Source organism: Gluconacetobacter sacchari (assembly GCF_014174255.1).
In the GTDB taxonomy this organism is placed as follows: domain Bacteria; phylum Pseudomonadota; class Alphaproteobacteria; order Acetobacterales; family Acetobacteraceae; genus Gluconacetobacter; species Gluconacetobacter sacchari.
The window spans coordinates 112,688-170,054 of sequence record NZ_JABEQJ010000003.1; the positions used below are offsets into that span (position 1 = coordinate 112,688).

The following is a 57,367-nucleotide window of genomic DNA, read 5'->3' on the forward strand; positions in this document are numbered from 1 at the left end:
CGCTCGGTCCTGGACGCGCTGGCTGAGGCGCAGATGGCGGCGGCGGCGGCGGTGCGCGTCGCCGTGCCGGAGATCGAGGCGGTGGTGGTGGCCGCGCTGCCGCGCCTGCGGCGGGGCGGGCGGCTGTTCTATGTCGGGGCCGGGACGTCGGGGCGGATCGGGTTGCAGGACGGGGTCGAGCTGGGGCCGACCTTCGGCTGGCCGGCGGAGCGGCTGGTGCTGCTGCTGGCCGGAGGGCCGCAGGCGATCTTCCAGGCCGCCGAGGGGGCCGAGGACCGGGAGGAGACCGGCCGGGCGGAGGTGCTGGCCCACGCGCCGGACGACCGCGACGTGCTGTTCGGCATCGCCGCCAGCGGGGGCACGCCCTATACCTGCGCCGCCGTGGCCGCCGCGCGGGCCTGTGGCGCGCTGACGGTGGGGATCAGTTGCAACGCGGCGGGGCGGCTGCTGCGCGAGGCGGAATACGGCATTACCATCGCGACGGGGCCGGAGGTGATCGCGGGTTCCACGCGGCTGAAGGCCGGGACGGCGCAGAAAGCGACGCTCAACCTGCTGTCCACCGCGCTGATGATCCGGCTGGGCCATGCCTATCGCGGGCGGATGGTCGACATGCGGGTGATGAACGACAAGCTGGACCGCCGGGCCGCGCGGATGGTGGCCGATCTGGCCGGCGGGTCGGACGACGAGATCCGCGCCGCGCTGGCGGCGGCCGGCGGCAATGTGAAGCGCGCCGTGCTGGTGCGCGCGGGCCTGTCGCCCAGCGAGGCCGAGCAGGCGCTGGCGCGCCATGACGGCGACCTGCGGCGGATTCTGCCGTTGGCCGGCCCGACCGCCACGGCGGGCTGAGCGCGCGCGATGGGCCATGCCTGTGACGGGCTGTTCCGCGAACTGGCGCCGGACGCGGGCAGTCGCCAGCCGCTCTATCTGCAACTGGAGGCCGGGTTGAGCCGGCTGATCGAAAGCGGGGCGTTGCGCCGGGGAGACGCGGTGCCGCCCGAGCGGCTGCTGGCGGACATGACGGGCGTATCGCGCGTGACCGTGCGCAAGGCGCTGGAGCGGCTGGTCGAGACCGGACGGCTGACTCAGCGGCCGGGGGCCGGGACGTTCGTCGCGGGGCGGATCGAGCAGCCGCTGTCGGTGCTGCTGGGGTTTTCCGAGGAGATGCGCGCGCGCGGGCGGCTGCCGGGGTCGGTCTGGCTGGAGCGTGGCGGCGGGCCGGCCGGGCCGGACGAGGCCATGGCGCTGGGCGTGGCGCCGGGTACCGCGCTGTCGCGGCTGAAGCGCATCCGCACCGCCGATGGCGAGCCGATGGCGATCGAGACCGCCATCGTCGCGCGGGAGGACCTGCCGGCGCCGGAGGCGGTGGCGGACTCGTTCTATGCCGCGCTGAAGGCGCGGGGCCTGGCGCCCGTCCGTGCCTTGCAGCGGATCCGCGCCGGGCTGGCCGGCGCGCGGGAGGCCGAATTGCTGGGCCTGGCGCGGCCCAGTCCGATCCTGCGGATCGAACGGCGGTCGTTCCTGGCGGACGGGCGGCTGCTGGAAGTCACGTTTTCGGCCTATCGGGCCGATCTGTACGATTTCGTCGTCGAACTCGGCACCGATGGGGCCGGGGACTGAACGGCGCCAGCGCGAAGGACGCATGATGCGACATGTCACGATCGAACAGGGGCGGATGGAGATCATCCTGGCGCCCGACGCCGCTTCGGCGTGCTGCGAGGCCGCCGCCCGGATCGCCGCCCATGTGCGCGCCACCCCGGAGCCGGTGCTGGGGCTGGCCACCGGCCGCACCATGGAGGCGATCTATCGCGCGCTGGTCGGGCTGCATCGCGATGAGGGCCTGTCCTTCGCGCGGTGCCGGACCTTTAACCTGGATGAATATCATCCCATCGCGCCGGACGATCCGCGATCGTACCATGCCTATATGCGCGCGGCGCTTTTTCGCCATGTCGATATCGCGCCGGAGCGCACGCGCCTGCCCGACGGGGCGGCGGCGGACCCGGCGGGGGAATGCCGTGCGTACGAGGAGGCGATCCGCGCCGCCGGGGGGATCGGGTTGCAGCTTCTGGGCATCGGGCTGACGGGGCATATCGGCTTCAACGAGCCGCCGTCGGATTTCGCCAGCCGGACCCGGCTGGTCGAGCTGGACGAGACGACGCGCCGGCAGAATGCGGACCTGTTCGATAATCGCTGGCAGAACGTGCCGCGCCAGGCCCTGACCATGGGGGTGGGTACGATCATGGAGGCGCGGCGGCTGCTGCTGGTGGCGACCGGAGCGGCGAAGGCGCGGATCGTGCGCGACGCGCTGGAAGGGCCGGTGACGCCGATGGTCAGTGCCTCCGCCCTGCGGCTGCACCCGGCCTGCACCGTGGTGCTGGACCCCGAGGCGGCGGAGCTGCTGGACCTGGCCTGACCGGCGCGCGCGGGGGGGGGGCATTGCGTTTTCCCTTGTGTGGAAAACCATCCGTGCGATAGAACGGCGCATCGGGCACAGGCATCGCCCACCATCCGAGCCCCCCTTGCGGGGGTGTCGCGCGAAGGTCGATGCCATGTCCGTCCAGCCCGTTGCCCTGATCCCCGCGCAGGCCGTTCCGGCCGCGACGGCCGCGCTTTATACCGCGCCCGCGGGGGTGGTCGCGCGCATCGACAGCCTGGGCGTGTGCAATGTCGGCACCGTGCCGGTTGCGGTCACGCTTTACCTGGTGCCGTCGGGCGGTGTTGCGGGGCCGGCCAACGCTACGACCTTCGGCCAGACGATCCTGCCGGGCCAGACCTGGAACAGTCCCAATGAAATCGGCCGGGTTCTGCAACCCGGCGATGCCGTCGCCGCGCAGGCGGGGGCGGCGGGCGCGCTGACGATTTCGGCGGGCGGGCTGCTGGTGACGCTGTCGTGACGCTGTATGCCGTCGAGCCATGGAGCGCCGTGGTGGAGGAGATGCGCGCGCTGTGGCAGGCGCATTTCCGCGAGGTGGCCAGCGACCAGGAGCGCGCGCCGCTGGACCCCGACCTGGACGCCTATGCGCGGCTGGAGGCGGCCGGGGCGCTGCATGTGCTGACGATGCGCGAGGGCCGGGTGCTGGCGGGGTACCTGGTGGCGCTGGTCTGGCCGCATCTGCATCATCGCAGCGTCAGCCACGCGTTTTTCGACCTGTATTACGTGCGGCCGGCGCATCGGCGCTGGACGGCGGGGATCAGGCTGTTTCGCGAGGCCGAGCGCACGCTGGCCGCGCGCGGGGTGCGGCGGATGATCACCGGCACCAAGCTGCATGTCGGGCCCGCCGGGCGGTCGCTGGATGTCGGGCCGATCTTCCGCCGGCTGGGATGGGTGGAAATGGAACGCCAGTACGGGAAGTGGATCGGCGCATGGTGACGGCGATCGGTGGCGGGCTGTCGGCGCTGGGGTCGATCGCGGGCGGGATCGCCGGATCGGACGCGGCGTCGCGGGCGGCGCGGGAACAGGCGCAGGCCTATGGCCAGGCGCAGCAGTTCCAGCAGAATGTCTATGACCAGACGGCGCGGAACCTGTCGCCCTATGTGGGCACCGGGACCAATGCGCTCTACAGCCTGGCCAGCCTGCTGGGGCTGGGCGGGGAGGCGGGGCAGGGATCGGGGGCGGCGGCGGCCTATCAGGCCTTTGCCGGCACGCCCTATTACCAGTTTCCGTTGCAGCAGGGCGAGCAGTCGCTGGACCAGGCGGCGGCGTCGCGCGGGCTGGCGCTGTCGGGCGGGCAGTTGAACGCGTTGCAGCATTACGCCCAGAACTATGCCGGGCAGCAATTCGGCAGCTACATGGGCGCGCTGTCCGGCCTGGCGAACATGGGCAGTTCGGCGGCGGCCGCGCTGGGCAGCCAGGGCAACGCGTCCGCCGGCACGCTGCTGAATGCGTTGGGCGGGCAGGGCAATGCGCTGGCGCGCGGGACCGTGGCGTCGAACGCCGCGCTGATGTCCGGCGCGGGCAATGCGCTGGCCCTGCTGGCGGGGTCGCCGAACGCGCCGGGCGTGCTGGGCAATCTGTATGGCGCCGGGAATGGCGGGGGGTATGATTTCTCCGGCGCCGGTACGTCGGTGTGGTGAAAAGACAAGATGGAATAATGGAATTGCCGGAGCGGCCCTGGCGGGCTATGATCGGGCCGCGACAGGGCACAGGCACCGCCCCGAACATGACGCGCCCGCAGGGGCGCGGGGGAGAGGTGCATGGCGTATTCCGCCGCCCGGTTTGTCTGGCCCAACAGTTTCAGCGTGGATGCGACGGGCGTGCCGCGTGCCGGCGCGCAACTGTTCTTCTACCAGACCGGCAGCACCACGCCGCTGGCGACCTATGCCGACGCGGAGCTGACGGTGGCGAACCCCAATCCGGTGGTGGCCGATGCCGGCGGGCAGTTCGGCAATATCTTCCTGGCCGGCGGCGCGGCCTATGCCGTTGCGCTGTGCGACAGTGCCGGCAACCAGATCTGGACCATGGACCCGGTCGGCGCCGTCGGCGGGGCGGCGGCCGGGGCGGTGCCGGTGGGGGCGATCGTCGATTACGCGGGCGCCGTGGCGCCGGCCGGGTGGCTGCCCTGCTGCGGGCAGGTGGTCAGCCGGAGCGTCTATGCCGCGCTGTTCGGCGTGCTGGGCACGCTGTATGGCGCGGGTGACGGGGCCACGAGCTTCGCCCTGCCGGACCTGCGGGGGCGGGCGACGTTCGGTGTCGACAATATGGGCGGGGCCGCCGCCAATCTGGTGACCATGGCGGGGTCCGGCATCAATGGCGTGCAACTGGGGGCCGTCGGCGGCAGCCAGCTTGCGCCGGTCCACACGCATGACGTGACCGATCCGGGCCACAGCCATGCGCTGACCGACCCGGGCCATGGCCATGGGCCCAATCATGGCGGCGGCTTCGTCGTGCCGCAGGGATCGGGCGGCGAGATCGACGCGGTGTTCGCCGGTGGCGGCGATGTGGAGGAAAAGGCGACGGCGCAGACGGCCACCGCGATGACGGGCCTGGCGGTGGCCGGCGCTTCCACCGGGCTGACGATCGCTTCGGCGGGCGGCGGCGGCGGCCAGAACATGCCGCCGGCGATCATGCTGAACAGGATCGTCTATACCGGGGTGGGCGGGTAGTCCGGCGACGGTTTCACGGGATTTCAGAAAAGGGGGGTGCGATGGACGACGCGCGGGGCGTTGCCGACCCGGCCGGCCTGTCCGATACGCTGCGCCAGCATGATGCGCGGATCGGGCGGCTGGAAGCCGGGCAGCGGGACATGATGATGAAGCTGGTCGAGATTTCGGCCGAGGGGCGGGCCCGGGGGGCGCATCAGGACCAGCGGGCGGATCGCGACGGGGAGGCGATGCGCCGGGCGATCGTGGATCTGCGGCGCGAGATGCGGGCGGTGATCGCCGACACCACCGCGCCGCTGGCGGACTCGCAGCGGACGCTGATTGCGATGAACGCGCAGATTGCCGGTGGCGTCAGGCTGATTCGCAATGCGGGTTTCGCGTTGGGGGGCGTGGTGTCGGCGCTGATGGGCTACCAGCCCTTTATCGACTGGCTGGGCCGCGTGATGCGCGGCGAGGGGGGATGATGGACGGGATCGATCCCTCGGACCTGAAATGGCGGGTGGTGGCGCCGGTGCTGGACCGGCTGGGGCTGGGCGGGCCGGCCGCCGTCAACCTGCTGACCGGGACGGCGCTGGTGGAATCGCGCGCGGCCCGGCTGGTGCAGGGGGGCGGGGGGCCGGCGCTGGGGGTGTGGCAGATGGAGCCCGCGACCCATGACGCGCTGTGGCGGATGCTCGATGGGGCGGCCCATGCCGATCTGCAAACCCGTGTGCGGCGCATGACCTGTTCGGACATTCCGCGCGCGCGGCAGTTGATCGGCAACCTGCGCTATGGCTGCGCGATGGCGCGGGTGAAATACGTCTTCGACCCCGCGCCGTTACCGGATGAGAAAGATACCGAAGGGCTCTGTGCTTATTGGAAGCGTGTCTATAACAGCGCGCTGGGGGCCGGCAGGGTCGACAGCGTGCATGTCGCGGCGTTCGCGATGGCCGTCGCGGCCTGAGCGCTGGAATCGTAAAGCGGAAGATTGGAACGATCCATGGATATGACGACGATTGTCCAGACCCTGATCGCGATGGTGCCGATGAGGGACGTGATGTATGTCGCGGCGCTGTGCGGCGTGTGCGCGGTGCTGATGCCGTGGCTGCCGGTGCCGGCCAGTGCCGGGTCGGCCTATGGGCGGGTCTATGGCGTGTTGAACCTGCTGGCGCAGAATTTCCGCAATGTCGCGAACCGGACGACGCCAGGATCGGGGCCGGGGAAGGATGGCGGCGGGGTGCCGGGGGTCGTGCTGGCGCTGGGGCTGGGCCTGGCGGCCGGGTTGGGGGCCTGTGCCGCGATCGGCGACAGCACGCGCATCGATACCGCCGAGCTGGCGGCCGATGCGGGGGCGATCGATTTCGCGGCGCAGGCGATCGAGGCGATTCCGAGCCTGTCGGCGCATCTGTCCGCCGGGCAGGTGGCGCAGGTGAATGCGGCGCTGGCGCGGATCGCGGCGATTACGGCGCAGGTCGATGCGGTGTCGGGCGGGGCGATCGATATCGGGACCGGCAGGGGGTGGGCGTCGGCGCTGGCGGGTGACTTCCAGACGGTTCTGACCGTTGCCGGCACCGTGGCGGCGACGCTGGATCCGGCGGTGGCGGGGTATCTCGCCACGGCGGAGCGGATCGTTCCGCTGATCGAGGCGGCGGCGGGGCTGGGCCCGGCGCGCCTGTCGGTGGCGGCGGGCGGCGGTGCGCCGGCGGTGCGCGCGGCGCTGTATCGCGGCCCGTGACGGCGCGGCGGGCCGGCGGCCGGCGGCTGGGCTGCCGGCCCGCCGAGAGCCGGGCCGGCCAGCCGGTGCTGGACGGGCTGCGGATGATGGCGCGGCGGGCGCCGGGGCGGCTGGTGCGGGCCGCGATCGATCCGGCGCCGCTGATGCTGGGCAATGACCGGCTGGGCAATTGCACGGCGGCGGGGCTGGGCAACCATATCCGCGCCACGGCGGCGCTGGCCGGCTACCAGGTGGCGGTGCGGGAGGCCGATGCGATCATGTTCTATGCGCGGTCCACCGGCTATCGGCCCGACGAGCCGGCGACCGACCGGGGCGGGGTGGAGATCGACGTGCTGGCCTGCGCCGCGCGGGACGGCTACGCGCTGGCGGACCAGGTGCTGTATCCGGTCTGGGGCTCGGCCGCGCCGGACGACCTGAACGCGGTGCGGCTGGTCATGGCCGGGATGGGCGTGGCCTATCTGGGCGTGCGGCTGGCGCTGGCCGACCAGGCGGAAGGCGGGGTGTGGGATACGACCATGCCGGGCGACCAGAATCCGGGATCGTGGGGCGGGCATTGCCTGCTGGCCTGGGATTATGACGGGGTGGAGGCGGAATCGGTGGTCTCGCTGCTGACCTGGGGAGGCATCAGCGGGCGACATGGCGTTGGGTGCGGTCGCGGATCATGGAATGCCATGGGGTGGCGTGGCGGCAATTGATGCCGCCCGGCGGGTTGCCGGGGGGCGAGGACTGGGACGCGCTGGTGGCGGCGAACGCGGCGTTTCTGGCGGGCGGGCCGTCTGTCTTCAGAAAAATGCGCCCTGCCGCCGCCAGCCGCCCCCCATTGCCCGCACCAGGTCGATCGCCGCCGTCAGGCGCCGGGTCGTGATGGTGATCTGGTCGTCGCGCGCCTGGAGTTCGGCCGTCTGGGCGATGACGACCTGGAGGTAGTCGACCGCGCCCTCGCGATAGCGGATGGTGGCCAGCCGGTTGGTGCGGGCGGCGGCGGACACGGCGTCCTGCTGGCGGGCGGCGGCGTCGGCGAGGTGGTTGAGCAGGGCGAGCTGGTCCTCGACCTCGCGGAAGGCGGCGAGGGTCGTCTGCCGGTAGGTGGCGGCGGCTTCGGCGTAGGCGGCGTGCGTGGCGGCGAGGTCGGCGAAGCGGCGGCCGCCGTCGAAGACGGCCAGCGTGGCCAGGGCGGGGCCGAGGGCCCAGACCCCGGTGCCGGCGGAGAGCAGGGTGCCGACCGTGGTGGCCGAGCCGCCGGAGGCGCCGAGGGTGATGTTGGGGAAGAAGGCCGCGCGCGCGACGCCGATGCGGGCGTTGGCCGCCGCCATGCGCCGTTCGGCGGCGGCGACGTCGGGGCGGCGTCGCAGCAGCGCGGACGGCGCGGTGACGGGGATGACGGGCACCGGGTCCAGCGCGGTGGCGGGGGGAAGCGAGAACAGGGTGGGCTCCTCGCCGACCAGGACCGCGATGGCATGTTCGGCCAGCGCGCGGTCGGCCACCTGCTGGTCGAGCCGGGACTGGACGGAGGCGAGCTGGGTCTGTGCCCGGCCGACATCGAGTTCGCTGGCGGCGCCGCCGGCGAAGCGGGTGGTCGTCAGGTCCAGCGCCGCCTGGTAGGCGGCGATGGTGCGGCGCAGGACGGCGATCCGCGCGTCCAGCCCGCGAAGCTGGACGTAGTCCTCGCCCAGTTCGGCTTCGAGGCTGAGGCGCATGGCGCCGAGATCGGCGGCGCTGGCCTGGGCGTCGGACCGCGCGGCGGCGACGAGGTTGCGGATGCGGCCCCAGATATCGGGCTCCCACGACACGGCGCCGCCGGCGGCCTCGTTGCGATATTCGATATAGCGGCCGGTCTGGGGCAGCACCGCCCGTTCGCGCTCGGCGCTGGCGGTGGCGTCGATCTGGGGGAAAAATTCCGCCCGGGCGCGGCGGACCAGGGCGCGGGACTGGTCGTATCGGGCGATGGCGGCCGCCAGTTGCGGGTTGGCGCGCGCCACGCGGGATTCGAGCCGGTCCAGCCCGTCGTCCGCCAGCACCGTCCACCAGTCGGTGCCCGCGTCCATGCCCGCGTCCGTGCCGGCGGGGTGGTCCAGCGGGGCGGTCGGGGTCCAGGGGCCGCTTTCCCTGAAGCTGGCGGGCAGGGTGGGCGCGGCGGGCGTGCGGTAGGCGGGTGCCAGGTCGCAGCCGGCGAGGAGGGCGAGGACCAGCAGCAGGAGCTTGCCCTTTGTCCCGCGCCTCGGGTCAGGCCCCATGGGGGGTGACCTCGTCGCCGTCGCGGAGATCGTCCCTGGGATTGTCGATGACGGCGCTCTGCGGCGCGAGGCCGGTGACCGACAGTTCGGTGCCGAAATCGGTGAGGATGGTGACGGGCTGGATCCTGACGTGGTGGCTGGCATCCATGACCGCGACGGTGGTGCCGTCGCGCCGGAACAGCAGGCTGCTGGCGGGGATGCGGACGGCGGTGCCGGGGCCGGGGAAGGTGAAGGCGATCTGGGCGTAGGCGCCCGGCTTGAGCAGGTTTTCGCCATTGTCGTAGACGAACTGCACCAGCATGGCGCCGGATTGCGGGTCCACCGCGCCGGACGCGCGGACGAGGCGGGCCTGGAAGGCGCGGCCGGGATAGTCGGGCACCGTGAAGGCGACCACCATGCCGTCGCGTATCCGCGCGGCATAGGCCTGCGGGACGCTGACATACAGCCGCAGCCGGGCGACGTCGGAGACGGTGAACAGCGGCTGGGCCGCCGCGGTGCCGGCGACGATCAGCGCGCCGATATCGGTGGCGCGGCTGGTCACGACGCCGGTGAAGGGCGCCAGGATATGTTTGAAGCCCGACAGGGTTTCCAGCCGCTCGACCTCGGCCGCCGCTTCGTGGCGGGTGGCCTCGCTGGCGGCGAAATTGCCCCGTCGCTCGTCGGTTTCCTGCTGCGAGACCGCGTTCTGCGCGTTCAGGCGGTTCCAGCGGCGGGTGGTGATGCCCGCGAGGTCGCGCTGTGCCGTGCGGGTGGCCAGGGCGGCGCGGGCGGCGGCGAGCTGCTGGTCCACGTCCGGCGTGTCGATGTCGGCCAGCAGGGCGCCCTGGCGCACCGTCTGCCCGATATCGGCGTACCAGCGCCGCAGATAGCCGTTGGTCCGCGCATAGACCGGCGCGCTGTACCAGGCTTGCAGCCGGCCGGGCAGGACCAGCCGGTCGGTTGCCGGGCCGCCAGGGTGGACGATGCTGACGGTGGGGATCGCCGCGGCGAGCGTTTCCGCATGGAGCTGGCGGCGGGCGTGCAGCCGCAGCGCCGTGCCCGCGACCAGGACCAGCGCGAAGGCCGCCGCCGCCGCCACGGCGAACCGGCCCAGGCGGGGTGGCGGCCGGTCTGGCCGATCTGGCCGGCTGTCCGCGCCCGGGTCAGGCATTGGCCGTTTCGCCCCGTCGGGCCGGATGCGGGCGCCGGTGGTAGATGATGGCGAACAGGGTGGGGACGAAGAACAGCGAGGCGCAGGTGGCGAAGACCAGCCCGCCGATGACGGCGCGGCCCAGCGGCGCGTTCTGCTCGCCGCCCTCGCCGAAGCCCAGGGCCATCGGCAGCATGCCGATGACCATGGCCAGCGCCGTCATCAGCACCGGCCGCAGCCGGGTCCGGCCCGCCGCCAGCGCCGCTTGCAGGGCGTCGCCGTGCTCGGCCAACTGTTCGCGGCAGAAGGCGATGACCAGGATGGAATTGGCCGTCGCCACGCCCATGCACATGATCGCGCCCGTCAGGGCCGGCACCGACAGCGGCGTGCCGGTGGCGAACAGCATCCAGCAGATTCCGGCCAGCGCCGCCGGCAGGGCCAGGATGATGATGCAGGGGTCGGTCCAGCTCTGGAAATTGACGACGATCAGCAGGTAGATCAGCACGATCGCCCCCAGCAGCCCGGCGCCGAGGCCGGAGAAGGCGGTGTTCATGGCCTCGTACTGCCCACGCAGGGCCACCGTGACCGTGGGCGGGCGCGTGGGCTCCAGCCGGTCCAGCACCCGTTGCACGTCCGACGCGACGGCGCCCAGGTCGCGCCCGTCGCTGCCGGCGAAGACGTCGATCAGCGGACGGATATTGTACTGGCCCTCCACCGGGGAGGTGGTGCCGCGCGTGATGGTGCCCAGCGCGCCCAGCACCTGCGGGCGGGTGGCGCCCGTGCCGTTGCCCGTGCCGTTGCCCGCGCCGGTGACCGGCAGGCCGATGACGTCGGCCAGCGAACCGATGCGGTATTCGGGCATCTGCACCGAGATGGGGTAGGTCACGTCGTTCTGCGGATTGAGCCAGTATAGCGGCGCGGTCTGCGAGGTGCCGGCGATGGTGGTCGCGATGCTGCCGGTGACGTCGCCCTCGGTCAGGCCGAGCTGGCCGATGCGGGTGCGGTCGACGTCGAACCGCAGCTCGGGGTAATGGGCGGGCTGCTGGATCCGCGCGTCGACCAGGCCGTCGATGGGGCGGATCGCGCGCAGCACCTGCTCGGCGAACTGTCGCGTTTCGTCGGGGTGCGGGCCGATCACCTGGATGTCGATCGGGGCCGGGGCGCCGAAATTGAGGATCTGGCTGGTGATGTCCGACGGCAGGAAGGCGAAGCCGGCCTGCGGGAACAGGCGGGGCAGGTCGGCGCGCAGGCGGCGGATATAGCGCGCGGTGGGGTGATGGTTCTGCTTCAGCGCGACCAGGATATCGCCGTCCTCCGGCCCGATGGTGCCGGAGGCGCTGTAGGAGACGTTGATGGCGCTGTTCGGCAGGCCGATCATGTCGGCGATGGACAGCACTTCATCCGCCGGGATGCGGGCGCGGATCTGTTTTTCGATATCCAGGAAGAGCGCGGCGGTTTCCTCGATCCGCATGCCGACCGGGCCGCGCACGTGCAGCGTCATCGCCCCCGCATCGACCTGGGGGAAGAAATTGCGCCCGAGGAAGGGGAGGAAGGCCAGGCTGAGGAAGGCGAAGCCGAGGAAGAGGCCGACGAAGCGGCCGCGATGCGCCAGCACGGCCTCCAGCAGGGTTGCGTAGCGGTCGCGCAGGGCCGCGAAGCGGCGTTCGAAACGCTGCTGGAAGCGGGTGAGCGGGCCGCCGGCCTGTCGGCCCGCAGGGTCGTGGCGGCGCAGCAGGACCATCGCCATGGTGGGGACCAGCGTGCGCGAGAGCAGGAAGGACATCGCCATCGCGAACATCACCGACAGCGCCATCGGCACGAAGAGGAAGCCCGAGACGCCGGGCAGGTAGAACATCGGCACGAAGACGATGCAGATGCACAGCAGCGACAGGAAGGCGGGCACGATGATCTCGCCCGAGCCGTCGATGATGGCCGCATGCACGTCCTGGCCCATTTCCAGATGGCGCTCGATATTCTCGATCGTCACCGTCGCCTCGTCGACCAGGATGCCGACGGCCAGCGCCAGGCCGCCCAATGTCATGACGTTCAACGTCTGGCCGCAGGCCGAGAGGATGGCGATGGCGCCCAGGATCGACAGCGGGATCGAGGTGGCGACGATCAGGGTCGAGCGCCACGAGCCCAGGAAGAGCAGGATCATCAGGCTGGTCAGCCCGGCCGCGATCATGCCCTCGCGCAGCACGCCGCCGACGGCGGCCTTGACGAACAGGGACTGGTCGTTGACCGGCGTGATCGCAAGCTGCTTCGGCAGGCCGCGCCGTGCGTCGGGGATGGTGTCGCGGATGCCCTGGACGATGGCGATGGTGGAGGTCGCCCCCGATTTCAGCACCGTCAGCAGGGCCGAGCGCTGGCCGTCGACATGGACGATGTTCTGCTGCGGCAGCGCGCCGTCGCGCACATGGGCCACGTCGCGGACCCGCACCACCGCGCCGTTCACCGTCCGGATCGGCAGCATGTTGAGCTGCCCGACCGAGAGGGGGGCGTTGTTGAGGCGGAAATTATACTGGTATTCGCCGATCTTCACGAAGCCGGCCGGGGTGATCTGGGTCTGGGTGGCCAGGGCGTCGGCCACGTCCCGCCCCGAGACGCCGCGGGCCTGCAACTGGCTGGGTTCGAGGTCCATCTGGATCTGCCGCACCCGGCCGCCGGTGGGGAAGGGGATGGCGGCGCCGGGGACCATCACCAGGCGGGTGCGGATGAAATTGAAGCCGAAATCATAGAGCTGCTGCTCGGTCAGGCCGGCGCCCGACAGGCCGAGCTGGAGGATCGGCACGGTGGAGGCGCTGTAGTTGAGGATCAGCGGCGGGGTGGTGCCCTGCGGAAGCTGGCGCAGCAGCGTCTGGGCGATGGCCGTGACCTGGGCGTTGGCGAGGCGGATGTCGGCGCCGGGCTGGAAGAAGATCTTGGTGATGCCGATCCCGGTCAGGGCCTGGCCCTCGATATGTTCGATATCGTTGACCGTCGTCGTCAGCGCGCGCTGGAACGGCAACTGGATGCGCCCGGACATGTCCTGCGGCGAGAGGTTGGTGTAGGTCCAGGCGACCGCGACCACCGGGATGCCGATGGTGGGGAAGATGTCCTTGGGCGCGCGGACGGCCGACAGCACGCCCGCGATCACGATCAGGATCGCCATGACGACGAACGTGTAGGGCCGCGCGAGTGCCAGCCGGACGATCGCGTTCATGGCCGGGCGGGTAGGGATGCCCCGGGAGGCGTCATTCGCGGCGCGTGCCCCGTCGTCGCGAGGCCGCGCCGTCCGTTCCTCTCCCCGTCATGCATCAGGCGGCATCTTTCTTCGGTCCGGCGTCCCGGCGCGGCCGGGTGGAGTGCGTCACCCCTTGCCTCTATAGACGCGGACCCGGGCGGGTGGTTTGTCACATCGCGGCGATCGGGACGAATTTTAGACTGCCGGCGCCGGCCGGGGGCCAGAGCATCATCCAACCGGATGGACTCATTCGGTCGGATAAAGATGCTCGATAAAACAATGATCTAGAGCCATATCCGTGAACCAGTGTGAACGGATATGGCTCTAGTGCGGGAAATCGATGACCTGGCGGACCGCCTGTGCCGTGCGCAGCCTGTCGAAGCCTTCGTTGATGGCGTCGAGGCCCAGCCGGCCCGTCAGCAGCCGGTCGACCGGCAGGCGCCCGGCCTGGTACAGCGCGATGTAGCGGGGGATGTCGCGGCTCGGCACGCAGGTGCCCATGTAGCTGCCGCGCAGCGACCGTTCCTCGCCCACCAGGCGCGCGATATCGAGGGGCAGGCTGGCGCCGTGGGGCGGCAGGCCGGCGGTGACGGTCATGCCGCCCGCACGGCGCGTCATGGCGACGGCGCTGTCCAGCGCCCGGATCGACCCCGCCATTTCGAACGCGTAATCGACGCCGCCCGCGCTGCGCCGGCGTACCTGGTCGACCGCGTCCGGCGCGCCGGCATTCACGCCCGCCGTGGCGCCGACCTGTTGCGCCAGTGCCAGTTTGGCATCCGACAGATCGACCGCGATCACCTCGCGCGCGCCGGCGGCCCGCGCGCCCATGATGGCCGCCAGCCCGACGCCGCCCAGCCCGACCACCGCGACGGTCGTCCCGGCTTCGATCCTGGCCGTGTTGACCACCGCGCCGACCCCCGTCATGACCGCGCATCCGAACAGGGCGGCTTCTGCGAAGGGGAGGTCGGCGGGGATCCTGACCAGGGAGTCCGGCGAGACGACGGCGTGATCGGCGAAGCCCGAGACGCCGAGGTGATGATGGACCGGCCGCCCGTCCAGGCTGAGCCGGGTGGCGCCGTCGATCAGCGTGCCGGCCGTGTTGGCGGCGCCCCCGGGCTCGCACATCGCCGGGCGGCCGCCGGCGCAGGTGGGGCAGCGGCCGCAGCTTGGCGTGAAGGTCATCACCACGTGATCGCCGACCGCGAAGCCCGTGACGCCGGCGCCGAGTTCCGCGACCATGCCGGCGGCCTCGTGCCCCAGTACCATCGGCATCGGGCGCGGGCGGCTGGCGTCGATCACCGACAGGTCGGAATGGCACAGGCCCGCCGCCATGATGCGGACCAGCACCTCGCCCGGCCCGGGCGGGGCGAGATCGAGCGTTTCGATCGATAGCGGCCTGCTTCGGGCATAGGGCGCCGGCTTGCCCATCTCGCGCAGGAGGGCGGCCCGGATCTTCATCGCGTCGTCCTTTCGTGTCGAGGGATCACAGCGAGAGCGTCAGCTCGCCCAGGCGGTCGGTCAGCCTGATGTTCTCGGCGTAATCCACCGGGCAGGCGATGATCGAGACGCCATCGTCGGCCAGCGCGCGCTTCAGGGTCGGCAGCAGGTCGGCGGCGCGTTCGATCGCGTAGCCGGCGGCGCCGAAGCTTTCGGCATATCTGACGAAATCGGGATTGCCGAAATCGACGTCGCGGTGATGTTTCAGCTCCAGGTCCATCTTCCATTTGATCAGGCCGTAGGCGTTGTCGACCCAGACCAGCACCACCAGGGGGATCTTCTCCCGCACGGCGGTTTCGATTTCCTGCGAGTTCATCAGGAACGATCCGTCGCCCATCGCCGCCAGGACCTTGCGCCCGGGGCAGGCGAGCCGGGCGGCGATGGCGCCCGGGAGCGAGAAGGCCATCGTCGACAGGCCGTTGGAGATCAGGCAGGTCAGGGGCTTCTGCGCCGGGTAGAGCCGCGCCATCCACATCTTGATGGCGCCGGTATCGGCGAGGACGATGTCGTCGTCGTCCAGCGCCGCGCGGATGTCCGAGACGATCCTTTGCGGCGCCAGCGGAAAGCGATCGTCGCGCGCCCCGGCGGCCAGTTCGGCCTCGCACAGGCCGCGGATCTTCGCGTCCTTCGGGAACGGGCCGGCGGGTTGTGCCGCGAACGCGGCGATCAGGGCGTCGAGCGCCAGCGCCACGTCGGCTTCCACCGCCACCGTCACCGGATAGGACGCGTCGATATCCTCGGCGAAGCGATGCACGTGGATGATGGTCTTGTCCCGGTCCGGATTGATGCGGGCGGGGGCGAATTCCTGCAATTCGTAGCCCACCGACAGGATGACGTCGGCTTCGTCGAAGGCGAAATTCTCGTAATCATGGCGCATGAAGCCGATGACGCCCAGCGTGTTGGGGTGGCGTGCCGGCATGACGCCCTTGGCCATGAAGGTGGTGGCCACGGGAATGCCGAGCATCTCGGACAATTCTTGCAGTTTTTCGGACGCGTGCGCCCGCGCCACGCCGTGGCCGGCGAGCAGGACGGGACGCTTCGCGCGGCGCAGGATCGCGACCGCCGCCGCCACCTGGGCGGGATCGGGCGCCGTGATGTGCGAGGGGCGCGCCGTCAGCGGGACGAGATCGGCCGGGGCGGCCTGGGCTTCCAGGTCTTCCGGCACGGCGAGATAGACCGCGCCCGGCCGCTCGCGCTGGGCCAGGTCGAACGCCTTGCGCAGCATCTCGGGCACCGAGGCGACGGTGCCGATGGTCGCGGCCCATTTGGTGACCGGCCGGAACATGCTTTCCAGGTCGATATACTGATGGGATTCCTTGTAGATCCGGTCGAGGCCGACCTGGGCCGAGATCGCGACCAGCGGCGTGCTGTCGGTATGGGCATCGGCCACCCCCAGCAGCAGGTTGATCGCCCCCGGGCCCAGGGTCGCGGCGCAGACGGCCGCCTTGCCGGTCAGCCGGCCGTAGATGTCGGCCATGAACGAGGCCGCCTGCTCGTGCCGGACCAGGATGAAGCGGATCGACGACCCGGCCGTCGCGTCGACCAGGCGGATATTCTCCTCGCCCGGGATGCCGAACATGTAGCGGACGCCTTCGGCCTCCAGGCAGCGCACGATCAACTGGGCGACGGTGGTCGGGGAATCGGACATGGTGGACGTTCCTTCCTGATGGTCGGTCAATGGCTGGTCAGCCAGATGAAGCCGCCCATGGTGAAAATGGACAGGATGGTGGTGAAGAACAGCACGGATGCCATTTCGCGCTCCGCCGTGCGGTATTGTACCGCCAGCATGACGGCGATCGACGCGGTCGGAATCGCCATCGTCACCACGCTTTCCTGCGTCAGGGCGGAGGACAGGCCCAGAACCAGGGCCGTGCCCCAGGTCACGGCCGGCATGACGATGTTCTTCGCGATGACGGCGCGCATGACCTGCGCGGTGCAGGTCACCTGACGGGAGAAGAGGATGATGCCGGAGGCGAACAGCGCCACGCCGCCGGTCGACTGCCCGAGCAGGGTCAGGGAGCCCTGGAACGTCCGGGGCAGCGACAGGCCCGCGAGGACGAGCAGCAGGGCGGCCAGCGGTGCCCAGACCACCGGCTCCTTGCAGGCGCGCGAGACGTGGCCGAGGATGTTCGCGTCGGCGGGTTGCGCGGCGCCGGGCTGGCCGGCTTGCGCGTCGGCATTGAGCAGGACCAGCGTCAGCGGCACCTGGACCAGGTTCATCAGCAGGCTGGCGATGGCGATCGGCACGGCGCTGGACGGCCCGAAGATATGCCCCAGGACCGGGACGCCGACGAAGGGAACCGCCGGGCCGCTGATGGCCAGGGCCTGCAAGGCCGCCACGCCGATCGTGCGATGGAAGAGATAGCGGGAGCATCCCAGCACGACGGCGTAGCTGCCGATCATGCCAAGGGAGATCACGAACAAGAGCGGACCCGCCGACAGGACCTGGTCGCGCGGGGTGGACAGGATGCCGGCGAACAGGTTGAGCGGCAGGGCGTAGAGCATGACCATGCGGTTGAGGATGGCCGCCTGGTCGCCGCTGAAATTGCGGTGCCAGCCGGCGACATATCCCAGGAGGAGCGTGACGATGATCGGCAGCAGGGCTTCTATGATGCTCGTGCTCATGACGCGCGGCGTCCTTTCCGTCGGGGTGCCGTCGAAAGAGGGGGGGTGGGATCGACGGGCATCAGAGAAGTGCCGTCAGCTTGAAGCCGATGACGTGGGCATTGCGGATGTGGGTCGTCCCGCCGGGATGGACGACATATTCATATTCCGGCTGGAAGAGGATCCCGCGCATGATCGCCGCGCCGTAATAGACTTCGAGCACGTTTTCGTCCGATTGCGGCCCCTTCAGGTTGGCGCCGGGGCGCATGCCCGCATCCTCACGCAGTTCCTCGCCCCGGCGGAGCGCGGGGCTGAAGGTGTAGTGCGACAGCAGGAGGCCGACACGATCGCCCGCGCGGGCCGGGACGAGGCCGGGCATCATGAGGCCGATGAATTCCTGTTCGTGAAAGACGCTGATCGAGGCGCTGTTATAGACGAATCCGCCGAACAGGATGCCGCCGCTGGTCTCGGTCCTGCCGGTGCGCCACAGCATCTGGTCGGCCATGTACCAGACCGTATGCCGATGGCCCGGGCGGGACCCGCGGATGCCCTGCCGGTCGGACGGCGGGAGCGTGCCGCGGGGGGCTGGGCCGAGGAGGTCGGGATAGTCCGAACTGTTGTAGGCGTATCCGACCTTGTAGTGGCCGACCAGGCCGTGGCGTCCGAAATAGGGTCGCCATGTGTCCTCGATCGGGAGGAAGGCGCCGGTGGAGCCGCGATTGAACCAGCTCCATCCCGAAATGCCGCCGTAATTCGGATTGACCTGATAGGCGCCGAGCACCAGGAAATTGTCGAGCGCCGGGCGCAGGCGGATCCGCCCGCCCCAGGTGGAATTCGGCCAGACGCTGTTGCCCGGCGTGCCCTTGAAGGCCATCGGCGACGCGCAGATCGTCATGAAGGTGCAGTAGATCGGCGAGGAGGCGAAGCTGAGGGTGACGGGCATCCGCCCCATCGCGACGTTCAGGCGATTGTCGAGGACCTGTTTTTCGGCGTAGAAATAGACCATGTGCGCCAGCACGTTGCCGCCCGTGCCATAGGCTTCGGCCAGGTTGACGGCGCGTTCGCCGACCCTGTCGTGGGTCACGCTCCGCCCCGCGCGCTGGATGATGGCCAGGTGGGTCGTCCAGCCGGACAGGGGGGCCATGTGCGTCAGTCTGCCGAGGTCGGTATCGACCTGGAGCGCGACCTCGTGCGCGTAGTCGCCGCCGCGTTCGATGCCGCCCGCCACGTTCCATAATGTCTCGGTCTTGTATGAAAGCTGGATGTTGACCCCATGTCGCAGCAGGAACATCCTGACCGGCGCGGCCTGGTCGCGCAGCAGATGCCGGGGCGGGGCCGGGGTGGCGCCGAATTCCTGCTCGATGATCGCACTGCGATCGCCGCCCCAGTCGCCGGGCAGGCCGGAATCGCCGGCGGGGAAATGGTGCAGGAATGCGTCGTAATACAGCGCCGTGAGGCCATGGCTCGCGGGGGAATAGACCGTCTGGCCGGTCGTCGGCCTGAGGGGGGGCGGGTCTTGCCGGACGGGTGCTGCGGTGGCCTGTCCGGCATGCCCTGCCGGGCGCGGCGCTGTTTTTCGGGCGTGCGCGAAGGATCTTTCGGCGATGGGCATGTTCGCGATCAGGACGATCGCGGATATCGTGCCCGACAGGCGGCAGATGTCGGACATCGACATGAGACTCTCCATCGCGCCCGCGGTGGAAGATTGGAAACGGTCGGGAAAGTGCGCCTGGTGGATCGATCGTCGCGTTCCGCGTCGCGTGGGCTGCGGCGGAACGCCTGCGGGCTCTGTTGCTTCGCTGTGTGTATCAAAGTATGGCGCGGCGTGGATTGACGCAGATCAAGCCCGACAGGAAAGAATTGAGACGGGGCGCGCGGATCGGGTGGCCGGTCACCCCGCCGTTCGCTCCGTCGCGAAGCGGATGCCCGGCGCCATGAAGGCCAGGCCCGAGGCGCGGTCGATCCATTGGCGCAGCCGCAGGAACCTGCGCGAGACGTGGCGCCGACGCACGTGAGGCCGAGGCCGATGGAGACGTGGTGCGGCAGGGCGGCGGCGAACAGGCTGGAGACGAAGATCGGGGCCTTGGGATTGGCCAAATTGTTCAGCAGCCCCATGCGGAAGGCGTAGGTCGTCCGGGAAGCCGGGCATGGCGCCTGGTCCGTGGGGCCTTCCAGCTTCCGGCGATCATGGCGACCAGCCAGAAGGCCGAAATGGCGCCGATGACCGAGAGATCCTGCGTGAGGCTCATGATATGTCCTTACCTGGTTTTCCGGGGGAGGCGTCGCCGGGTCAGGCGACCAGGCCGGGTCAGGAGACCAGGTTGATCGGGTGGCCGTCCACGAACGCCCTGATGTTGGCGGCGGTGGTCGCGGTGATCCGGCGGAAGGCTTCGACGGTGTTGTAGGCGTTATGGGGCGTGACGATCACGTTGGGCATGCCGGCCAGCACGCGCGCGGCCAGGATGTCGCGCAGCATGGCGGGGGTGGCCGGCGTGTCGGCGGCGAAGAGGGTGGCGGGGTGGCGCAGCAGGGTTTCGTCGGGCAGCACGTCCAGCCCGGCCGCCGCCAGGTGCCCGCTTTCGAGCGCGCGGACCAGGGCGGCGTTGTCGACGACCTGGCCCCGCGCGGTGTTGATCAGGACCGCGCCGCGCTTCATGAGGGCGAATTGCCGCGCGCCGATCATGTCGTCGGTCTCGGGGGTGGCGGGGACGTGCAGGCTGACGATGTCGGCCTGGGCCAGCAGCTCGTCCAGGGGCGCGTAGCGGACGTTCGGGGTGTTTTGCAGCGCGGGCGACGGGCGGGCATCATAGGCGATGACCGCCATGCCGAAGCCATGCGCCATCTCGATCGCCCGGCGGCCGATATGGCCGGTGCCGACGACGCCGAAGACCTTGCCGCGCAGTTCGAAGCCACGGGCGGGCGTGTAGGCGAAATCGCCGCGCCGTGTGGCCTCGGCGCAGGGGACCGTCGCGCGCGACAGGGCCAGCAGCAGGCCGATGGCGTGTTCGGCCACCGTGCTGTCGCCGTAGACCGGCACGTTGGAGACGCGGATTCCGTGGGCGCGGCAGTAATCGAGATCGACCGAATCGAAGCCGGTGGCGCGAATGGCGATGAAGCGCAGCTTCGGCAGCCGCGACAGGATTGCGGCGCCGAAATCGCAGCCGGCGAAGCCGCTGACGATGTCGGCATCGGCATAGGCGTCCACGATGCCGGCATCGATCGGCCGGGCGACCGAGGTGACCGTGAAGGCGGGATCGAGCGCCGAGACGGCGCTGGCGGTTTCGGCCTCGTCGGCGGAAAACAGGACGATCTTCATGGCGGGGTCTCTCCGGAACGCTTTTCTGGATAGGCGTTTCGCTGGCGTCTGTCTTTGATTTCCGTCCTTGATGTCCCTCGGCGGGCTCATGGCGCCAGGGTCAGGGTCCAGCGGGCCGGGCCGGGCAGCAGGGGGCGGGCCGTGCCGTCGACCCAGGCCTCCTGCCCCGCGCCGTAATAGGGGGAGAGCGGGTTGGCGGACTGGCCCATCGGCATGTCGAACAGGGCCGTGTCCTCGTGCCCCGGGCTGACCACCAGCCGCTCCGACGCGCCGAAGCCCGGTACCGCGACGCGGGGGACGAGGGTGTCGCCGGCTTCGGGGAGGTCGGGCGGGTCGGTCAGCCGGCCCAGCAGCGGCACCGCGCGGGACAGCGGGTGATGGATGCCGACATGGTTGGCCGCGCCCCAGCGGAACGACGCGACGCCGCCCGCCGCGCGGACATCCGCGGCCAGCGCGTCGAGGATGCTGTCGTCGATCGCCGTCCAGTCGCGCCGGCCGGGCGGGAGCAGGGCCGGGGGGCGCTCGGTCAGCAGGCGCTGCACCGCCCAGGCGGCGCGGGGCGGCACGCGCGGCGTCCCGGGCAGGCCGGGCAGGGCGTGGGCGTAGGCGCCGAAGACGATCGCCAGCGCGTGGGCGCGATATTGCCGTACCAGCCGGTAGCCGATCGATTCCGGCCGCGCCCGTTCGCCCCAGGCCGCGACATGGGGGGCCATGGCGGCGAGGTCCGCCCGGCCGGGGCGGGCGGCGATGGCGGCGGCCAGCATCGCCTGCCAGGGGCGCAGCACGGTGGCGTGGTCGTCGGTCTGGATCGCCAGCAGGTCGGCTTCGGCGAAATGGTCGCGCGTATGCAGGTCGTCGCGGAGGCGGCCGGCGCGCAGCCCGTCGGCGTAGCCGCCGTCGCCGAGGACGGCCAGCGCCGGGCCGCCGACCACCCGGCCGTTGGCGGTCCAGAGCCGGCCGCCGGGCGGGTCCACGATCTCGGGGATGTCGGCGGGGGGCAGCATGCCGTCCCAGCGGTGGCTGCCGTCGGCCCAGGAATGGGGCAGCCGGTCGTCCAGCCCGACGCGGCGCGGCACCTGGCCGATGATGGTCCAGCCGATATGGCCGTCGCGGTCGCCGGCCAGCAGGTTTTCCTGCGGCAGGGCGGCGCGGTGCGCGGCATCGAGCGCCGCGCGCACGCTGACGGCGGATTCCAGAGCGCGGACGCCGCGATAGTCGATGGCGCCCTCATCCTCCGCGCTCCAGTGCCAGACCAGCGGGCGGCCCCGGGCGTCCTGCCCGTTCACCGGGCCCCAGATCGTGGTGCGGATGGTCAGCGGATGGCAGGTCTCGTGGGCGGCGCAGAGGGTTTCCCGCGCCATGCCGAACGGTTTCGGCCCGTCCGGGGTCTGGTACCGGCCGGGATCGCCGGGCGGGATGTCCAGTGCGATCAGGTCGCCGGATTCGATGTAGCCGTCGGTGAAGGCCCAGGCGACGCGGGTGTTGGTGCCGACGATCTGGTAGGGCTCGCCGGGCAGGGTGACGCCGGTGAGGTCCAGCGTCGGGGCGGCGGCGGGGGCGGGGCGCAGGACCTGGCGGGCGCGGTACCAGATGTTGGGCACCATCAGGCCCAGATGCATGTCGTCGGCCACCATGGCGCTGCCGGTCGCGGTCAGGCGGCCGGAGACCGCGAAATTGTTCGATCCGCGTTCCGGCGCCGGGGGCGCGGCGTTGCCCGTATCGCTGGACGGCCGGGCGGGCAGGGCGGCGGGCATGGCGGGCGGCGTGGCGGTGGACCCGTCGGCCGGGGCGTCGAGCGGCGTCAGCTCGGGGTCGAGGAACGCCGCCATCTCCGGCCCCCAGGCCTGGCGCAGGGCGGCGCGCAGGCGCTGGCCCGTGCCGTCGGCGTCCTGGAGGTCGAAATACATCGCATAGACGACCAGCAGCGAGTCCTCGTCGCGCCAGGGGGCGGGGGGGATCCGCAGCAGGGTATATTCGAAAGAATCATGTGCCAGGGCGGTGCGTCCGGCATTCACGCCCGCCGTGTAGGCCGCCAGCAGGGCGCGGTCGGCCGGGTCCTGCCGGGCCAGGACGGCGCGGGCCCGGGTGCGGAAGCGGTGCAGGCGGTGCGTGCGGTCCAGGTCAAGCGCGGCGGGGCCGACCAGTTCGGCCAGTTCGCCCGCCGCCAGGCGGCGCAGCAGGTCCATCTGGAAAAATCGTTCCTGGCCATGAAGGAACCCCAGGGCACGGGCCAGGTCGGGGCGGGTGCGGGCGACCAGGGTCGGGACGCCGGCGGCGTCGCGGGTGATGGTGACGGGGGCCTCCAGGCCGGGCAGGCGACGCATGCCCTCCAGCGCCGGGCGGCTGGCGCGCAGTACCCAGACGCCATAGCCGGCGGCGGCGCCGGCGAGGACGATGGCCGCGCATGCCATGGCCGCCGCGACGCGCCGGGCCAGGCGGGCGCGGCGGCGGGGAGGCGCGGTGTCGGGACGGGAAGGGGGGATCATGCGCGTGCCCTGGAGTGTCCATGTTGAAGCCGGAACGGGTCGGCGGCCGGGGAAATTTTTATGGGACCGGAACGAAGCCCGCGCAGCGTAACCCTGCGGAATGTGTCCTGTCGCCCACTATTTTATTGTTTAATTTCATATTTTTGAATGAAGGGGGCACACTTGATGCGGGGGAACTGTGACAAAAAAGTCATATATTAAGGTTTCGTGATGACTGGTTGCAGTTCTGCATTGATATCGGACCGCGTTCCATCGCTTGATGATACCGTCATGTAACGATATTCGCGGGAGCACGTTAACTCTATGACCCTGAGGCGAAGCCTTATAGCGGCCACGATTCTTGCCGTTCAGTTCGATGTCTTCGGTGCGATGGCGCAGACTGCCACGATGTCCGGAACGTCCGCATCGAGCCATCGCCATGTCGCGAAGGCCAAGAAAGGCGCTAGCGCTTCCGCCCATTCCACCGCGACCGCGAAAAACGCGGCGGTGGCTCCGATGGCTCCGGCCAGCCTTGCCGCGCCGGTCGCGGCGCCCGTCTATCGCGCGCCCGCCGATTCCGGCGAGGCCGTGATCGTGACCGGCACCCATGCCTTCAATCGGCATGCGCGCGATTCCACGGCGCCCGTCAGCGTCATTTCCGCCGCCACCCTGATGCGGACCGGCGCGGTGAACATCGCCGACGCGCTGACGCGCATGGACCCGTCGATCACGGAACAGACGATGGGTGCCGACGCGGGGGCGCTGACGTCTTCCATCCGCATGCGCGGCCTGAACCCGAACGAAGTGCTGGTTCTGGTGGACGGCAAGCGCCGCCACACCACCGCCAACATCTATGCCGACCAGGGGCCGCAGCAGGGATCGACGCCCGTCGACCTGAACATGCTGCCGGCGAATGCGATCGACCATATCGAAATCCTGCGGGACGGCGCCGCGGCCATGTATGGATCGGACGCCATCGCGGGCGTGGTCAACATCATCACCAAGAAGACGGCCCATGGGCTGAACCTGACCGGGCAGACCGGCGCCAATGCCTATAACGGCGACGGCTGGCAGTACCAGACCGGCATCGATGGCGGGTTCAGCTTCCTCGGCGACGGCTATGTGCATATCGCCGGCCAGGTGATGCATGCCGACCATATGGTGCCGAAGGGCGCGTACGACCTGCGTTCGGACCCGAACAACGAGGATTACGCGGGTGTGAACTTCCCCGGCAATTCGAACAAGATCATGAGCACGCCGGAGGAGACCCGCGAGAACCTGCTGATCAATTTCGGCAAGACGCTGACCCCGGGGGTCGATTTCTTCGGCCAGATCACCTACGCGCATCGTCACAGCGAGGCGTACGAGAACTATCGCACGCCGACCAAGGCGCCGCAGATCTATCCGGCCGGCTTCTCGCCGCTGGAGACGATCGACGAGAACGACTTTGCCGCGACGCTGGGCCTGAAGGGCAACAATTTCCTGGGCTTCGACTGGGATGTCAGCACGACCTACGGCCAGGACGACGATTCGATCGGCAACAAGAACACCGCCAACCCGAACATGCTGAGCACCGACCCCACGGTGTGCGGAACCGACCCGACGAACGCGGCCACCTATTCGGCGAACGGGTGCGGCTGGTCGCCGACCACGGTGCTGGCCGAGCGGTATTCGCTGGCGCAATGGACGAACAATGCCGATTTCCGCCGCCGCCTGAAGATCGCCAATGTCGTGCCGGTGACGGTGGCGTTCGGTGCCGAGCATCGTCTGGAACAATACCAGATCTGGCCGGGCAATCCGCCTTCGTACCAGATCGGCGGCGCGCAGGGCTATGCCGGCCTGATGCCGGAGAACGCGGGCAAGTGGGGCCGCGACATCTGGGCCGGCTACCTGGACGGCGACTTCCATCCGCTGCCGCACTGGGACCTGGATTTCGCGGGCCGGTTCGAGCACTACACCGATTTCGGCAACACCGAGAACGGCAAGGTCTCGACCCGCTATGACTTCACGAAGCGCATCGCCATCCGTGGCACGGTCAGCAACGGCTTCCGCGCCCCGACGCTGCCGGAAGAACATTTCAGCGCCCTGAACGTGTCGCCCACCGGCGCCACGGGCCTGCTGTCGACCACCAGCGCCGCGGGCCGGTCGGTCGGCGCGCTGCCGCTGAAGCCGGAGCGCTCGTTCAGCGCCGAGGCCGGCGTGGTGCTGGAGCCGGTCGATGGCTGGCACGTTTCGGCCGATGTCTACATGATCGATATCCGTGACCGGATCTTCGGCAGCGCCACCTTCAGCGACAGCGACGCGCTGGACGCGATCGCCATGACCGGCGCCTCGCTGCCGGCCGGCATCACCAATTCCGACGTGTTCGTGAACTATTTCGCCAATGTCGGCAGCACGCGGACGCAGGGCCTGGACATCATGTCCGACTATCTGCTGCGCCTGCATCAATACGGCAACGTCGACCTGAGCCTCGGGGTCAACCTGAACCGCACCAAGGTCACCCGCACCAACAGCCTGGCCAACGGCCTGTCGGCGCTGAACGCGCAGACCGCGTCGTACCTGACCAACGGCGCGCCGAAGAGCAAGATCGTGCTCCAGGCGCACTGGACGATCGGCCAGTGGGACGTGAACGTGCGCCAGACGCGCTATGGCTCGACCAACATCCTGCAGACCTATGAGGACCAGGCGCCGGAGGCGTTGCAATATTCGAACACCGAATGGCAGTCGTTCCGGAACACCGCGGCGTGGCTGACCGACCTGGAGGTGGGCTATCGCGTGAACCGGGTGTGGCATTTCGCGGTGGGTGCGAACGACATCTTCAACGTGCGCCCGCGCCGCCTGCCGCTTGTCCTGAACTATCTGGGGGCCAACCAGTTCGACCAGAACTCGTCCGGCATTCCGTTCACCGGCGGCTATTACTACGGCCGGATCAACGCCACCTTCTGATCCTGGCTTTCGCCTGAGCCTGTCGGGACCCGCGATCGCCTGGCGATCGCGGGTTTCGTCGTCTGCGGGCCGTGCCGCCGGGGGCCTTCAATCCGCTCGGGCGTGGTGCGTCACGCGGATCGCCACCACGCCGTCCGGGGCGGCCTGCGCGGCACGGCCGGAGCCGAGGCGCCAGAGCAGGTGGGCCACCGCCATGACGGCCGGGCCGATGAACAGGCCGGACAGGCCGCAGCTTTCCAGCCCGCCCAGGATGCCCAGCAGCACCCACATGAAGGGCAGTTTGATCGAGCCGCCGATCAGCGCGGGGCGGATGAAATGGTCGGCCAAGAACAGCACGATCGCGCCGAACACGCCGACGCCGATGGCGGCGGCGAGCGTGGCGCCCTTGACCAGGATCAGGGCCACGCACAGGGCGAGGGCGATGCCGCCGACCATCGGGATCATGCAGGCCAGCGCGGTGAACATGCCCAGCAGCAGCGGCTGCGGCGCGCCTGCGATGACATAGGACAGGCCGATCAGCACGCCTTCGCCGAGCCCGACCAGGACCAGGCCGGCCAGCGCCCCGCGCACGGCGCCCACGACATGGTGCTGGACCATGACCCCCCGGGCGCCCAGCAGGCGCCAGACCAGCCGGTCGATCCGGGCGACCAGCGGCGTGCCGGCGCGCAAGAAGAAGAAGAGGATGAGCAGCGCGAAGCCCATGATGACCAGCCCGTTGGCCGCGCCGTGGCCCAGTTGTTCCACCATCGCGAGGCTGCGTTCGGGCTTGAGGCGCGTCATCAGCTCGTGGACGCTGTCGGCGGTGGCGAGGTTGGCCTGCCACCAATGCTGGACCTGTGCCCGGCCCCAGGGCAGGCGGTCGAGCCAGGCGGGGGCGGGGATGCCCTGTTCGGCGGCCTGCCTGACCCATTGCGCGCCTTCGCGCGCTTCGCCGGCGGCGGCGGAGACCAGCAGGCCGAAGGGAATGATGAAGACCAGCGCGATGCCGGCGACGATGGCGGCCGGGGCCAGGGCCACCGCGCGCGGGGACGGCCATTTCCGCCGCAGCCATGTCAGCAGCGGCCAGCAGACGATGGCGAGGACGCCACCCCAGAACAGGGCGGAGCGGAAGCGGCCGAGGATGAACAGGGCGAGCAGGGCCACGCCCAGCGCGAGCACGCCCTGGGCCCAGGACTGAAATCGCGTGCGGGACCGGACGGAGACGGCGTGGGGGGTGGACGAATGCGGGAACTGGGACATGCGGGCTCGATTCAGGAATGGCGGATCACGGGCCTGGCCGGAGCGTGGCGACGGTCGTGATAACGGATGCCGGGCGGGCGGCGTTGCAGACTGGTGGACCAGACTGGCAGGCCAGACTGGCAGGCCAGACTGGCAGGAGGGCCTTGGGAATGCGATTCGAATCCGGCCGGAGGCCTGTCCGTCGCGCAAGGCAGCCATGTCGTGCGGCGCTTTCGGGCGGGCCGCCCTTAAATTGCCGCAACGATTTCCCCATCTATGGGAGGCAGGACGTTTCGGCCTTCGCCGGGACACCTTGACCAGGGAGATCGTGATGTCGGTTTCATCCGTCGAGGAAAAAACAGCCGTGGTTCGGCCCATGGCGGGCGGGTCTCGGGTGCGGGGCGTCGCCATGACGCCCGCGCAGATCCATGCCGCCCATCGCAGCGCGTTGCGTCAGGCGGGCCGGCGCCTGCGCGGCCGGTCGCGGCCGGACGAGGCGGATGCGATGGCACGGCCCGGAACGCCTTCGCCCTGCCCGGTGTAACCGGGCCGGGCGCCGGGTTCGGCCGCCGGGGTCAGCTATCGACCGCGCGGCGGCCGAGGGCGGGGTCATCGGTGAAGAAGCCGTCCAGCCCCATGTCGAGATAGCGCCTGATTTCGGCGACCGAGCCTTCGGGATTGCGGGCGTCGTCGCCCGCATTGTTGCGGAGCTGGCGGGGCAGGAAGCGGTTTTCCGGCCGGCAGGTGTAGGAATGGACCAGCAGGCCGGCGCGGTGCGCATCGTCGATCAGGGTGGTCGGTGCCTGCCACGCGCCGGAGGCGTCGCGCGGGATCAGGTCGGTGTTGGACGGGCCGATGATTTCGGCGTAGGCGCGGACCTGCTTCAGCCCGTCCGGGGTCATCAGGTCGCCGAACGTGGTGGGGGCGCCGGCGGCCATGAGGTCGGGGACGCGGTCGGTCCGCTCGCCCAGCAGGAACATCAGGCGGGCCTGCGGGTTGATGGCCTGGACGCGCCCGCGCAGCATTTTCAGATTGCCGGTTTCGAAGGACTGGACCTCCAGCGGGGCGTAGCGCGTGTAGTCGTGCGCCGCGATCGCGCGCAGGAAGGTTTCCTCCGGCGTGTGGCCCAAAGCGTGGAAATGGGTCGAATTCTTGATCTCGGGGATCAGGCCGATCACGCGGCCCCGGGCCGCGGATTCGGCGGCGACGAAATCGATCACTTCCTCGAAGGTCGGGATGTCGAAATGCCCGTCATAGCGGGTGTTGTGCGGGCGGATGGCGGGCAGGCGCTCGCGCGCGCGCAGGGTCTTGAGTTCCGCCAGGGTGAAATCGGTGGTGAACCAGCCGGTCTCGGCCGTGCCGTCGATGGTGAGCGTGCGGCGGCGGGCGGCGAATTCGGGCCGGGTCGCGACGTCGGTCGTGCCGGCGATGTTGCTTTCGTGCCGGGCGACCAGCACGCCGTCGCGGGTGGGGACCAGGTCGGGCTCGATATAATCCGCGCCGTCGGCGATCGCCTTGGCATAGGAGGCCAGCGTGTGTTCGGGCCGCAGGGCCGAGGCGCCGCGATGGGCGAAGACCAGCGGCCGGGGGGCCAGCGACGCCGCCGCCAGGGCGCGCGGCGCGGCGCCGAGGCCTGCGGTGCCCAGGCAGGCGGCGCCCGTCATCAGGGGGAAGATGTCTCGGCGTGTCAGCACGGGCGGAGCCTTGGCATGAAGTGTCGGGGCGGCGGCATAATGGACAGAACATGCGCCGATGCTCAAGCGCCCGGCGATCGGGTCTGGACAGGCCGTTTTCATGCAATTAATGGGCATGACCATTATTGCGATGGAAATGGTGGGGGCGGGCATGGACGAGGGAGCCGGGCGGCGGGCGACGGACCCGCGGGCGTCGCTGGATATCGACGAGACGCCGTTTCCGGGCATGGCGATCACCTTGCGCGTCATGCGGCTGGGGGCGGTGTGGCGGACGCGGCTGGAGCGGGACCTGAAGCCGGAGGGGATGACCGTCGCCGGGGTCCGGCCGATGGTCTATCTGATGATGATGCCCGGCGGCGCGTCGCAGCGGGACCTGGCGATGGCGCTGGATACCGACGGTTCGGCGCTGGTGCGGGTGCTGGACCTGCTGGAAAAGGCGGGGCTGGTGGAGCGCCGGCCCGACGCGGATGACCGGCGGGCCAACAGCCTGTTCCTGACCGGGGAGGGGCGGCGCGCCTGCCGCCGCTTTCACGAGATCGCGGCGCGGCTGGAGGCCGAGCTGACGGCGGGCCTGTCGCCCGCCGACGGCGCGGTGCTGGCGGGGCGGCTGGACGACATCCTGCGCGTGGCCCGGCGGGCGTCCGCGCGCGACGGCGGTGCGGCGTGAGCCTGGCCCGTGCCGTGCGGATCCTGCCGGGGGTGCTGAGCGACGACGCGCGCTGGCGCGAGATGGTGGGGCGCGCGGCCTTCTGCGCGCGGACCTTCGCCGCGATCGGGCTGGCATTGTCCTGCTCGTTCTTCTTCCAGCTCGAATCGCCGATGTCGTCGGTGACGACCGTGATGATCGTGGCCAACCCCACCGTCGGCGCGCTGATGGCCAAGAGCATGTGGCGGATCATCGGCACGCTGCTGGGGGCGGCGATCAGCATCGCGCTGATGGCGGTGGTGGCGCAGTCGCCGGTGCTGTACACCATGATGCTGGCGGTGGTGGTGGGGTTCGCCTGCCTGGTCGCGACCTTCCTGCGGCTGTTCCGGGCCTATGCCGCCGTGCTGACGGGCTATACGATCGTCATCGTCGCCGCCCCGTCCTATGCCGATCCGGACGGCATCTTCCTGAGCGCCATGGCGCGGCTGTCGGCGGTGACGGTGGGCATCGTCGCGACGGCGGTGGTGTTCATGGCCAGTTCGGTCCGCCAGCCCGACCGGATCATGGCGCAGGTCGGCCAGATGGTGCGGGATGTGATCGCCCATGCCATGGCGTTCCATCGGTTCCAGTCCGGGGACGGGCGTCTGCCGGAGGGGTCGGCGGCGGCGGGGATGCCGGGCGGCTTCCGCACCCTGAGACTGCCGCCGGGCGATGCCCGGGGAACCCTGCTGGCGCGGGTGGCGGGGCTGATCGCGTCGGTGGAATATGCGGCGGCCGATACGTACGAGATCGCCCGGCGGGTGAATGCGCTGCGCGTGGGGCTGAGTGGCCTGGCGGGGGTGGTCGCGACCTATCATCCGCTATGGCACGACCTGGACGAGGACGGGGCGCCGATGCGCCGCCTGCATGGACGGGTCGCCGCGCTGATGACCGAGTTGCTGGAACTGACGGGACAGCCGGACTGGATCGGCCAGCCGCAGCCGGTGCTGTCGGCGATCAGCGGCGCGCTGGCGGAGCTGGAGGCGGCCGAGCGGGCCGAGCCGGACGATGCCGTGCTGCTGGCGACGGACAATATCCGCGACGTGCTGACGCAGCTCGATGCCGTGATCCGCATGCTGGTGGCGCCCGCCCTGCCGCGCCGGGTGCGGCTGCGCTGGTTTCTGGACTGGCCGACCGCGCTGCGCAACGGCGCGCGCGGCGGGCTGATCGCGCTGCTGGCCGGGCTGCTGTGGTACGTGCTGCACTGGAGCGCCGGGCCGATGGTGATGCTGTATGTCGTCGCGGCCTCCAGCCTGGTCGCGACCACGCCGTCGGCCTCGCGCTCCAGCGTGCTGATGGCGGCGGGTACCGCGCTGTCGGTTCCGGCGGGGATCGCGTGCCATATGCTGGTGCTGCCGCGGATCGACGGGTTTCCGCTGCTGTGGTTTTTCCTGTGCGCGTTCCTGGCGCCGGGGGTCTGGTTGCAGTTCAGCCCGCGCTACGGGATCGGGGCGTTCGGCTATGGCGTGTTCCTGGCCGCCATCCTCGATGTGTCCAACCCCATCCGTTACGACGATATCGGGCTGACCAATACCTGGATGGCCTTTCTGGTGGCCAGCGCGCTGCTGGTGCTGGGGTTTCGCGTCGTTCTGCCGCCGGACGACCGGCTGGACGCGGCGCGGCTGGTGGGCTCGCTGTCGCGGGCGGTGCGGCGGCTGGCGCTGGTGCTGCCGGTCGCGCCCGAGAACTGGATCGTATGGGAAGGCTTGCAGATCCAGAAGATCTGGCGGCTGGCGATGCGTCTTTCGGTGGGGGTGGGCCCGGCCGAGCGGCAGGCCTGTACCGATGCCGCGCTGGGGGTGGTGTCGCTGGGGCGGCTGGTGGTGCGGGCGCGGCGGATCGCGCAACTGCCGGCGCTGGACGCGGCGGATGCCGCGTCGATGCGCGCGGGGTTGCGCGGATTCGACAGCCTGCTGCTGGACCCGGAGGCGACGGCGCGCGGGCTGGTCGCGGCGGCGCGGGAGATGCTGGAGCGTGGCGGCGCGGGCGGCTTGCAGGCGCGGCAGGGGGCGGCGTGCCTGCGGCAGATGGCGGCGATCCTGCGCGCGGCGCCCGGCTTCTTTCATCGCCATGGGCCGCTGCAACTGGCGCCGGACATGCCCGGCGCGCGGCGCCCGCTGACGGCGCCGGTGCCGGCCTATACGCCCCTGCTGGGCCGGGTGCGGCGGAGGGAGGCGCGCTGACGGGGCACTGACCGCGCCCCGCGAGCCGGGGCGCGCGTGCAGGGAGCCCGCGGCTGCTTCCGGTTCGCCCATCCTGTTCGCCCGTCCTGTTTGCCCGTCGAACCACGCATGGCGCCGCATCGCCCCTTCCTAACGTCACGCTGGCGTGATATGCGAATGATTATCATTTACATAATCAGAAGCATGGATGCGATGACGAACGGGCGAGCGTGGAGGCTGGGACCTTCTGGTGGAGCAAGACGGATACTGTATCGCTCCAGTGTCGTGCTGTGGAGCGTGGGTGCGGCGCTGCCCGCCGCGCCCGCCCCGGCGGCCGAGGCGGACGGCGCGGCGGAACCGAAATCCGCGCGGCACCATCCGTCCGACCATCGTCATGACCGTGACGGCGGAAAGACCCGCCATCAGGAGCGGAAGGACTCGCCTGAAGGCGATATGCCCGGGAGCGTGGAAAGCCTGGTCGTCTGGGGAGAGGGGAGGCGGAACGCGACGACCGACGGCACCGGCAGCTATGTCGTCAAGGCCGTTTCCATGGGTAAAATGCTCATGCGCCCGAATGAGATCCCGCAATCCGTTTCCGTGCTCGGCAGGCAGCAGATGCGTGACCAGAACCTCAACACGGTGGATGATGCGCTCAAGCAGGTGCCGGGTGTGAATGTCAATTTCTATGGCGACGGCACGGCCGGCATGACGGCGCGCGGGTATGCGCTGACGCCCCAGTTCGACGGGGTGCCGTCGACCGGCGGGCTACAGATGGCCCAGCAGTTCGATCTCGCCATTTATGACCGGCTTGAAGTGCTGCGTGGACCCAACGGCACTTTCCAGGGCTCCGCCCCGCCTGGGGGGAGCGTCAATTTCGTCCGGAAACGCCCCCTGGATCACTTCAGGGCGCAGGGGTCGTTCAGCGGCGGCTCGTGGGATCATTTTCATGCGGATGCCGACGTTACCGGGCCGCTGACGGCGTCGAGGCGTGTGACAGGGAGGCTCGTCCTTGCGGGAACGGACCGCGATTTCTTCTATCGCGACGCCTATGACCGACGTTGGACAGCCTATGCCGATATCGATATCCACCTGACCGACCATACGACGCTTTCGATGAGCGCGACGGGGCAGAAGAACGATACCACACGCTTCATGGGCTTGCCCCGGGCCGCCGATGGAAGCGACCTGCATCCGGGCCGGGACAGTTTCGTCGGCGCGGACTGGGGGCATACGGCGTCTCCCATGTATGAGCTGGGCGGCGAACTTGAGCATCGGTTCGGCGGGGGGTGGCGTGCGCGCCTGACCGGCCGGCATCGTGTAACGGACACGCGCATGCACTACACCTATGTCAACAGTGCGGTCACGACGCGCAAAACGGCCAATTTCGTCGTCGCCCATTCCCTGATTCAGGACCGGTACGACGGAGCGGACCTGTATTTCACCGGCCCCATCCATGCGTTTCATCGCAGGCATGATCTGGTGATCGGGGGAAATTATGATTCGGACGTGATGACGGACGGGGGCGCGACGCAGAACTCCCGTGTGAACAGGGGGCTGGCGGGACTGGATATCTTTTCGCCGGGTATTTCGAGCGCCATCGAGCCCGATATCACCACGATGTATCGGGAGCCGACGCGGCAGAAAGGCGTGTATGGGTCGCTGCGGATCGAACTGCTGACGTCCCTGCATCTGCTCATGGGAGGGCGGATCAGTTTTTACGAATATAAATACAGGAATGTTTCCACAAATGCGCCGTATGTCGTCAGTCTGAAAAACAATGCGGTGCCGACCCCCTACCTGGCCCTGGTGTGGAATATCGTGCCCGATATCGCGGCTTATGTGAGTTTTACGGATAGCTTTACACCGCAATCCGGCTACACGCCGGCCGGCCGCCTGAAGCCGGACCTGGGGCAGCAGGTGGAAGGAGGGCTGAAGGGAGACTTCTTCGATCACGCTCTGAACGTCACGCTGGCCGGCTATCGGGTCGTCGAACGGAACAAGGCCATGGTCGACGGCGACCTGGGACCCGTTTGTGGACGGACCGGAACGAGCGACTGTTATCGCGCGGCCGGCAAGGTGCGAAGCCAGGGCGCGGAGGTGGAAGCGATCGGGCGTATCCTGCCCGGCTGGGACATCAATGCCAGCTATACGTTCAATGACAATGTCATTCTGAAGGACAGCAACGCGGCGCTGGAGGGACGGGCCTATGCACCCAATTCACCCCGGCATCTGTTCAAACTCTGGAGCCGCTACCGGTTTGCCGCGCCGGAGCAGACCAGGAATGTGTGGAGTGTGGGAGGCGGCCTGACGGCGCAGGGCAGCACGTTCGGCACGACGCGGACGGTCAGGCAGGGAGCCTATGTCGTGGCCAATGCGCAGGTCGGGTACCAGTTCGACCCCGCGCTGAACGTTTCGTTCAATATGAACAACATTTCAAATACACGCTATTATCAGCGTCTCGGGAATATTTACTATTACAATTATTATGGGGAGCCTCGGAACGTCATGGCGACAGTGCAGGGCGTGTTCTGAGCGCAATGGCGGCATTGGTCCTTGTGGCGCGTCATGCCGACAGTCCGTTCCTCGATCTCGGACTGTTCGGTAACCGCCTCTTCGCGGCGGCGACCGGACACTACGGGATCGTGGCGGCCCTCCTGATCCGTGACGACGATGCGCGCGACATTATGCGGCCCCGCCGTCCGTGACGGGGCCTCTCGGTGACGTGGATCCGCGTCATGCCCGGGTGCCGGAACGGCCCGGTTCCCGGGGCCGAGCCCCTTTATGGCGCATGCGTCAGAAGTGGGCGCTGACCGTTCCGTAGAACGACCGGGGGGCGCCGACCTGGAGGGTGTTGTAATCCCCAGACAGGGGATTGCCGCCGCTGCCCATGTTGGTGATATATCGCTCGTCGGTGACGTTGTTGATCGAGAAATCGACTTTCAGGGTCTTCGCCACGCCGGCATTGCGGAATTCGTAGCTGACGCCGAGATTCTCCAGCCAGTAGGAGGGGACGCGGGTGTCGTTGACGTAGCTGAGATACCGCTTGCCCATGTAGAGCGTGTCGAAGTGGAGGTTGAAGCCGGAGACGAGATAGTTGATGGAGTTCTTGTACATCAGCTTGGCGTAGTTGGGTTCCTGCTTGCCCTTGAGATGGTAGAAGACGCCGCCCGATGTCAGGTTGTTCTCGAATTTCGAGCTGTTGTAGCTGATGCTGTTATAGATCGACAGGTGACGGACCGGCGTGAGGGTGACGCTGGCATCGACGCCGTTCATGGCGACCGAACCGACATTTTCGAACAGGGAGCGTGCCTCGGCCAGCGGGCCCACGGAAATCGATTGCTGCCGGTTGGAGAAATCGACATGGTAGAGGTTGATCAGTCCCTTGACCATCGGCGTATTCAGCCGGTAGCCGATTTCATAGACCCAGTCGGTTTCCGGAGCGAGCGTCTTTTGCAGGGTCCTGAAATCCTGGGTGGTTGCCGCGCCCCAGGGGGAGGCCGTGCCGAAGCCGCTTTGCGGATAGGCCTGCATGTTCTTGGAAATATCGAAATAAAATTCGTTATGCGGGGCGAAGCGCCAGTTTCCGCTGAACTGCGGCAGGGCGGCGGCGGTGGCATCGAGCGAGCCGCTGGGCGGGTTGGTCGTGCCCGTATAGGCGGGATCGTTGTACAGAACCCGGTTGCCCGCATCGACCACCATGGTGCGGAAGCCGGCATGCAGGGTCAGGTGCGGCAGGACCCTGTAGGTATCCTGCAGGTGGAAGACATAGGTGTTCGTGTTGAAGCCATAGGCCCAGTGCGTCAGGAACGGCGTGCCGCGATGCGCGACTTCGTCATAGGGGGTCGCGTCGGCGCTGTTGGGCTCGTTATAATATTCCATCGCCGGATTGTAGACCATGTTCTCGTACCAGAACCCGCCGTTGAACGTGTGGTTCCGGAAATGATAGGTCAGGTCGGTCTGAAATCCGAGGCGGCGGGTGCTCATCGCCTGGTCCTGCGCTGAAAGCGGGGCGCCGCTCGGCGAGGCGACATAGGGGCTGGTCCACCAGGCATCGTAGCGTTTGCCGACCCCGTAGAAGGTGGTCTTGGATTCCAGATCGTCCGTCAACTGGCTGTCCAGGCTCATGCCGCCGACATAATAGCTGCTGGTCTCGATGCCACGGTAATAGGCTGCGTCCTTCGGGTCGGACAGGCCCTGGTACTGGGGCAGATAAATGCCGTTGGCGGCATTCAGGGCCGCGCCGTAATTCGGATAATAGTAATCGATCCCGTAACCGACCGTGCGGATCTCTTCCAGGCTGTTGTCGATATAGGATGCCGCGGCCTCCTGCGACCAGTCGAAATAGGTCTTGAATGTCGTGCGCTCGCCGATCGGCTGGACGATCTTCGCATTCACCATCTGCTGGAACTGCGAATCGCCGCCCAGCCATTTCTTTTCGTCCTTGCGGTCGTACGAGACGTAGAATTTCGTCCCGCTCGGGTTCAGTGTCCCGCTGTCGAAGCGCGCGAACGTCCGGAAGGCGCTGTAGCTGCCGAAGGTCTGCGAGACGGTGCCGCCCATCCTGTCCGCCGGGTCGTTGCCGTAGAAGCGCACGGTGCCGCCCAGGTTGCTGGTGGACGGCGTGTCGAGGCTGCCCGCGCCCTGCGAGACGTCGGTGCGGCCGATATTCTCGTTGCTGATCGCGCGGCTGACCGGGACGCCGTTATAGGATTCGTAGCCCTGGCCGCCGAGGGGAATGCCGTCGACCGTGAAACCCAACTGGTCGCTGGTAAAGCCGTGCATGTAGAAACTTTGCGACCACAGATCGATTCCCAGCGGGTCCGACGTGCTGAACTGGATGCCCGGCAGATTTCCCACCGCCTTGAGCGGCGTCATGCCGGGGACCATGAACTGGAGGTCGCGGCTGGACACGGATTGCATCTGGCGGGTCGAACCGCTGCCGACCACGCTGACGGCCTCGGGGGCGGCCCCTGGGGCGGCCCCGGGGGACTGCATTGCCCTGCGGGGACGCACGCCGGAATTCGCCGCGCCGGATCTGGCGGGCGGGACCCTGTGCGGATGCGCGCTGGTCGCCGGGGTGACGCCGGCGGCGGACTGCGCCCGGGCGCCATGGGCATGCGCCACGGCGAAGAGGGAGATGCCGAGCATGAGGGCGCGGCGCGCGATCGTTCGGACCGGGCTTTTGGCCACCGGGCTTCTGGCCAGCGTCGAAAAAAGGCGCGGCGTCGTCGTCCCGGCGGTTGCTCCGGGAACAGGCGGGGGGGTGGCTGTGCTGTCATGGCGGCAAGTCTTCGCGCTCATGAAAATCTCCTCTCTCCGGGAATTCACCACGCATTCCGTCTAAGTCTCTTCGGTTCGACGTTGCGAAGAGAGATCATTCGATAGTCGTAACGTCATGCCGCATTTAATTAATCGTTTGCCGAGTTTGTCAAGGGATGCTTTCATGGAAAAAACGATCCGTGCGCGGATGGCGTGGCGGCGGCGACGCTATTGAGAAAAGCCGTTTATATGGAATCATGTTGCGCGGTATGGCGTGCGCGCGAGTTATCCTTCGGGCATTCGTGATGGGAGGGACGGGTTTGGCGGGCAGAAAGGGGGCGCCGGGCATGGCGGACGGGATCGGGGGGGCTGGCGGGTCGCCGCGGCGGATGCTGGAGAATTCGAACGATAATGACGCCGGTGGAAACGCGGGCGGTTCTGTCGGGGCCCGTCTCGACACGGGGGAAATTAAACGATACCATAATATCTGTTTCCAGCCTGGCGGCGATCCCTGTGGGAGTGAGATCTTGAGTATGAACCGAGCAGCCCGCAGCCCCGGCCGTCCGCTCGACAACCAGTCACTCCCGGATGAAATCATGAGCGCCGCGGAATCGCTTTTCGCGCGGTCGGGGTATTTCGGGACCTCGGTGCGGGAAATCGCCAACAAGGCCTCGGTCAATTCCGCGCTCATCAGCTATTATTTCGGTGGCAAGGAAAATCTGTTCAGGACCATCTTCCGCAAGCAGGGGATGGAAATCGTCGGCAAGCGGATGGAACTGCTCGACGCGCTGCGCGCGCGCTTCAAGGGGCCGATCCCGGTCGACCAGATCGTTCGCGCGTATCTCAGCCCGCAATGCGAGTTGAAGAAAAGCGGACCGCGCGGACTCGCCTTCATTCGGATACAGGCGCAGGTTCATAACGAATTCAACGAAATGTATTTCTCGCTGCGGCGGGAGATCTATGACGAATCGACCAAGCAATATATCGGCGAACTCGAACGTTCCCTGCCTGGAATATCGCTGAGCGACATCACCTGGCGCATGATGTTCCTGATCGGTGCCTATCTTTACATGCTCGCCGACCTCGATCGGATGTCGGACCTTTCCGATCATCGGTTCGAGCAGGGGGATGATACGGATGAACTTCTGGAACGGCTGACGATCTTCGTATCGAGCGGCATGAGCGCGCCCACGGTCCAGTGGCCGCCCGTGCTTTCCACAACGGTGACGCCGGCGCGGCGCCGGCGCGCCGTGCGGACGAAATGAGCGCGCCATGGACGATATGGCCGGACGGGGCGAAGGGCGGGCGGGGATGACGGCCGGGGGCTGGTTTCCGGCGTGGCGGCGTACGGCGAATGCGTACAGCGTCGCGCCCGACGAATATCCGGGCTGGTGGCAGAGCATGGCCCTGGGTGGGCAGCATCTGCTGGCGATGACGGGGTCGAACGTGCTGGGGCCGCTGCTGATGGGGTTCGACCCCAATGTCGCGATCCTGTGCTCGGGCCTGGGCACGTTGCTGTTCTTTCTCGTCACCGGCGGGCGGGTGCCGAGCTATCTTGGATCCAGCTTCTCGTTCATCGCGCTCACGGTCGCGATCACGGGCTATGTCGGGCATGGTCCGAACCCCGATATCGGGCTGGCGTGCGGCGGCGTTTTCGCGGCCGGGGTCGTGTACGCGCTGATCGGTGCGATCGTGATGGCCGTCGGCCATGGATGGATCGAGCGGTTGATGCCGCCTTCCGTCACCGGAGCGATCGGGGCGGCGATCGGGCTCAATCTGGCGCCCGTCGCCACGCATGGCCTTGGGCAGGGCGATGCCGGCACCGCCTGCGGCCTGTTCGCGCTGCTGTGCATGGTCGGCTTCGCCGTCTATGGCGGCGCCCTGGCGCGGCGCCTGTCGATCCTGCTGGCACTCGTGACATCGAGCCTGGTCTATGTCGTCGTCGCCAACGGATTGGGGCTGGCGCCGCCGGTCGATTTCGCGGGGATCGCCCGCACGCCGCCGTTCGGCGTGCCGCATTTCGCGGCGCCGCGCTTTTCCTCGCAGGCCATGATGATCTTCGCGCCGGTCGCGATCGTGCTCGTCGCCGAGAATCTGGGCCATCTCAAGGCGATCGGCGCGATGACGGGCACGTCGCTCTCGCCCCTTACGGGGCGGGCCTTTCTTGGCGACGGGTTGGCGACGATGCTCGCGTCCCTCCTGGGTGGCACCGGGGTGACGACATATGTCGAGAATATCGGTGTCATGGCGATTTCGCGCGTCTATTCGACGCTGGTCTTCGCCATTGCCGGGCTGTTCGCGATCCTGCTCGGGTTTTCCCCGCTGTTCGGAGCCCTGTTGCATGCCGTTCCCGAAGCCGTGCTGAGCGGGCTGGCGCTGGGTCTGTTCGGACTGATCGCCGCCACGATGGTGCGGATCTGGATCGATCACCGCGTCGATTTCTCCCAGCCCTCCACCCTGTTTCCCGTCGGGGTCGCGCTGGTCGCCGGGGCGGGCAACTTCACGCTGCATCTGGGCGGCATCACGCTGGGCGGGATCGTCACGGCAAGCCTCGCCGCCATCATCCTCCATCAGATCCTGCACCCGCGTGCCGGCAAGGACGTGACCTCATGAGCGTAAGCGATTTCGAACTCTTTCAATCATGGCGGAAGGTTCTGGACCTGTGCGCGCTGCGGCCGGGGCAGGCGGTGACGGTGCTGACTTCGGCGGACACGAACGAGCAGACGCTGCGCTGCGCCATTCTCGCGGTGCGCGACAAGGGGGCGATCGCCAATCGGCTCGACCTGCAACCGGTCAATGGCGGCACGTCGCTGTCGCGCGATCCGCTGGCCTATGTGGGCACGACGCCGCTGACGGGAAACCGGCCGGCGTTGGAAATGCTCAAGGCCAGCGACCTGGTGCTGGACCTGATGACGCTTTTGTTCTCGGCGGAGCAGCATGAGATCCTGGCGGCGGGCGGCCGCATCCTGCTGGCGGTCGAACCGCCCGAGGTCCTCGTGCGCCTGACGCCGACGCTGGAGGACCGCGCGCGCGTGCTGGCGGCGTCGGCCACGCTGCGGGCCGCGCGCGGCATGCGCGTGACCTCGGCCGCCGGGACGGATGCGACTTTCGCGCTCGGGGATTATCCGATGCTGGAGGAATACGGTTTCGTGGATCGGCCCGGGCGGTGGGACCATTGGCCCAGCGGCTTCCTGGCCACCTGGTCCAACGAAGGGTCGGCCGAGGGCACGATCGTGCTGGCGCCGGGCGATATCCTGCTGCCGCAGAAGGCCTATGTGACCGCGCCGGTCACGCTGCGTCTGGAACGCGGCTATGTCCGCGCGATCGAGGGCGGGTACGAGGCCGGGCATCTGAAGGATTATATGGACAGTTTCGGCGATCCGGAGGTGTATGCGGTCTCGCATATCGGGTGGGGGTTGCAGAAGAAGGCGCATTGGTCGGTCATGGGTTTCTATGATCGCGAGGCGAGCATCGGGATGGATTCGCGCGCCTGCGCCGGCAATTTCCTGTGGTCCACGGGGCCGAACAACGAGGCGGGGGGCACCCGTGATACCGCCTGCCATATCGATATCCCCATGCGCGGCTGCACGGTGACGCTGGACGGCGAGGCGGTGGTGGTCGATGGCGTGCTGGTGGAGGATTGAGCCGTGAGCAACGACCTGCAACGTGACGAAGCGCGCTACAAGGCGCAGGGTTTCGGCAACGAAATGGGGATTGCCGGCCGGGTCGGCCTGCTGATCGTCGATTTCGTCAACGGGTTCGCCGATCCGGCCGCGTTCGGCGGCGGCAATATTCCGCAGGCGATCGCGCGCACGACGACGCTGCTGGCCGCCGCGCGGCGGCTGGGCTGGAAGATCGCCCATACGCGGATCGTCTTCGCCGATGACGGGGCGGATGCGAATATCTTCTCGCTGAAGGTGCCGACGATGCTGGGCCTGACCGAGGGCAATCCGGCCTCGGCGATCGTGCCGGAACTGGCGCCCGCGCCGGGAGAATATGTGGTGCGCAAGACCGTGCCGTCGGCTTTTTCCGGCACGCCGCTGGCGGCCTGGTATGTCGCGCACGGGGTGCAGACCGTGGTCGTCGCCGGGTGCGTGACCTCGGGCTGCGTGCGCGCGAGCGTGCTGGACGCCATGCAGGCCGGCTTTCGCCCCATCGTGGTGTCCGACTGCGTGGGCGATCGCGCGATCGGGCCGCATGAGGCCAACCTGTTCGACATGGCGCAGAAATGCGGCGACGTGCTGGAACTCGACACGCTGCTTTCGCGCATCCCCAATCAGTGACGTTCGGAGTTTATGGCGTGAACAAGAGCTTTTACCGGATCGGGCAGATCGTCCCGAGTTCCAACGTGACCATGGAAACCGAAATTCCCGCCCTGCTGGCGGCCCGGCAACTGATCCGGCCCGAGCGGTTTCTGTTCCATTCGAGCCGCATGCGGATGAAGACGGTCAGCAAGGACGAATTGTCGGCGATGGACGCGCAGTCCGACCGCTGCGCGCTGGAACTCAGCGACGCGCGCGTCGATGTGCTGGGCTATGCCTGTCTGGTGGCGACCATGTCGATGGGCGTGGGGTATCACCGCGTGTCGGAGGCGCGGCTGCATGGCCGCACGGTGGAAAACGGTGCCCCGGCGCCGGTGGTGACCAGTGCCGGGGCGCTGGTCGACGGGCTGGCGACGCTGGGCGCGCGCCGGATCGTGGTCGTCGCCCCGTACATGAAGCCGCTGACGCGGCTGGTGATCGACTATCTGGCCAGCGAGGGGTACGAGGTGATCGATCATGTGGCGCTGGAAATTCCGGACAATCTGGACGTGGCGGCGCATGATCCGCGGCGCCTGCCGGGGATCGTCGCCGGCCTGACCTACAAGAATGCCGATGCGATCGTGCTGTCGGCGTGCGTGCAGATGCCGTCGCTGCCCGTGGTGGCGACGGTCGAGGCCATGACCGGCAAGCCGGTGCTGTCGGCGGCGATCGCCACCACCCATGCCATGCTGCGCGCGCTGGGGCTGGAACGCATCGCACCCGGGGGCGGGGCGCTGCTGTCGGGGGCGTACTGAGTTTTTTCGGGTTTCTGTCCTTTCGCTTTGGAAAAGGCGGAGCCTTGTCATTTTCGTCGATGGAATAAGGAAAGCCTGTGATGACCGGCAGTCGCTTCCTCTATGGCGCGCAGGTGCGTGCCAACGGAATCCGCCAGCATTACCTGCGTTATGGCGGGCAGGGGGCGCCGCTGGTGCTGGTGCCGGGTATTACCAGCCCCGCCGTTACCTGGGGATTCGTCGCGGAACGGCTGGCGGCGACGCATGACGTGCATGTGCTGGATGTGCGCGGGCGCGGCCTGTCGGAGACCGGGCCGGACCTTGGATACGACCTGGACAGCTATGCCGACGATGTGCGCGGGCTGATCGACGCGCTGGGCCTGGATGGCTGCGTGGTGCTGGGCCATTCGATGGGCGCGCGGATCGCCATTCGGCTGGCGCGGCGCGGGGCGGCGGCCATCGCGTCGCTGGTGCTGGTCGATCCCCCGGTCAGCGGGCCGGGGCGGCGGGCGTATCCGGCGAAGCTCGACTGGTATGTCGACTCGATCCGTGCCGCGCGCCGGGGCATGGATGCCGATGCGATGCGTCGGTTCTGCCCCACCTGGACCGAGGAGCAACTGCGTCTGCGCGCCGAATGGCTGCATACCTGTGACGAACTGGCGACGCGCGTGACGTTCGAGAAATTCCACACCGAGGACATCCACCAGGACCTGCCGCATCTGACGCCGCCGGTGCTGCTGATGATCGCGACCCGCGGCGGCGTGATCCTGCCCGAGGACGAGGCGGAGATCCGGACCTTGCTGCCGACGGTCCGTCTGGCCCATGTGCCCGATGCGGGGCATATGATCCCGTGGGACAATTTGGACGGGTTCTGCACGGCGGTGGAGGGGTTTCTGGCCGCGCCGTGAGCGTGGCCGACATTGAAGCCCCTGGAGGCGCGCGAGCGGATCGCGGCCATCCAGGGGCCCGGGATTATGGCCGGTGCCGGCCCGGTTAGGAGTCCGGCGTCGCGATCAGGGAGGTCCAGATGACGGCGCCGAGCAGGGCGCCGACGAGCGGGGCGGTCCAGAACAGCCAGAGCTGGCTGAGGGCGGCCGTCTGCGCGAAGAAGGCGACCGCCGTGGAGCGGGCGGGATTGACCGACGTGTTCGTGACCGGAAGCGCGACCAGATGGATCAGGGTCAGCGCCAGCCCGATGGCCAGCGGGCCGAAGCCCGGGGGGGCGGTGCGGGAGGTGGCGCCCAGGATGACCACCAGGAAGCCCGCCGTCAGGGTCGTTTCGATCAGCGCGGCGGAGAGAAGCCCGTAATGGCCCGGGGACAGGGCGCCGTAGCCGTTGGAGGCGAAGCCGCCCGCCACGAAGTCCGGCCTGCCGGAGGCGATGAGGTGCAGCAGGCTGGCCGCCAGCAATCCGCCCAGCACCTGGGCGGCCCAGTAGGGCACCAGCGCGTTCCAGGGCAGCCGGCCGGCGGCGGCGGCGCCCAGTGAGACCGCCGGGTTGAAATGGCCGCCGGAGATGCCGCCCACCGCGTAGGCCATGGTGAGGACGGTCAGGCCGAAGGCGAGGGCCACGCCCGCGAAGCCGATCCCCAACTGGGGAAAGGCCGCGTCGAGGACGGCGGCGCCGCAGCCGCCGAAGACGAGCCAGAATGTGCCGAAGAATTCGGCGCCGAGTTTTTTTATCATTTTTCGAGCGTCCTCTTTCGAGCGTCCTTCGGCCGCCGCGCAGCCCCGCCGCGCGGGCGACCCGGTGTCGCGGCGGAAACTATCGCCGGATCGGGCGGCGAAAGAGTGTGAAATCGTCGGTATATCGCCGTCATCCGCCCCGGATCGCGGGTCAAAACATATGTTGCGGATGAGATATCGTAACGATACGATCGTTTCGTGACCGACAGAAAGCCGACCGACATCGTCAGGCTGGCCCTGCCGATGTCGATTTCGGTGCGTTCCGGGCGCGGGATGGCGTGATCCCGATCGCCTTCTCGCCCTGTTCGCGCATCATGCAGGAGACGGTCGGGGCCGCCCGCACGGCGGGGTGTACGATCGTCCGTCGCCATCATCGATTCCGAAACGGCACCGGTCGGCGAGGGCGCCGCGTCGACCCAGCGGCGCACTGAGCTTCAGCGATCGAGACCGGCGCGTCATGTTGCGCAGGACGCTGGATTTCGCGGGGCCGGTCGGCATCGCCCATGACAGCCGGCCGGGTGCGCCGGGTGCGGTCGTCTATCGCTATTGCGAAGGTATCCGTGTAGAACCGGTCCGGTCACCCATATGAAAGTTCCATATGATACCCGTTCGCCGGAATATCGCCGTTTCACCAGGGGTGGATCGGCCCGTCCGCCTGCGTGCCGCCGCCAGCCGGACAGCGCGGCGCGGGGGCGGGGCATGATGACCGACAACTGCAAGGTTCTGATGGTCTTTCCGCGGTTCAATGCGAGTTCGTTCTGGAATTACCAGGAAACATGCGATCTGGCCGGCGCGCGCTATCCGGCGGCGCCGCTCGGGCTGATTACCGTCGCGGCCCTCCTTCCGAAAAGCTGGGAGGTCAGGCTGGTCAATCGAAACACCGAAATCCTGTCCGACGCCGATGTGGCGTGGGCCGATCTGGTGATGACCGGCGGAATGTTGCCGCAGAGAAATGATGCCCTGCATCTTATCGATATGTGCCGGGCGCGCGGCAAGCCGGTGGTGGTCGGCGGCCCCGATGTCACGTCCAGCCCGTCTCTCTACGGCGCGGCGCATTTCCAGGTTCTCGGGGAGGCCGAGGAAATCATGGACGATTTCGTCGCGTCCTGGCGCGGCGGGGCCACGGAGGGCGTCTTCGAGGCGCCGATGGGAAAGACCGACGTTACAAAGAGCCCGCTGCCGCGCTTCGATCTTTTGAACCTGGACCATTATCTGCATGTCGGGGTGCAGTTCTCGCGCGGGTGTCCGTTCAGTTGCGCGTTCTGCGACATCATCGAGCTGTATGGCCGGGTGCCGCGCACCAAGACGAATGAGCAGGTGCTGGCCGAACTGGATGCGCTGCATGCGCTCGGCTATCGCGGGCATGTGGATTTCGTCGATGACAATCTGATCGGCAATAAAAAGGCGCTGAAGAAATTTCTGCCCGACCTGATGCGCTGGCAGAGCGAGCGGGATTTCCCGTTCGAATTTTCAACCGAGGCGTCGATCAACCTCGCCGACGATGCCGAGCTGCTGCGTAGCCTGGCGGAGACGAATTTCTTCGCGGTGTTCGTCGGAATCGAGAGTCCGGATACCGACTCGCTGGTTCTGATGCAGAAGAAGCAGAATACCCGGCGCAGCCTGCAGGAGAGCATCGCCAGGATCCATGGGGCCGGGATTTTCGTGAATGCCGGCTTTATCGTCGGGTTCGATAGCGAAAAAGGCAGCATTGCCCCCGGGATGATCGCGTGTATCGAGGATACGGCGATCCCGGTCTGCATGGTCGGCCTGCTTTATGCCCTGCCGACCACGCAATTGACGCGGCGCCTGCTGGCCGAGGGGCGTCTCTTTTCCGGTGGGGAGCAGACGCAATCGGGGGATCAATGCACCGCCGGATTGAATTTCGAGACGAAGCGGCCGCGTCGCGACGTGTTGCACGATTATCGGACGGTGCTTGAGGCGATCTATGCGCCGGTCGCGTATTTCGGCCGGGTCCGCCGGATGAGCCGGATGCTCAGGCGCAGCCGGGGCCATCGGATGGTGCGCGGGGATCTGCGCAGTTTCCTGCGGCTGCTGCTGCGTATTCGTCGGGCCGGGCCGGGAACGGCCGGGCAATTCTGGCGCATGATGCTGGATTGTGCCCTGCATAATCCGAAAGCATTGCCCTATGCGGTCATGACCAGCGCGCTTTATCTGCATCTTGGCCCGTTCGCGCGCCGGGTCGTCGGCGAGATCGACCGGGAGATCGAGGCTGTCGATCTGGGGCGGTGGCGGGCCCCGCCGCCGGTGCTGCCGGCCGAGGCGGTGCTGGTGCCGGCCTGACCGGCGCGCCGCCGTTCGGGTCGCGGACGGATGCCTACCAGTCCGCGCTGTGGCCGAGCTGGACCAGGATGTCCTTTCGCAGGTGCAGCAGGCGCGGGTCGTCGCGGTGGCGGTGCGGCGGGAGGTCGATCGTCAGGTCGCCGATGATGCGGGCGGGGCGGGGGCTGAAGACGACGACCCTGGTGGCCAGCAGCAGGGCTTCCTCGACATCGTGGGTGACCATGAGGGCGGTGAAGCCGCGATCGCGCCACAGGCGGTGCAGTTCGGTCTGCATCGTCAGCCGCGTCAGGCTGTCCAGCTTGCCCAGCGGTTCGTCCAGGATCAGCACGCGCGGGTCGTTGACCAGGGCGCGGGCCAGGGCGGCGCGCTGGGCCATGCCGCCGGAGAGCTGGTGCGGCCAGGCGCGCTCGAAGCCTTTCAGCCCCACCAGTTCGATCGCGGCATCGACCGATTCCGGGTCCTTGCGGCCGGCGATGTCGTGGCCCAGCGCCACGTTGCCGCGCACCGTCCGCCACGGATAGAGGGTCGGGTCCTGGAACATCACGATCCGGTCGGGGCCCGGGCCGGTGATCGGCGCGCCCTCGGCGCGGATCGTGCCCGCGCGTGGGGGCTCCAGCCCCGCGACCAGGCGCAGCAGGGTGGATTTGCCGCAGCCCGAGGGGCCGAGCAGGGCGACGAATTCGCCCGGCGCGATGGTCAGGCTGATGTCGTCGAGGACCGGGGTGAACGTGCCGCCGATCGTGTAGCCGTGGTCGATATGGTCGAGTGCGAGCCCCAGCGGGCGGTGGGTCACCATTTCAGCCCGTCCTTCTGCCATGCGAGGACGCGGTCGCGGATCTTGAACAGCAAGGTCACCAGCCCGGTACACATCAGCGACATCACCAGCAGCGCCGCATACATGTTGGGATAGGCCGCCCAGCCCTGGGCCCATTGCATGTAGAAGCCGAGGCCGGATTTCACGCCCAGCATCTCGGCCACCACCAGGGTGGCGAAGGAGACGCCCAGCCCCATGAACAGGCCGACGAAGATCTGCGGCATCGCGGCGGGCAGGGCGACGCGCAGCACCAGGAAGCGGGTGCGCGCGCCCATGGTGCGGGCGACGTCGTAAAAGGCCGGATCGACGGCGGCGACGCCGGACCAGGTGAGGATGGTGGTGGGGAAGCCCGCCGCCAGTGCCAGCAGGGCCTCGCTGGCCAGCCGACCGGAGGGGACGAGCACGAAGGCCAGCGGCAGCAGCGCGACGGGGGGCAGCGGGCCGACCAGGCGGATCAGCGGCCGGACCCAGTAGCGGAAGTGCGGCGAGCGCCCCAGCCCGACGCCGATGGCCACGCCCAACCCCGCGCCGATGCCGTAGCCCACCGCCAGCAGGCCGAGCGAGTGCAGCAGGCTGTCGCCCAGCTTCTTCCAGTCGGTCAGGAAGACGTCCAGCAGGTCCTGCGGGGTGCCGAAGAACGGGCGGGGCAGCCAGAGCAGCTTGGCCTGCGCGATTTCCCATGCCGTGAAGCCCAGGCCGAGCGCGATGGCCCAGGGCGCGCGCGCCGAGAGGCGGCGCAGCGCGGCGGCGGCCAGCAGCGCCAGCCCGACGGCCAGGAACAGCGCCGCGAGCGGGTTGGTGGCCGGGAAATCGTCCGCGTCGGGCCAGCGCCAGGTGACCAGCGCCGCCAGGAACCAGGCCGGCCCGGCCGCCCAGGGCAGCAGACGGCGGCCGGTCGCGTCCGGTGCCGTCATGTGGCGAACAGGTCCTGCGTCACCTTGTCGGCGTAGCGCGCGGGATCGAGCGAGGGGCGGAAGACGCCGATCTGCTTCAGCGCGTCGGCGTAGCGCACGACCTCGTCATGCAGCGGCGGGCCGAGCACCTGGTGATGATGGCCCTGGAGGCGCAGCATGGCCGCGATGTCCTCGGCGCTGGCGCGGGCGGCGAAGGGTTTGAAGATGCGCCCGGCCTCGTCCGGGTTGCAGGCCACCCAGGCGCCGGCGTCGAGGATCGCGCGCGTGACCGCCGCCGCGACCGCGGGCTCGTTGCGGATCAGGCTGCCGCGCAGGCCGATGACGCAGCAGGCGGTCTGTGCCCAACTGCCGTTCATGTTGCTGTCGATCTCGACGAGGTCGAACTGGCGCTTGTGGAGGTAGGAGACGGGATCGCTGCCGCTGATGGCCTGGACCTCGCCCCGTTGCAGGGCCAGCGGCAGCAGGTCGGCCGGATATTGCCGCCATTGCATGTCGGATTCCGGGTCGATACCCGCTTCCTTCAGGCGGATGGAGAAGAAATTCTTGTCCGGGCCGCCGATATCGGTCACGCCGATGGTCTTGCCATGCAGGGCGTCCAGCGTCGTCGGGCCGCCCCTGGGAGCCAGAAGATGCATGCAGCCCGCGTGCAGGCCGGCGACCAGCTTGACGTCGAACCCCTGCTGGAGCGGCTTGAGCCAGCGCAGCGCCATGCCGGGGGCGCCGTCGGCCTTGCCGGTGGCCAATGCCTCCAGCAACTGGTCGGTGGCGCCGGCGAAATTGACGTAATCGACGTCGAGATCATAGCGCGCGAAGAACCCCTTTTCCTTCGCGACCGGGATCGCGGCGGTGCAGGTGGAATTCTGGTTCCACGCGATGGTCAGCTTGCGGGCCGGGCCGGGGACCGGAGGGACGGCCGCCGTGCCGGCGGCGTGGCAGTGGGCGGCGTCATCGGCCAGTGCGGCGGGTGCCAGGGCGAGCGACGCGGCGCCGGCCAGGGTGGCGCCCAGCAGTGCGCGGCGGGTCGGGTCGACGGGGATGTCCCGGGCGGTTCTGTGTCGCGGCAGGGCCGCGAGGGGGTGGGACATGGCGGGACTCGGCGCTCCGACGGGATCTTGTATTAACGATAGGAAATCGTTGTTGGATATCCTTGTAACACGATCGGAGAGAGTGCAAGCGCAAAAATGGATAAACCACGCTTCTTTGTGCGTGAATTGCGTGTGGGAGGAAAAACCGAAAAACGTCCGATCTGTTCGGGGTGTTTGTGGTTGGGACGGGCGATGCCCCTGAACAGATCAGAAAATCATCGGAGCCTGCTTGGAAACGCGCGTCGGATCGCCGCCAGCGTGCATTTCCGGACGCGCTCTCAGGCGTACAGGTTCAGGACCGTCGAGCCGTCGGCCGAGGCGTTCTGGCCGCCGGTGGTGGTTTCGGAGATGACGTCGCCCTGCGAATCCTTGGTGATCGTGGTGATCGAGCCGTCGCTGTTGGTGATCTGGCTTGTGGTCGTGGTGGATGACGATGACGAGGACGAGGATGAGGACGATGAGGAGGACGTGTCGGCGGTGCCGCCGTACAGGCTGCCCGGCATGGTGCTGCCGAGGCTGGTGATGGAGGATGACATGGAGCGTTCTCCCGTGACTGGGTTGCCGGAAGGCAGGAAGACCGGCCGTGGGTTTGCGACCGCATCGCCGCCAGCGTAGGTCCGCGACTGGTTTGCGGAAAGGCTGGTTTTTCTTTCGGTTTGCAACGGAGTGTTGCGTCGGGGAGGGGGGTTACCGCGTTCCGGCGCGCAGGTGGGGGCGGCGGCGGTCCCACAGGCGCATGCCGCGCAGGGCGAGGTCGGCCATCGCGGGGAGCAGGCGGGGCTGCATCAGGTCGGGGTCGAATTCCTGCATCCGCCGTGCGTTCTCGCGGTAGCAATCCTCGACGAACTGGCGGAACGAGAAACTGTCGAGGAACACATTGGCCTGGGTGACCGCGAAATCGCGCCCGTCATTGGGCTGCTGCCCGCGCCGGACCATCGCCAGCAGCCGGGCCAGGGCGCGGCCGTAATAGCGGGTGGATTTCAGGGCGCGGCGGACCGGGCCCAGCCCGCGCCGGCGCTCGCGCCAGGCCATGTAATTGATGAAGAAGACGATGTGCCGGGTTTCCTCGAACATCAGCACGTCGAAGATCTCGAACAGTTTTTCCGGCAGGAACTGTGACTGGCGGGCGTTCTTGAACGCCCCGAAACCCAGGAAGGCGTCGAGGCATTCGCCGAAGCCGAAATCGATGAAGGCGGTTTCCAGATCGGCGGGAAAGCGTTCCATCTCCTGCTCTGTGGCGTCGATGCCGTAGCGGTCGATCATGGTACGGATCAGCTTCGCGTGACGCGCTTCCTCCAGGCCCTGGAGGGCGACGGCCTCGCGCACCACCGGGTCGGTGATCTGCGGGGTGAAGGCGTCGACGATCGCGCCCGCCCGGCGTTCGGTATGGTACACCTCCTGCCAGAACGGGATGGTGCGCAGGCGGGCCAGTTCCGCCTCCGTCAGGTCGGGCCAGGGCAGGGTCTCGGGGTCGAAGACCTGGTGCGTGGCGATGAACTGGCGGCAGAACAGGTCCTTGTGGGTCTCCGATCCGGCTTCGATGCGGCTCAAGCGGCGTGCTCCACCGCGCGGGCGCCGGAGGGCCGGCGCAGGAACAGGCGCAGGAAGCGCGCCAGGTTCGGGGCCAGTTTCGGCCGCAGCAGGCGCGGGTCGTAGCCGGAGAAGCGGCGTTCGTTCTCCTCCAGGCAGAGATCGATCATCTCGCGCAGGCTGATATCGATGTTCGCCACGTCCTTCGCGCCGCTGACGGTGAAATTATTGTCCTGTTCCTGGACATTGCCGTTGGCGTCGATGCTGGTGGCCAGGCCGATCCGCTCGTAGACCAGGAACACCCAGACCGCCAGAACCCGCAGTTCGAACCACGGGCGCTGCCACAGCGGCATGGTCGCGCGGTGCCACGCCAGCCAGTTGGCGAACAGCAGGATATGGCGGCATTCCTCCTGCATCACCGGCTCGAACGTTTCGATCAGCTCGGCGGGGAAGAAGCCGGAGCGCTGGGCCAGGGCGAACAGGCCGAAGGCGAAGAAACTGTCCACGCATTCCGAAAAGCCGGTGACCAGATAGGCCCATTCGGTGTCGCGCGGTTCGATGTAGGGGGGCTCGGGCGCCATCTTGATGTCGTAGGCTTCGACCAGCTTGGACAGGACCTCCTTGTGGCGGTTTTCCTCCCACGCGTTGCGCGACAGGGCGTCCTTCATGTCCGGGTCGTCGATCATGCGGGCGTAGGCGGCCATGCGCAGGCGGGCCTTGCCCTCGGTCTGGACCGCGATGTCCCAGATCGGCAGCGAGGTGACGCGCTTCAGCGTCTCGGGGTCCAGCTTCGGCCAGGCGATGACCGAGGGCTTGTACGGGTTGAACGTGTCGCGGAACATCTCCGCCACCGCGCGTTTATGCTCCGCCGAGCCGGGCTTGAGGGGGCCGGGCACCGGGCTGGACCAGTGGCGGGCGTTGAAATCGGCCTCGGCCACCGTCTTCGTGTCGGCGCCCTTGGGGTCGATCGCCTCGGGGAGGGAGGAATAGATATCGGAAAGGGAGGTCATGCTTCGCAAGCTCGCACAATGAGTACAGACGCCGGACCAGCCTGGATCGGGCCGGGCCGGGCGTCACATTGCGGCCCCCCCTGCGATGGGGGGGAGGAGGAGGGGGCCAGCGGTCAGTGGATGTCGGACAGGGTGGAAATGATCCGTGTCACCAGGCCGTAGGCGATCGCCTCTTCGGCCGACATCCAGTAGTTCCGGTCGGTGTCGCGGCAGATCTTTTCATACGACTGGCCGGTTTCGCGGGCGAACAGGCGGTTCAGCCGCTCGCGCATCTTCACGATTTCCCGCGCCTCGATATCGATATCGGTGGCGGGGCCGCGCACGCCGCCCATCGGCTGGTGCAGCAGGAAGCGCGTGTTGGGCAGGCAGTAGCGGCGCTGCGGGTTGCCGGCGGCGAAGATCAGCGCGCCGGCCGAGGCCACCCAGCCGGTGCCGATCACGTTCACCGGGGCGACCGAATCGACGAAGCGGATCATGTCGTGAATCGTGTCGCCGCTTTCGACATGGCCGCCGGGCGAGTTGACATAGACGTCGATCGGCCGGTCGGACGCGCCGGCCAGCGCCAGCAGGCGGCCGGTGACGTCGCGCGCCAGCTTGTCGTTGATCGCGCCGAAGACCAGCACCTTGCGCTGGTCGAACAGGCGGCTCTCAAGCTCGTTGATCGGCGAGGACAGGGTCTTGTTGTCGCCGGGTTCCGCCGGTTCGGGGCCCTGGGGCTCGGGGATGTCGGGGCCGTTCGGGTCCTCGTCATCCATCCGGATACGGTGGTTCGGCCGCATGCCGTTCAGCATCATCATCTCCCTGTATCCAGGACTGGTCCTATTCATCCACTCTATCCTGCGCCGCCTTCGGGCCGGTGCCAAGACCCGACCTGCCGCCCGCCGTGCCGCTCTCTAGCTCAAAAGCCCGGGGGCGGGTTAGTAAGGGAGGGCAGGCGGCCCTCCCCGGTGGGAAGCGGCCGCCGGACGCTGGTCACGGAGTGAAGATGGGTATGAAAGCGCCGCTGCCAAGAGACCGTTCGGCTCTGGCCCGTCCGGCGGGATTGCTGGCGGCCCTGGTGGCCCTGAGCGGCTGCGCCCATCGCGATGCCTTCGACGCCACGCTGGACTGGTACCACCAGCATCAGGGCGGCGTCATTGCCGAGCAGCGGCCGCCGCCGCCCGGCGCGCATGATCCCTATCCCGCCGTGGGCCTGACCCCGACCACGGTGCCGGTCCTGCCCTCGGCCGATCGCCGGCAGGACGTGACCGAGACCCTGGTCGAACAGCGCAACCTGGCCCACCGGATGGCGGCGGAGGTCGGGCCGCTGACGAATACGGCCCCGGTCGTGCCGAAGGTGCCCGCGCGCCCGGCCCCGGCCCCGGCCCCGGAGTCGGCCTCCACCGCGCCTTCCGGGGGGGCGTCTTCGGCGACGCTGGATGCGGCGGAGGCGCCGCCGCCCGCGCCTGCGCCGGCGCGGGCTGCCGCGGGGGACGCGGCGCTGGTGGCGATGCCGGAGGTCGGCGCGGATGTCGGCGGCGTGGGCGGCACCTCGGCGGCCGCGTCGGGGCCGCTGCCCGAGATTCCCGCCGGGCCGCCGGTGGCGCCGCAATTCCCGGGCTTCGCGGTGCCGAGCGACGCGGCGGTGGCGACGATCCGGCCGGATTATGTGCTGGCCGACCCGGTGGGGACGCGGATTCTCTTTCCCGTCGGCAACGATCGGCCGGTGGCGGGGCAGGAGAAGGCGATCGACGGGGTGGCGCGCCATAGCCCCGGCGGCCCGCTGTTCGTCCATGGCTATGGCGAGGCCGCGTCGACCGATTCGGCGGAGCAGGCGCGGGCGATGGCGCTGGCCCTGCTGCGCGCGCGCACGGTGGCCGAGCGGCTGGCGGCCGACGGCGTGCCGGCGAAGGCGATTCATCTGCGGGCGCATCCGTTCGGCGACGGAGTACGGATCAGTACCGCGCAGTAGTGCGATGCGATGGCGCGCGGCGCGGTTGCCTGCGGGGCGCGGGCGTCGTTAATATCCGCGATTGGCGGGGAATGCTCCGCCAGTCGCGACATGCCGCCGGAAGAGCGGCGCGAAACGGCCATCCTGAACCTTGTCCGGGGCGTTGGGTCCCGGGCAAACAGTCTCAACGAGCCAACCCATGACAGAAGAATTCCATCGCATCCGTCGCCTGCCGCCCTATGTGTTCGCCGAGGTGAACAAGGCCAAGGCCGCGGCCCGAGCCAGGGGCGAGGACATCATCGATCTGGGCATGGGCAATCCCGACAGTCCCACCCCGCCGCATATCGTGCAGAAGCTGGTGGAAACCGTGGCCGATCCGCGTGCCCACGGCTATTCGGTCAGCAAGGGGATTCCGGGCCTGCGCCGGGCGCTGGCGGCCTATTACGGCCGCCGTTTCGGCGTGGCGCTGGACCCGGAGACCGAGGTGATCGCGACCCTGGGATCGAAGGAAGGGCTGGCCAATCTGGCCGCCGCCATCACCAGTCCGGGCGACACCATCCTGGTGCCCAATCCGTCCTATCCGATCCATCAGTTCGGCTTCATCATCGCCGGGGCCTCGGTGCGGTCGATTCCCGCGACGCCGGACGAGGAGATGCTGCGGGCGCTGGATCGCGCGGTGCGCCATTCAGTGCCGAAACCGACGGCGCTGATCGTCAATTTTCCCTCCAACCCCACGGCCTATGTCGCGGACCTGGATTTCTATCGCGAACTGGTGGCCTTCGCCCGCCGGCACGAGATCTGGATCATGTCCGACCTCGCTTATGCCGAGATCTATTTCGGCGACCGGGTGCCGCCCTCGATCTTGCAGGTGCCGGGGGCGAAGGACATCGCGGTCGAGTTTACCTCGCTGTCCAAGACCTATTCCATGGCTGGCTGGCGCATGGGGTTCGCTGCCGGCAATCCGCGCCTGATCAACGCGCTGACGCGGATCAAATCCTATCTGGATTATGGCGCCTTCACCCCGATCCAGGTGGCGGCGGTGGCGGCGCTGAGCGGCCCGCAGGATTGCGTGGCCGAGATGCGCGCGCTGTATCGCGACCGGCGCGACGTGCTGATCCGCGGCCTGCACGCGGCGGGATGGGACGTGCCGTCGCCCGAGGGGTCGATGTTCGCCTGGGCGCCGTTGCCGGCGGCTTTCCGCGACATGGGCAGCGTCGATTTCTCCAAGCTTCTGCTGAAGGAGGCCGGGGTGGCGGTGGCGCCGGGGTTGGGCTTCGGCGAATATGGCGAGGGTTTCGTGCGGATCGGGCTGGTCGAGAACACGCAGCGCCTGCGTCAGGCGACGCGGGCGATCCGCCAGTTCATGGGGCGCCATGGCGTCAACCTGCCCGACACGGCCGGGGTGGGGCGTCGCGCGGCGAAGGATACGGAGCAGGCCGCGGACCCCGTGCCGGTGGGTTGACCGCCCGGCGGGTTTTCGACCCGGAGGCGGCGCTGTGGGCGCTGCCTCCGGCACTAGGCGGCATTCAGGAACGACGACAGGATATCAGGTGACCGGACGGAATATGGCGACGGGTGGACAGGGAGGCGGCGCGGGATCGGGGCCATTGCGGATCGGCATTGCCGGGCTGGGGACGGTGGGGGCCGGGCTGGTCAAGCTGTTGCGGGCCAATGCGGGCATCGTCGGCGCGCGGGCCGGGCGGCAGGTGATCGTGACCGCCGTGGCCGCGCGCGACCGTGCCCGCGACCGGGGCATCGATCTGGACGGCGTGACCTGGCATGACGACGCCCTGGCGCTGGCGCGCGACCCGGATGTGGATGTGGTCGTCGAACTGATTGGCGGGGCGGACGGCATTGCCCGGCGGCTGGTGACCGAGGCGCTGCGCGCCGGGCGGCCGGTGGTGACCGCCAACAAGGCGCTGATCGCGGTGCATGGGGCCGAACTGGCGGCGCTGGCCGAGCAGGCGGGCCTGCCGCTGATGTTCGAGGCCGCGGTGGCGGGCGGAATCCCGGCTATCAAGACCGTGCGCGAGGGGTTGGCCGCCGACCGGCTGAACCGGGTGGGCGGCATTCTGAACGGCACCTGCAACTATATCATGACCGCGATGCGCGAGAGCGGCCGCCCCTTCGACGACGTTCTGGCCGAGGCGCAGGCCCTGGGCTATGCCGAGGCCGACCCTTCGACCGACGTGGACGGCATCGACGCGGCGCACAAGCTGGCGATCCTGGCGGGGCTGGCGTTCGGCCGGCCGGTGGCGTTTTCCTCGGTCCATGTCGAGGGGATCCGGGGTATTCATGCGCTGGACCTGACCTTCGCCCGGGCGCTGGGGTATCGTATCAAGCTGCTGGGCCTGGCGCGCCGGCGCGAGGATGGGATCGAGGCCCGGGTCCATCCTTGCCTGGTGCCGGAAAAGATGCCGATCGCGCAGGTGGACGGCGTGTTCAATGCCGTGCTGGTGGAAGGCGCGTTCGTCGGGCGGCTGATGCTGGAGGGGCGCGGCGCGGGCGAGGGGCCGACGGCCACCGCCGTCGCCGCCGACCTGATCGATATCGCGCGCGGCAATGCCGTGCCGGTCTGGGGCCGCAGCACCGATGGGCTGACGCAGGTGGAAGCCTTGCCGCGCACCGCGTTCCATGAGGAATATTATCTGCGCCTGCATGTGCAGGACCGGCCAGGCGTGATCGCCGATGTGACGGCCGTTCTGCGCGATCATGGTGTGTCGCTGCGCAGCATGCTGCAACATGGGCGCGCGGCGGACGATCCCGTCGGGGGAGACGCGCCGTCCGTGCCGCTGGTGCTGGTCACGCATCGGACGCGGGAATCCGCCATGATGGCGGCGTTGGACCGGATCGCGGCGCTGCCGGCTGTGATCGGCGAGCCGGCGATGATTCGTATCGAGGCCGGCTGATCCGGCGGCCCCGTTCAACAGGCCGGCAGAGAATCGGCCCAGACAGCCAAGGAAACAGAGTGATGACGTCCAAACCGACTGCTGCCTATCAGGTTACCGATCGTAACCTGGCCCTGGAACTGGTCCGCGTGACGGAGGCTGCGGCGATGGCCGCGTCGCACTGGACCGGGCGCGGCCAGAAGAACGATGCCGATGGCGCCGCCGTCGAGGCGATGCGTCTGGCCTTCGATACCGTGGCCATCGACGGCACGGTGGTGATCGGCGAGGGGGAGATGGACGAGGCGCCGATGCTGTTCATCGGCGAGAAGGTGGGTTCGGGCGGCCCGGCGATGGATATTGCCGTGGACCCGCTGGAAGGCACCAACCTGTGCGCCAAGAACATGCCCAACGCCCTGACGGTGGTGGCGCTGGCCGAGGCGGGCAATTTCCTGCATGCGCCCGATGTCTACATGGAGAAGATCGTGGTTGGCCCCGACCTGCCCGAGGGCGTGGTGGACCTGGATGCCAGCATCGGTGCCAATCTGCGGGAGCTGGCGCGCGCCAAGCGCAAGGATATCGGCGAGTTGACGCTGTGTGCGCTGGAACGCGAGCGGCATGAGGAACTGATCGCCAAGACGCGCGAGGCCGGGGCGCGGGTGATGCTGCTGAGCGACGGCGACGTGGCGGCCGCCATCGCGGCCTGCCTGCCGGATGGCGCGGTGGATATCTATGCCGGGTCGGGCGGCGCGCCCGAGGGGGTGCTGGCCGCCGCCGCCGTGCGGTGTGTGCGCGGCCAGATGCAGGCGCGCCTTTTGTTCGAGGATGACGAGCAGATCCGCCGGGCGCGGGAGATGGATCCGGGCAAGGACCCTTCGCGCAAGCTGGGTCTGTTCGACCTGGCCAGGGGCGATGTCCTGTTTTCGGCCACCGG

General features: G+C 68.8%; 48 protein-coding genes and 1 pseudogene (2 of these 49 cut by a window edge). 28 read left to right on the plus strand and 21 right to left on the minus strand.

What is annotated here, in order from left to right; all coding sequences use genetic code 11:
- The 11 genes and pseudogenes from HLH48_RS03640 to HLH48_RS03690 form a co-directional block, all read left to right on the plus strand.
- A protein-coding gene (locus tag HLH48_RS03640) for an N-acetylmuramic acid 6-phosphate etherase (RefSeq protein WP_246386798.1) crosses the window boundary here: on the plus strand, positions 1–846 show its 3' portion. The gene continues 87 nt to the left of window position 1, outside the view; the window shows 846 of its 933 coding nt (coding positions 88–933); its start codon lies beyond the left edge, outside the window; it ends in the stop codon at positions 844–846.
- A gap of 9 nt (positions 847–855) precedes the next feature.
- The gene (locus HLH48_RS23505) at positions 856–1,617 is read left to right on the plus strand and encodes a GntR family transcriptional regulator (protein WP_182996147.1); all 762 of its coding nucleotides are present in this window, start codon (positions 856–858) and stop codon (positions 1,615–1,617) included.
- A 22-nt stretch (positions 1,618–1,639) separates the two neighbouring features.
- A complete protein-coding gene (gene nagB, locus HLH48_RS03650; protein WP_246386801.1) occupies positions 1,640–2,410 on the plus strand; it encodes a glucosamine-6-phosphate deaminase in 771 nt (256 codons plus the stop codon).
- A gap of 136 nt (positions 2,411–2,546) precedes the next feature.
- Positions 2,547–2,891, plus strand: coding sequence for a hypothetical protein (locus HLH48_RS03655; protein WP_182996148.1), 345 nt, complete (start codon positions 2,547–2,549; stop codon positions 2,889–2,891).
- Positions 2,888–3,367, plus strand: coding sequence for a GNAT family N-acetyltransferase (locus HLH48_RS03660; RefSeq protein ID WP_182996149.1), 480 nt, complete (start codon positions 2,888–2,890; stop codon positions 3,365–3,367). The genes HLH48_RS03655 and HLH48_RS03660 overlap by 4 nt, the downstream gene beginning before the upstream one ends.
- Positions 3,361–4,071: a hypothetical protein gene (locus HLH48_RS03665; protein WP_182996150.1), complete on the plus strand. Its 711-nt coding sequence runs from the start codon at positions 3,361–3,363 to the stop codon at positions 4,069–4,071. Before HLH48_RS03660 ends, HLH48_RS03665 begins: the two co-directional genes overlap by 7 nt.
- A gap of 120 nt (positions 4,072–4,191) precedes the next feature.
- Positions 4,192–5,100: a phage tail protein gene (locus tag HLH48_RS03670; protein ID WP_182996151.1), complete on the plus strand. Its 909-nt coding sequence runs from the start codon at positions 4,192–4,194 to the stop codon at positions 5,098–5,100.
- A gap of 41 nt (positions 5,101–5,141) precedes the next feature.
- Complete coding sequence (locus HLH48_RS03675; RefSeq protein WP_182996152.1) at positions 5,142–5,561, plus strand: hypothetical protein; 420 nt, start codon at positions 5,142–5,144, stop codon at positions 5,559–5,561.
- A complete protein-coding gene (locus tag HLH48_RS03680; protein WP_306309921.1) occupies positions 5,558–6,040 on the plus strand; it encodes a hypothetical protein in 483 nt (160 codons plus the stop codon). The genes HLH48_RS03675 and HLH48_RS03680 overlap by 4 nt, the downstream gene beginning before the upstream one ends.
- Before the next feature lie 42 nt (positions 6,041–6,082).
- Complete coding sequence (locus HLH48_RS03685; RefSeq protein ID WP_182996153.1) at positions 6,083–6,811, plus strand: hypothetical protein; 729 nt, start codon at positions 6,083–6,085, stop codon at positions 6,809–6,811.
- 83 nt (positions 6,812–6,894) lie between these two features.
- A pseudogene (locus HLH48_RS03690) lies at positions 6,895–7,676 on the plus strand (hypothetical protein).
- Here HLH48_RS03690 and HLH48_RS03695 read toward each other — a convergent pair.
- The 10 genes from HLH48_RS03695 to HLH48_RS03740 all read right to left on the minus strand — a co-directional run bounded on the left by HLH48_RS03695 (position 7,594) and on the right by HLH48_RS03740 (position 23,300).
- The gene (locus HLH48_RS03695; protein WP_182996154.1) at positions 7,594–9,045 is read right to left on the minus strand and encodes an efflux transporter outer membrane subunit; all 1,452 of its coding nucleotides are present in this window, start codon (positions 9,043–9,045) and stop codon (positions 7,594–7,596) included. The pseudogene HLH48_RS03690 and the gene HLH48_RS03695 overlap by 83 nt on opposite strands.
- A complete protein-coding gene (locus HLH48_RS03700) occupies positions 9,035–10,195 on the minus strand; it encodes an efflux RND transporter periplasmic adaptor subunit (protein WP_182996155.1) in 1,161 nt (386 codons plus the stop codon). Before HLH48_RS03700 ends, HLH48_RS03695 begins: the two co-directional genes overlap by 11 nt.
- Entirely contained in the window at positions 10,188–13,376 is a 3,189-nt protein-coding gene (locus HLH48_RS03705) for an efflux RND transporter permease subunit (protein ID WP_182996156.1), read from the minus strand. The genes HLH48_RS03700 and HLH48_RS03705 overlap by 8 nt, the downstream gene beginning before the upstream one ends.
- A gap of 345 nt (positions 13,377–13,721) precedes the next feature.
- Complete coding sequence (locus tag HLH48_RS03710; protein ID WP_182996157.1) at positions 13,722–14,855, minus strand: zinc-dependent alcohol dehydrogenase family protein; 1,134 nt, start codon at positions 14,853–14,855, stop codon at positions 13,722–13,724.
- Positions 14,856–14,880: 25 nt separating this feature from the next.
- The gene (locus tag HLH48_RS03715) at positions 14,881–16,542 is read right to left on the minus strand and encodes an acetolactate synthase large subunit (protein WP_182996158.1); all 1,662 of its coding nucleotides are present in this window, start codon (positions 16,540–16,542) and stop codon (positions 14,881–14,883) included.
- A gap of 26 nt (positions 16,543–16,568) precedes the next feature.
- Positions 16,569–17,519 carry an AEC family transporter gene (locus HLH48_RS03720; protein WP_182996159.1) on the minus strand — a complete coding sequence of 317 codons (951 nt, stop codon included), beginning with the start codon at positions 17,517–17,519 and terminating at the stop codon, positions 16,569–16,571.
- A 61-nt stretch (positions 17,520–17,580) separates the two neighbouring features.
- Positions 17,581–19,173, minus strand: coding sequence for a carbohydrate porin (locus HLH48_RS03725; RefSeq protein ID WP_182996160.1), 1,593 nt, complete (start codon positions 19,171–19,173; stop codon positions 17,581–17,583).
- Positions 19,174–19,600: 427 nt separating this feature from the next.
- The gene (locus HLH48_RS03730) at positions 19,601–19,747 is read right to left on the minus strand and encodes a hypothetical protein (RefSeq protein WP_182996161.1); all 147 of its coding nucleotides are present in this window, start codon (positions 19,745–19,747) and stop codon (positions 19,601–19,603) included.
- A 59-nt stretch (positions 19,748–19,806) separates the two neighbouring features.
- Positions 19,807–20,814, minus strand: a complete 1,008-nt coding sequence (locus HLH48_RS03735) for an NAD(P)-dependent oxidoreductase (protein WP_182996162.1) — start codon at positions 20,812–20,814, stop codon at positions 19,807–19,809.
- Positions 20,815–20,900: 86 nt separating this feature from the next.
- Positions 20,901–23,300, minus strand: coding sequence for a penicillin acylase family protein (locus tag HLH48_RS03740; RefSeq protein ID WP_182996163.1), 2,400 nt, complete (start codon positions 23,298–23,300; stop codon positions 20,901–20,903).
- A 303-nt stretch (positions 23,301–23,603) separates the two neighbouring features.
- On the opposite strand from HLH48_RS03740, the gene HLH48_RS03745 reads away from it, so the two are divergent.
- The gene (locus tag HLH48_RS03745) at positions 23,604–26,225 is read left to right on the plus strand and encodes a TonB-dependent receptor plug domain-containing protein (RefSeq protein ID WP_182996164.1); all 2,622 of its coding nucleotides are present in this window, start codon (positions 23,604–23,606) and stop codon (positions 26,223–26,225) included.
- Positions 26,226–26,312: 87 nt separating this feature from the next.
- On the opposite strand, the gene HLH48_RS03750 is transcribed toward HLH48_RS03745, so the two are convergent.
- A complete protein-coding gene (locus HLH48_RS03750; protein WP_182996165.1) occupies positions 26,313–27,464 on the minus strand; it encodes an AI-2E family transporter in 1,152 nt (383 codons plus the stop codon).
- 310 nt (positions 27,465–27,774) lie between these two features.
- On the opposite strand from HLH48_RS03750, the gene HLH48_RS03755 reads away from it, so the two are divergent.
- Positions 27,775–27,987 carry a hypothetical protein gene (locus tag HLH48_RS03755; protein WP_182996166.1) on the plus strand — a complete coding sequence of 71 codons (213 nt, stop codon included), beginning with the start codon at positions 27,775–27,777 and terminating at the stop codon, positions 27,985–27,987.
- Positions 27,988–28,018: 31 nt separating this feature from the next.
- Here the strand turns inward: HLH48_RS03755 and HLH48_RS03760 are convergent, their stop codons facing one another.
- Complete coding sequence (locus tag HLH48_RS03760; protein WP_373320245.1) at positions 28,019–29,137, minus strand: glycerophosphodiester phosphodiesterase; 1,119 nt, start codon at positions 29,135–29,137, stop codon at positions 28,019–28,021.
- Positions 29,138–29,252: 115 nt separating this feature from the next.
- On the opposite strand from HLH48_RS03760, the gene HLH48_RS03765 reads away from it, so the two are divergent.
- The 4 genes from HLH48_RS03765 to HLH48_RS03780 all read left to right on the plus strand — a co-directional run bounded on the left by HLH48_RS03765 (position 29,253) and on the right by HLH48_RS03780 (position 34,689).
- Complete coding sequence (locus HLH48_RS03765) at positions 29,253–29,804, plus strand: MarR family winged helix-turn-helix transcriptional regulator (RefSeq protein ID WP_246386803.1); 552 nt, start codon at positions 29,253–29,255, stop codon at positions 29,802–29,804.
- Positions 29,801–32,005 (plus strand): FUSC family protein, encoded by a 2,205-nt coding sequence (locus tag HLH48_RS03770; protein WP_264812578.1) that lies wholly within the window; start codon positions 29,801–29,803, stop codon positions 32,003–32,005. Before HLH48_RS03765 ends, HLH48_RS03770 begins: the two co-directional genes overlap by 4 nt.
- Positions 32,006–32,197: 192 nt before the next feature.
- Positions 32,198–34,516 (plus strand): TonB-dependent siderophore receptor, encoded by a 2,319-nt coding sequence (locus tag HLH48_RS03775; RefSeq protein ID WP_246386806.1) that lies wholly within the window; start codon positions 32,198–32,200, stop codon positions 34,514–34,516.
- A 5-nt stretch (positions 34,517–34,521) separates the two neighbouring features.
- A complete protein-coding gene (locus HLH48_RS03780) occupies positions 34,522–34,689 on the plus strand; it encodes a hypothetical protein (RefSeq protein WP_182996168.1) in 168 nt (55 codons plus the stop codon).
- A gap of 88 nt (positions 34,690–34,777) precedes the next feature.
- Here HLH48_RS03780 and HLH48_RS03785 read toward each other — a convergent pair whose 3' ends face one another.
- Complete coding sequence (locus HLH48_RS03785) at positions 34,778–37,285, minus strand: TonB-dependent receptor (RefSeq protein ID WP_246386809.1); 2,508 nt, start codon at positions 37,283–37,285, stop codon at positions 34,778–34,780.
- A 554-nt stretch (positions 37,286–37,839) separates the two neighbouring features.
- On the opposite strand from HLH48_RS03785, the gene HLH48_RS03790 reads away from it, so the two are divergent.
- The 6 genes from HLH48_RS03790 (at position 37,840) to HLH48_RS03815 (ending at position 43,186) form a co-directional block, all read left to right on the plus strand.
- Entirely contained in the window at positions 37,840–38,508 is a 669-nt protein-coding gene (locus HLH48_RS03790) for a TetR/AcrR family transcriptional regulator (RefSeq protein WP_182996169.1), read from the plus strand.
- A gap of 7 nt (positions 38,509–38,515) precedes the next feature.
- Positions 38,516–39,856, plus strand: a complete 1,341-nt coding sequence (locus tag HLH48_RS03795; RefSeq protein ID WP_246386812.1) for a solute carrier family 23 protein — start codon at positions 38,516–38,518, stop codon at positions 39,854–39,856.
- Positions 39,853–40,887, plus strand: a complete 1,035-nt coding sequence (locus HLH48_RS03800) for a 2,5-dihydroxypyridine 5,6-dioxygenase (protein WP_182996170.1) — start codon at positions 39,853–39,855, stop codon at positions 40,885–40,887. The genes HLH48_RS03795 and HLH48_RS03800 overlap by 4 nt, the downstream gene beginning before the upstream one ends.
- A gap of 63 nt (positions 40,888–40,950) precedes the next feature.
- A complete protein-coding gene (locus tag HLH48_RS03805; protein ID WP_220794993.1) occupies positions 40,951–41,526 on the plus strand; it encodes an isochorismatase family protein in 576 nt (191 codons plus the stop codon).
- Between the two features lie 71 nt (positions 41,527–41,597).
- A complete protein-coding gene (locus HLH48_RS03810; RefSeq protein WP_182996269.1) occupies positions 41,598–42,299 on the plus strand; it encodes a maleate cis-trans isomerase family protein in 702 nt (233 codons plus the stop codon).
- Positions 42,300–42,379: 80 nt separating this feature from the next.
- Positions 42,380–43,186 carry an alpha/beta fold hydrolase gene (locus HLH48_RS03815; protein ID WP_182996172.1) on the plus strand — a complete coding sequence of 269 codons (807 nt, stop codon included), beginning with the start codon at positions 42,380–42,382 and terminating at the stop codon, positions 43,184–43,186.
- Positions 43,187–43,271: 85 nt separating this feature from the next.
- Here the strand turns inward: HLH48_RS03815 and aqpZ are convergent, their stop codons facing one another.
- A complete protein-coding gene (gene aqpZ / locus HLH48_RS03820) occupies positions 43,272–43,964 on the minus strand; it encodes an aquaporin Z (protein WP_182996173.1) in 693 nt (230 codons plus the stop codon).
- A 699-nt stretch (positions 43,965–44,663) separates the two neighbouring features.
- Here aqpZ and HLH48_RS03825 point away from each other — a divergent pair.
- Positions 44,664–46,265 (plus strand): B12-binding domain-containing radical SAM protein, encoded by a 1,602-nt coding sequence (locus tag HLH48_RS03825; protein WP_182996270.1) that lies wholly within the window; start codon positions 44,664–44,666, stop codon positions 46,263–46,265.
- 34 nt (positions 46,266–46,299) lie between these two features.
- On the opposite strand, the gene HLH48_RS03830 is transcribed toward HLH48_RS03825, so the two are convergent.
- The 7 genes from HLH48_RS03830 to HLH48_RS03860 form a co-directional block, all read right to left on the minus strand.
- Entirely contained in the window at positions 46,300–47,082 is a 783-nt protein-coding gene (locus tag HLH48_RS03830; RefSeq protein WP_408871445.1) for an ABC transporter ATP-binding protein, read from the minus strand.
- Entirely contained in the window at positions 47,055–47,993 is a 939-nt protein-coding gene (locus HLH48_RS03835) for an ABC transporter permease (protein WP_182996175.1), read from the minus strand. Before HLH48_RS03835 ends, HLH48_RS03830 begins: the two co-directional genes overlap by 28 nt.
- On the minus strand, positions 47,990–49,078 hold the full coding sequence (locus tag HLH48_RS03840) for an ABC transporter substrate-binding protein (protein ID WP_182996176.1): 1,089 nt from the start codon (positions 49,076–49,078) through the stop codon (positions 47,990–47,992). The genes HLH48_RS03835 and HLH48_RS03840 overlap by 4 nt, the downstream gene beginning before the upstream one ends.
- 278 nt (positions 49,079–49,356) lie before the next feature.
- Positions 49,357–49,614, minus strand: coding sequence for a hypothetical protein (locus HLH48_RS03845; RefSeq protein ID WP_182996177.1), 258 nt, complete (start codon positions 49,612–49,614; stop codon positions 49,357–49,359).
- A 151-nt stretch (positions 49,615–49,765) separates the two neighbouring features.
- Positions 49,766–50,629, minus strand: a complete 864-nt coding sequence (locus HLH48_RS03850; protein WP_182996178.1) for a hypothetical protein — start codon at positions 50,627–50,629, stop codon at positions 49,766–49,768.
- Positions 50,626–51,618, minus strand: coding sequence for a ferritin family protein (locus HLH48_RS03855; RefSeq protein ID WP_182996179.1), 993 nt, complete (start codon positions 51,616–51,618; stop codon positions 50,626–50,628). The genes HLH48_RS03850 and HLH48_RS03855 overlap by 4 nt, the downstream gene beginning before the upstream one ends.
- A 113-nt stretch (positions 51,619–51,731) precedes the next feature.
- A complete protein-coding gene (locus HLH48_RS03860) occupies positions 51,732–52,415 on the minus strand; it encodes an ATP-dependent Clp protease proteolytic subunit (RefSeq protein ID WP_246386815.1) in 684 nt (227 codons plus the stop codon).
- A gap of 188 nt (positions 52,416–52,603) precedes the next feature.
- Between HLH48_RS03860 and HLH48_RS03865 the strand changes: the two genes are divergently transcribed.
- From HLH48_RS03865 to glpX, 4 genes are all read left to right on the plus strand, one after another.
- Positions 52,604–53,569: an OmpA family protein gene (locus tag HLH48_RS03865; protein ID WP_246386818.1), complete on the plus strand. Its 966-nt coding sequence runs from the start codon at positions 52,604–52,606 to the stop codon at positions 53,567–53,569.
- Positions 53,570–53,747: 178 nt separating this feature from the next.
- On the plus strand, positions 53,748–55,010 hold the full coding sequence (locus HLH48_RS03870; protein ID WP_246386821.1) for an LL-diaminopimelate aminotransferase: 1,263 nt from the start codon (positions 53,748–53,750) through the stop codon (positions 55,008–55,010).
- A 103-nt stretch (positions 55,011–55,113) separates the two neighbouring features.
- Positions 55,114–56,457: a homoserine dehydrogenase gene (locus HLH48_RS03875; protein WP_182996273.1), complete on the plus strand. Its 1,344-nt coding sequence runs from the start codon at positions 55,114–55,116 to the stop codon at positions 56,455–56,457.
- 62 nt (positions 56,458–56,519) lie between these two features.
- Positions 56,520–57,367, plus strand: partial view of a class II fructose-bisphosphatase gene (glpX, locus tag HLH48_RS03880; RefSeq protein WP_182996180.1) — the 5' portion only. 148 nt of this gene lie beyond the right edge of the window; only the first 848 of its 996 coding nucleotides appear in the window; its start codon is at positions 56,520–56,522; its stop codon lies off the right edge, out of view.

Bases quoted from the DNA above. Each gene is read 5' to 3' on its own strand.
- HLH48_RS03775 (WP_246386806.1), top strand. From the start codon at position 32,198: ATGACGAACGGGCGAGCGTGGAGGCTGGGACCTTCTGGTGGAGCAAGA.
- nagB (WP_246386801.1), top strand. From the start codon at position 1,640: ATGATGCGACATGTCACGATCGAACAGGGGCGGATGGAGATCATCCTG.
- HLH48_RS03700 (WP_182996155.1), bottom strand. From the start codon at position 10,195: ATGCCTGACCCGGGCGCGGACAGCCGGCCAGATCGGCCAGACCGGCCG.
- HLH48_RS03790 (WP_182996169.1), top strand. From the start codon at position 37,840: ATGAGCGCCGCGGAATCGCTTTTCGCGCGGTCGGGGTATTTCGGGACC.
- HLH48_RS03795 (WP_246386812.1), top strand. From the start codon at position 38,516: ATGGACGATATGGCCGGACGGGGCGAAGGGCGGGCGGGGATGACGGCC.
- HLH48_RS03740 (WP_182996163.1), bottom strand. From the start codon at position 23,300: ATGATCCCCCCTTCCCGTCCCGACACCGCGCCTCCCCGCCGCCGCGCC.
- HLH48_RS03785 (WP_246386809.1), bottom strand. From the start codon at position 37,285: ATGAGCGCGAAGACTTGCCGCCATGACAGCACAGCCACCCCCCCGCCT.
- HLH48_RS03750 (WP_182996165.1), bottom strand. From the start codon at position 27,464: ATGTCCCAGTTCCCGCATTCGTCCACCCCCCACGCCGTCTCCGTCCGG.
- HLH48_RS03670 (WP_182996151.1), top strand. From the start codon at position 4,192: ATGGCGTATTCCGCCGCCCGGTTTGTCTGGCCCAACAGTTTCAGCGTG.
- HLH48_RS03680 (WP_306309921.1), top strand. From the start codon at position 5,558: ATGATGGACGGGATCGATCCCTCGGACCTGAAATGGCGGGTGGTGGCG.
- HLH48_RS03810 (WP_182996269.1), top strand. From the start codon at position 41,598: ATGGAAACCGAAATTCCCGCCCTGCTGGCGGCCCGGCAACTGATCCGG.
- HLH48_RS03835 (WP_182996175.1), bottom strand. From the start codon at position 47,993: ATGACGGCACCGGACGCGACCGGCCGCCGTCTGCTGCCCTGGGCGGCC.
- HLH48_RS03720 (WP_182996159.1), bottom strand. From the start codon at position 17,519: ATGAGCACGAGCATCATAGAAGCCCTGCTGCCGATCATCGTCACGCTC.
- HLH48_RS03695 (WP_182996154.1), bottom strand. From the start codon at position 9,045: ATGGGGCCTGACCCGAGGCGCGGGACAAAGGGCAAGCTCCTGCTGCTG.
- HLH48_RS03710 (WP_182996157.1), bottom strand. From the start codon at position 14,855: ATGAAGATCCGGGCCGCCCTCCTGCGCGAGATGGGCAAGCCGGCGCCC.
- HLH48_RS03825 (WP_182996270.1), top strand. From the start codon at position 44,664: ATGATGACCGACAACTGCAAGGTTCTGATGGTCTTTCCGCGGTTCAAT.
- HLH48_RS03865 (WP_246386818.1), top strand. From the start codon at position 52,604: ATGGGTATGAAAGCGCCGCTGCCAAGAGACCGTTCGGCTCTGGCCCGT.
- HLH48_RS03875 (WP_182996273.1), top strand. From the start codon at position 55,114: ATGGCGACGGGTGGACAGGGAGGCGGCGCGGGATCGGGGCCATTGCGG.
- HLH48_RS03705 (WP_182996156.1), bottom strand. From the start codon at position 13,376: ATGAACGCGATCGTCCGGCTGGCACTCGCGCGGCCCTACACGTTCGTC.
- HLH48_RS03665 (WP_182996150.1), top strand. From the start codon at position 3,361: ATGGTGACGGCGATCGGTGGCGGGCTGTCGGCGCTGGGGTCGATCGCG.
- HLH48_RS03860 (WP_246386815.1), bottom strand. From the start codon at position 52,415: ATGATGATGCTGAACGGCATGCGGCCGAACCACCGTATCCGGATGGAT.
- HLH48_RS03840 (WP_182996176.1), bottom strand. From the start codon at position 49,078: ATGTCCCACCCCCTCGCGGCCCTGCCGCGACACAGAACCGCCCGGGAC.
- HLH48_RS03805 (WP_220794993.1), top strand. From the start codon at position 40,951: ATGGGGATTGCCGGCCGGGTCGGCCTGCTGATCGTCGATTTCGTCAAC.
- HLH48_RS03845 (WP_182996177.1), bottom strand. From the start codon at position 49,614: ATGTCATCCTCCATCACCAGCCTCGGCAGCACCATGCCGGGCAGCCTG.
- HLH48_RS03675 (WP_182996152.1), top strand. From the start codon at position 5,142: ATGGACGACGCGCGGGGCGTTGCCGACCCGGCCGGCCTGTCCGATACG.
- HLH48_RS03735 (WP_182996162.1), bottom strand. From the start codon at position 20,814: ATGAAGATCGTCCTGTTTTCCGCCGACGAGGCCGAAACCGCCAGCGCC.
- HLH48_RS03730 (WP_182996161.1), bottom strand. From the start codon at position 19,747: ATGAGCCTCACGCAGGATCTCTCGGTCATCGGCGCCATTTCGGCCTTC.
- HLH48_RS03745 (WP_182996164.1), top strand. From the start codon at position 23,604: ATGACCCTGAGGCGAAGCCTTATAGCGGCCACGATTCTTGCCGTTCAG.
- HLH48_RS03725 (WP_182996160.1), bottom strand. From the start codon at position 19,173: ATGTCGATGTCCGACATCTGCCGCCTGTCGGGCACGATATCCGCGATC.
- HLH48_RS03870 (WP_246386821.1), top strand. From the start codon at position 53,748: ATGACAGAAGAATTCCATCGCATCCGTCGCCTGCCGCCCTATGTGTTC.
- HLH48_RS03655 (WP_182996148.1), top strand. From the start codon at position 2,547: ATGTCCGTCCAGCCCGTTGCCCTGATCCCCGCGCAGGCCGTTCCGGCC.
- HLH48_RS03780 (WP_182996168.1), top strand. From the start codon at position 34,522: ATGGCGGCATTGGTCCTTGTGGCGCGTCATGCCGACAGTCCGTTCCTC.
- HLH48_RS03830 (WP_408871445.1), bottom strand. From the start codon at position 47,082: ATGGCAGAAGGACGGGCTGAAATGGTGACCCACCGCCCGCTGGGGCTC.
- HLH48_RS03855 (WP_182996179.1), bottom strand. From the start codon at position 51,618: ATGACCTCCCTTTCCGATATCTATTCCTCCCTCCCCGAGGCGATCGAC.
- HLH48_RS03685 (WP_182996153.1), top strand. From the start codon at position 6,083: ATGACGACGATTGTCCAGACCCTGATCGCGATGGTGCCGATGAGGGAC.
- HLH48_RS23505 (WP_182996147.1), top strand. From the start codon at position 856: ATGGGCCATGCCTGTGACGGGCTGTTCCGCGAACTGGCGCCGGACGCG.
- HLH48_RS03755 (WP_182996166.1), top strand. From the start codon at position 27,775: ATGTCGGTTTCATCCGTCGAGGAAAAAACAGCCGTGGTTCGGCCCATG.
- HLH48_RS03715 (WP_182996158.1), bottom strand. From the start codon at position 16,542: ATGTCCGATTCCCCGACCACCGTCGCCCAGTTGATCGTGCGCTGCCTG.
- HLH48_RS03765 (WP_246386803.1), top strand. From the start codon at position 29,253: ATGACCATTATTGCGATGGAAATGGTGGGGGCGGGCATGGACGAGGGA.
- HLH48_RS03815 (WP_182996172.1), top strand. From the start codon at position 42,380: ATGACCGGCAGTCGCTTCCTCTATGGCGCGCAGGTGCGTGCCAACGGA.
- HLH48_RS03800 (WP_182996170.1), top strand. From the start codon at position 39,853: ATGAGCGTAAGCGATTTCGAACTCTTTCAATCATGGCGGAAGGTTCTG.
- aqpZ (WP_182996173.1), bottom strand. From the start codon at position 43,964: ATGATAAAAAAACTCGGCGCCGAATTCTTCGGCACATTCTGGCTCGTC.